Annotated in this window: 56 protein-coding genes and 2 riboswitches (1 of these 58 running past the window's edge); of the genes, 8 read left to right on the top strand and 48 right to left on the bottom strand. The window is 46.5% G+C overall.

What is annotated here, in order from left to right:
- Positions 1-527 precede the first annotated feature (527 nt).
- The 5 genes from ACQCVH_RS13390 to ACQCVH_RS13410 all read right to left on the bottom strand — a co-directional run bounded on the left by ACQCVH_RS13390 (position 528) and on the right by ACQCVH_RS13410 (position 4,074).
- A complete protein-coding gene (locus ACQCVH_RS13390) occupies positions 528-1,160 on the bottom strand; it encodes a response regulator transcription factor (protein WP_009792227.1) in 633 nt (210 codons plus the stop codon).
- Entirely contained in the window at positions 1,153-2,196 is a 1,044-nt protein-coding gene (locus ACQCVH_RS13395) for a sensor histidine kinase (protein WP_426836167.1), read from the bottom strand. The genes ACQCVH_RS13390 and ACQCVH_RS13395 overlap by 8 nt, the downstream gene beginning before the upstream one ends.
- On the bottom strand, positions 2,193-2,933 hold the full coding sequence (liaF, locus tag ACQCVH_RS13400; RefSeq protein WP_009792229.1) for a cell wall-active antibiotics response protein LiaF: 741 nt from the start codon (positions 2,931-2,933) through the stop codon (positions 2,193-2,195). Before liaF ends, ACQCVH_RS13395 begins: the two co-directional genes overlap by 4 nt.
- Before the next feature lie 124 nt (positions 2,934-3,057).
- The gene (locus ACQCVH_RS13405) at positions 3,058-3,705 is read right to left on the bottom strand and encodes a PspA/IM30 family protein (RefSeq protein WP_257989563.1); all 648 of its coding nucleotides are present in this window, start codon (positions 3,703-3,705) and stop codon (positions 3,058-3,060) included.
- 24 nt (positions 3,706-3,729) lie between these two features.
- Entirely contained in the window at positions 3,730-4,074 is a 345-nt protein-coding gene (locus tag ACQCVH_RS13410) for a lmo0954 family membrane protein (protein WP_426836168.1), read from the bottom strand.
- Between the two features lie 211 nt (positions 4,075-4,285).
- On the opposite strand from ACQCVH_RS13410, the gene ACQCVH_RS13415 reads away from it, so the two are divergent.
- A complete protein-coding gene (locus ACQCVH_RS13415) occupies positions 4,286-4,786 on the top strand; it encodes a hypothetical protein (protein WP_426836169.1) in 501 nt (166 codons plus the stop codon).
- A 15-nt stretch (positions 4,787-4,801) separates the two neighbouring features.
- Here the strand turns inward: ACQCVH_RS13415 and ACQCVH_RS13420 are convergent, their stop codons facing one another.
- Both ACQCVH_RS13420 and ACQCVH_RS13425 read right to left on the bottom strand, forming a co-directional pair.
- Complete coding sequence (locus ACQCVH_RS13420; RefSeq protein ID WP_426836170.1) at positions 4,802-6,214, bottom strand: prenyltransferase/squalene oxidase repeat-containing protein; 1,413 nt, start codon at positions 6,212-6,214, stop codon at positions 4,802-4,804.
- Positions 6,207-6,689 carry a hypothetical protein gene (locus tag ACQCVH_RS13425; RefSeq protein ID WP_426836171.1) on the bottom strand — a complete coding sequence of 161 codons (483 nt, stop codon included), beginning with the start codon at positions 6,687-6,689 and terminating at the stop codon, positions 6,207-6,209. Before ACQCVH_RS13425 ends, ACQCVH_RS13420 begins: the two co-directional genes overlap by 8 nt.
- Before the next feature lie 149 nt (positions 6,690-6,838).
- Here ACQCVH_RS13425 and ACQCVH_RS13430 point away from each other — a divergent pair, with 149 nt between their 5' ends.
- Complete coding sequence (locus tag ACQCVH_RS13430; RefSeq protein ID WP_426836172.1) at positions 6,839-6,991, top strand: hypothetical protein; 153 nt, start codon at positions 6,839-6,841, stop codon at positions 6,989-6,991.
- Positions 6,992-7,290: 299 nt separating this feature from the next.
- Here the strand turns inward: ACQCVH_RS13430 and ACQCVH_RS13435 are convergent, their stop codons facing one another.
- The 7 genes from ACQCVH_RS13435 to ACQCVH_RS13465 all read right to left on the bottom strand — a co-directional run bounded on the left by ACQCVH_RS13435 (position 7,291) and on the right by ACQCVH_RS13465 (position 14,008).
- Complete coding sequence (locus ACQCVH_RS13435) at positions 7,291-8,100, bottom strand: Fpg/Nei family DNA glycosylase (protein ID WP_426836173.1); 810 nt, start codon at positions 8,098-8,100, stop codon at positions 7,291-7,293.
- A 60-nt stretch (positions 8,101-8,160) separates the two neighbouring features.
- Positions 8,161-9,060, bottom strand: a complete 900-nt coding sequence (locus ACQCVH_RS13440) for a phosphotransferase (protein WP_426836174.1) — start codon at positions 9,058-9,060, stop codon at positions 8,161-8,163.
- A 96-nt stretch (positions 9,061-9,156) separates the two neighbouring features.
- Complete coding sequence (locus ACQCVH_RS13445; protein ID WP_426836175.1) at positions 9,157-9,771, bottom strand: YflT domain-containing protein; 615 nt, start codon at positions 9,769-9,771, stop codon at positions 9,157-9,159.
- A gap of 100 nt (positions 9,772-9,871) precedes the next feature.
- Positions 9,872-11,059 carry a Ger(x)C family spore germination protein gene (locus tag ACQCVH_RS13450; protein WP_426836176.1) on the bottom strand — a complete coding sequence of 396 codons (1,188 nt, stop codon included), beginning with the start codon at positions 11,057-11,059 and terminating at the stop codon, positions 9,872-9,874.
- Positions 11,056-12,693: a spore germination protein gene (locus ACQCVH_RS13455; protein ID WP_426836177.1), complete on the bottom strand. Its 1,638-nt coding sequence runs from the start codon at positions 12,691-12,693 to the stop codon at positions 11,056-11,058. Before ACQCVH_RS13455 ends, ACQCVH_RS13450 begins: the two co-directional genes overlap by 4 nt.
- Positions 12,642-13,760, bottom strand: a complete 1,119-nt coding sequence (locus tag ACQCVH_RS13460; RefSeq protein ID WP_426836178.1) for a GerAB/ArcD/ProY family transporter — start codon at positions 13,758-13,760, stop codon at positions 12,642-12,644. Before ACQCVH_RS13460 ends, ACQCVH_RS13455 begins: the two co-directional genes overlap by 52 nt.
- Positions 13,760-14,008, bottom strand: coding sequence for a hypothetical protein (locus ACQCVH_RS13465; protein WP_426836179.1), 249 nt, complete (start codon positions 14,006-14,008; stop codon positions 13,760-13,762). Before ACQCVH_RS13465 ends, ACQCVH_RS13460 begins: the two co-directional genes overlap by 1 nt.
- A 224-nt stretch (positions 14,009-14,232) precedes the next feature.
- On the opposite strand from ACQCVH_RS13465, the gene ACQCVH_RS13470 reads away from it, so the two are divergent.
- Positions 14,233-15,756 (top strand): FAD-dependent oxidoreductase, encoded by a 1,524-nt coding sequence (locus ACQCVH_RS13470; RefSeq protein ID WP_426836180.1) that lies wholly within the window; start codon positions 14,233-14,235, stop codon positions 15,754-15,756.
- 106 nt (positions 15,757-15,862) lie between these two features.
- Here the strand turns inward: ACQCVH_RS13470 and ACQCVH_RS13475 are convergent, their stop codons facing one another.
- The 9 genes from ACQCVH_RS13475 to ACQCVH_RS13515 all read right to left on the bottom strand — a co-directional run bounded on the left by ACQCVH_RS13475 (position 15,863) and on the right by ACQCVH_RS13515 (position 25,090).
- On the bottom strand, positions 15,863-16,816 hold the full coding sequence (locus tag ACQCVH_RS13475) for a DUF4097 domain-containing protein (RefSeq protein WP_426836181.1): 954 nt from the start codon (positions 16,814-16,816) through the stop codon (positions 15,863-15,865).
- On the bottom strand, positions 16,813-17,376 hold the full coding sequence (locus ACQCVH_RS13480; RefSeq protein ID WP_170939476.1) for a DUF1700 domain-containing protein: 564 nt from the start codon (positions 17,374-17,376) through the stop codon (positions 16,813-16,815). The genes ACQCVH_RS13475 and ACQCVH_RS13480 overlap by 4 nt, the downstream gene beginning before the upstream one ends.
- Positions 17,363-17,692, bottom strand: a complete 330-nt coding sequence (locus ACQCVH_RS13485) for a PadR family transcriptional regulator (RefSeq protein WP_022543345.1) — start codon at positions 17,690-17,692, stop codon at positions 17,363-17,365. Before ACQCVH_RS13485 ends, ACQCVH_RS13480 begins: the two co-directional genes overlap by 14 nt.
- 155 nt (positions 17,693-17,847) lie before the next feature.
- Positions 17,848-18,732, bottom strand: coding sequence for an amidase (locus tag ACQCVH_RS13490; protein WP_426836182.1), 885 nt, complete (start codon positions 18,730-18,732; stop codon positions 17,848-17,850).
- Positions 18,733-18,777: 45 nt separating this feature from the next.
- Positions 18,778-18,863: riboswitch (cyclic di-GMP riboswitch) on the bottom strand.
- 97 nt (positions 18,864-18,960) lie between these two features.
- Positions 18,961-19,095 (bottom strand): hypothetical protein, encoded by a 135-nt coding sequence (locus tag ACQCVH_RS13495; protein ID WP_257989550.1) that lies wholly within the window; start codon positions 19,093-19,095, stop codon positions 18,961-18,963.
- A gap of 76 nt (positions 19,096-19,171) precedes the next feature.
- Positions 19,172-20,644: an amidase gene (locus ACQCVH_RS13500; protein WP_426836460.1), complete on the bottom strand. Its 1,473-nt coding sequence runs from the start codon at positions 20,642-20,644 to the stop codon at positions 19,172-19,174.
- Between the two features lie 404 nt (positions 20,645-21,048).
- Entirely contained in the window at positions 21,049-22,194 is a 1,146-nt protein-coding gene (locus ACQCVH_RS13505) for a DEAD/DEAH box helicase (RefSeq protein ID WP_426836183.1), read from the bottom strand.
- A gap of 186 nt (positions 22,195-22,380) precedes the next feature.
- A complete protein-coding gene (locus ACQCVH_RS13510) occupies positions 22,381-23,847 on the bottom strand; it encodes an amidase (RefSeq protein WP_426836184.1) in 1,467 nt (488 codons plus the stop codon).
- Positions 23,848-23,956: 109 nt separating this feature from the next.
- Positions 23,957-25,090, bottom strand: coding sequence for a zinc-dependent alcohol dehydrogenase (locus ACQCVH_RS13515; protein WP_426836185.1), 1,134 nt, complete (start codon positions 25,088-25,090; stop codon positions 23,957-23,959).
- Between the two features lie 327 nt (positions 25,091-25,417).
- Between ACQCVH_RS13515 and ACQCVH_RS13520 the strand changes: the two genes are divergently transcribed.
- Entirely contained in the window at positions 25,418-26,869 is a 1,452-nt protein-coding gene (locus ACQCVH_RS13520; protein ID WP_426836186.1) for a hypothetical protein, read from the top strand.
- Positions 26,870-26,899: 30 nt separating this feature from the next.
- On the top strand, positions 26,900-28,945 hold the full coding sequence (locus ACQCVH_RS13525; protein WP_426836187.1) for a hypothetical protein: 2,046 nt from the start codon (positions 26,900-26,902) through the stop codon (positions 28,943-28,945).
- Between the two features lie 461 nt (positions 28,946-29,406).
- Here ACQCVH_RS13525 and ACQCVH_RS13530 read toward each other — a convergent pair whose 3' ends face one another.
- From ACQCVH_RS13530 to ACQCVH_RS13555, 6 genes are all read right to left on the bottom strand, one after another.
- On the bottom strand, positions 29,407-30,426 hold the full coding sequence (locus tag ACQCVH_RS13530; RefSeq protein ID WP_426836188.1) for a thiazole biosynthesis adenylyltransferase ThiF: 1,020 nt from the start codon (positions 30,424-30,426) through the stop codon (positions 29,407-29,409).
- The gene (locus ACQCVH_RS13535) at positions 30,423-31,190 is read right to left on the bottom strand and encodes a thiazole synthase (protein ID WP_426836189.1); all 768 of its coding nucleotides are present in this window, start codon (positions 31,188-31,190) and stop codon (positions 30,423-30,425) included. Before ACQCVH_RS13535 ends, ACQCVH_RS13530 begins: the two co-directional genes overlap by 4 nt.
- A gap of 1 nt (position 31,191) precedes the next feature.
- Positions 31,192-31,395, bottom strand: coding sequence for a sulfur carrier protein ThiS (gene thiS / locus ACQCVH_RS13540; RefSeq protein WP_426836190.1), 204 nt, complete (start codon positions 31,393-31,395; stop codon positions 31,192-31,194).
- Positions 31,396-31,400: 5 nt separating this feature from the next.
- Complete coding sequence (gene thiO / locus ACQCVH_RS13545; RefSeq protein ID WP_426836191.1) at positions 31,401-32,543, bottom strand: glycine oxidase ThiO; 1,143 nt, start codon at positions 32,541-32,543, stop codon at positions 31,401-31,403.
- Positions 32,527-33,192, bottom strand: a complete 666-nt coding sequence (locus tag ACQCVH_RS13550; protein ID WP_426836192.1) for a thiamine phosphate synthase — start codon at positions 33,190-33,192, stop codon at positions 32,527-32,529. The genes thiO and ACQCVH_RS13550 overlap by 17 nt, the downstream gene beginning before the upstream one ends.
- A 61-nt stretch (positions 33,193-33,253) precedes the next feature.
- A riboswitch (TPP riboswitch) is annotated at positions 33,254-33,355 on the bottom strand.
- Positions 33,356-33,427: 72 nt separating this feature from the next.
- Positions 33,428-33,916 carry an Lrp/AsnC family transcriptional regulator gene (locus ACQCVH_RS13555; protein WP_426836193.1) on the bottom strand — a complete coding sequence of 163 codons (489 nt, stop codon included), beginning with the start codon at positions 33,914-33,916 and terminating at the stop codon, positions 33,428-33,430.
- Between the two features lie 185 nt (positions 33,917-34,101).
- On the opposite strand from ACQCVH_RS13555, the gene ACQCVH_RS13560 reads away from it, so the two are divergent.
- The gene (locus tag ACQCVH_RS13560) at positions 34,102-35,028 is read left to right on the top strand and encodes a DMT family transporter (protein WP_426836194.1); all 927 of its coding nucleotides are present in this window, start codon (positions 34,102-34,104) and stop codon (positions 35,026-35,028) included.
- A 295-nt stretch (positions 35,029-35,323) separates the two neighbouring features.
- Here ACQCVH_RS13560 and ACQCVH_RS13565 read toward each other — a convergent pair whose 3' ends face one another.
- The 14 genes from ACQCVH_RS13565 to ACQCVH_RS13630 all read right to left on the bottom strand — a co-directional run bounded on the left by ACQCVH_RS13565 (position 35,324) and on the right by ACQCVH_RS13630 (position 50,720).
- Positions 35,324-36,427: a threonine synthase gene (locus ACQCVH_RS13565; RefSeq protein WP_426836461.1), complete on the bottom strand. Its 1,104-nt coding sequence runs from the start codon at positions 36,425-36,427 to the stop codon at positions 35,324-35,326.
- A 73-nt stretch (positions 36,428-36,500) separates the two neighbouring features.
- Positions 36,501-36,875 (bottom strand): RidA family protein, encoded by a 375-nt coding sequence (locus ACQCVH_RS13570; RefSeq protein ID WP_426836195.1) that lies wholly within the window; start codon positions 36,873-36,875, stop codon positions 36,501-36,503.
- 10 nt (positions 36,876-36,885) lie between these two features.
- Positions 36,886-37,536: a helix-turn-helix transcriptional regulator gene (locus ACQCVH_RS13575; protein ID WP_426836196.1), complete on the bottom strand. Its 651-nt coding sequence runs from the start codon at positions 37,534-37,536 to the stop codon at positions 36,886-36,888.
- 293 nt (positions 37,537-37,829) lie between these two features.
- Positions 37,830-38,234: a hypothetical protein gene (locus ACQCVH_RS13580; protein ID WP_426836197.1), complete on the bottom strand. Its 405-nt coding sequence runs from the start codon at positions 38,232-38,234 to the stop codon at positions 37,830-37,832.
- A gap of 757 nt (positions 38,235-38,991) precedes the next feature.
- Positions 38,992-40,449, bottom strand: a complete 1,458-nt coding sequence (locus ACQCVH_RS13585; protein ID WP_426836198.1) for an alanine/glycine:cation symporter family protein — start codon at positions 40,447-40,449, stop codon at positions 38,992-38,994.
- A 180-nt stretch (positions 40,450-40,629) separates the two neighbouring features.
- Entirely contained in the window at positions 40,630-42,477 is a 1,848-nt protein-coding gene (locus ACQCVH_RS13590; RefSeq protein ID WP_426836199.1) for an ABC transporter ATP-binding protein, read from the bottom strand.
- Positions 42,458-44,200, bottom strand: coding sequence for an ABC transporter ATP-binding protein (locus tag ACQCVH_RS13595; RefSeq protein WP_426836200.1), 1,743 nt, complete (start codon positions 44,198-44,200; stop codon positions 42,458-42,460). Before ACQCVH_RS13595 ends, ACQCVH_RS13590 begins: the two co-directional genes overlap by 20 nt.
- Before the next feature lie 217 nt (positions 44,201-44,417).
- Entirely contained in the window at positions 44,418-44,858 is a 441-nt protein-coding gene (locus ACQCVH_RS13600) for a threonine/serine exporter family protein (protein WP_426836201.1), read from the bottom strand.
- 11 nt (positions 44,859-44,869) lie between these two features.
- A complete protein-coding gene (locus tag ACQCVH_RS13605) occupies positions 44,870-45,652 on the bottom strand; it encodes a threonine/serine exporter family protein (protein ID WP_426836202.1) in 783 nt (260 codons plus the stop codon).
- A gap of 279 nt (positions 45,653-45,931) precedes the next feature.
- Positions 45,932-47,167, bottom strand: coding sequence for a cation:proton antiporter (locus tag ACQCVH_RS13610; RefSeq protein ID WP_426836203.1), 1,236 nt, complete (start codon positions 47,165-47,167; stop codon positions 45,932-45,934).
- 311 nt (positions 47,168-47,478) lie between these two features.
- On the bottom strand, positions 47,479-48,189 hold the full coding sequence (locus ACQCVH_RS13615) for a class I SAM-dependent methyltransferase (RefSeq protein WP_426836204.1): 711 nt from the start codon (positions 48,187-48,189) through the stop codon (positions 47,479-47,481).
- Between the two features lie 73 nt (positions 48,190-48,262).
- Complete coding sequence (locus tag ACQCVH_RS13620; protein WP_426836205.1) at positions 48,263-48,688, bottom strand: ASCH domain-containing protein; 426 nt, start codon at positions 48,686-48,688, stop codon at positions 48,263-48,265.
- A gap of 83 nt (positions 48,689-48,771) precedes the next feature.
- Positions 48,772-49,401, bottom strand: coding sequence for an NUDIX hydrolase (locus ACQCVH_RS13625; protein WP_426836207.1), 630 nt, complete (start codon positions 49,399-49,401; stop codon positions 48,772-48,774).
- A gap of 113 nt (positions 49,402-49,514) precedes the next feature.
- On the bottom strand, positions 49,515-50,720 hold the full coding sequence (locus tag ACQCVH_RS13630; protein WP_426836208.1) for a DUF418 domain-containing protein: 1,206 nt from the start codon (positions 50,718-50,720) through the stop codon (positions 49,515-49,517).
- A gap of 174 nt (positions 50,721-50,894) precedes the next feature.
- Here ACQCVH_RS13630 and ACQCVH_RS13635 point away from each other — a divergent pair, with 174 nt between their 5' ends.
- Both ACQCVH_RS13635 and ACQCVH_RS13640 read left to right on the top strand, forming a co-directional pair.
- Positions 50,895-51,605 (top strand): response regulator transcription factor, encoded by a 711-nt coding sequence (locus ACQCVH_RS13635; RefSeq protein WP_426836209.1) that lies wholly within the window; start codon positions 50,895-50,897, stop codon positions 51,603-51,605.
- Complete coding sequence (locus ACQCVH_RS13640) at positions 51,602-53,377, top strand: sensor histidine kinase (protein WP_426836210.1); 1,776 nt, start codon at positions 51,602-51,604, stop codon at positions 53,375-53,377. Before ACQCVH_RS13635 ends, ACQCVH_RS13640 begins: the two co-directional genes overlap by 4 nt.
- 291 nt (positions 53,378-53,668) lie before the next feature.
- Here ACQCVH_RS13640 and ACQCVH_RS13645 read toward each other — a convergent pair whose 3' ends face one another.
- From ACQCVH_RS13645 to ACQCVH_RS13665, 5 genes are all read right to left on the bottom strand, one after another.
- On the bottom strand, positions 53,669-54,973 hold the full coding sequence (locus tag ACQCVH_RS13645; RefSeq protein WP_426836211.1) for a DUF5667 domain-containing protein: 1,305 nt from the start codon (positions 54,971-54,973) through the stop codon (positions 53,669-53,671).
- Between the two features lie 686 nt (positions 54,974-55,659).
- Positions 55,660-56,082, bottom strand: coding sequence for an HIT family protein (locus ACQCVH_RS13650; protein ID WP_426836212.1), 423 nt, complete (start codon positions 56,080-56,082; stop codon positions 55,660-55,662).
- A 156-nt stretch (positions 56,083-56,238) separates the two neighbouring features.
- On the bottom strand, positions 56,239-56,622 hold the full coding sequence (locus ACQCVH_RS13655) for a hypothetical protein (RefSeq protein WP_426836213.1): 384 nt from the start codon (positions 56,620-56,622) through the stop codon (positions 56,239-56,241).
- 145 nt (positions 56,623-56,767) lie between these two features.
- Positions 56,768-57,370 carry a hypothetical protein gene (locus ACQCVH_RS13660; RefSeq protein WP_426836214.1) on the bottom strand — a complete coding sequence of 201 codons (603 nt, stop codon included), beginning with the start codon at positions 57,368-57,370 and terminating at the stop codon, positions 56,768-56,770.
- A 243-nt stretch (positions 57,371-57,613) separates the two neighbouring features.
- Positions 57,614-57,671 carry the final stretch of an aldo/keto reductase gene (locus tag ACQCVH_RS13665; protein WP_426836215.1) on the bottom strand. It continues 749 nt past the right edge of the window, so the window shows 58 of its 807 coding nt (coding positions 750-807); the start codon falls outside the window, past its right edge — the gene reads right to left on this strand; its stop codon occupies positions 57,614-57,616.

The following is a 57,671-nucleotide window of genomic DNA, read 5'->3' on the forward strand; positions in this document are numbered from 1 at the left end:
CCGCCCCGCGGAAAGCGAAGTGCCTGCAGCGGAAATCAACAGCCCCTTTTAGGAGACATTTCATTCATATGGATTGAAGGATTGCCACAAAATTTCGAAGCCCCTGTTGATTGCAGTGGAAGGCACGAAGACTCCTGCGGGAAGTAGCGGCAATGCTGAGACCCCGCAGACGCGCAGCGTTGAGGAGGCTCAGCGCCGCCCCGCGGAAAGCGAAGTGCCTGCAGCGGAAATCAACAGCCCCTTTTAGGAGACATTTCATTCATATGGATTGAAGGATTGCCACAAAATTTCGAAGCCCCTGTTGATTGCAGTGGAAGGCACGCAGACTCCTGCGGGAAGTAGCGGCAATGCTGAGACCCCGCAGACGCGCAGCGTTGAGGAGGCTCAGCGCCGCCCCGCGGAAAGCGAAGTGCCTGGAACGGAAATCAACAGCCCCCATTTATAAGCAAAAGAAGACTGTAAATAAACTCGATGATTTGTTCAAGTTTATCAACAGTCTTCAGCTTTTAAAAAAACAGAATCCCCGGTTAGTTCGCCAGCGAATGCTTAAACGCATAAATCACAGCCTGCGTCCGGTCCTGGACCTGGAGCTTGCTGAGGATATTGCTGACATGCGTCTTCACTGTCTTTAAGGCAATAAAAAGCTCATCCGCAATTTCCTGGTTCGTCTTCCCTTCTGTCATGAGCAGCAGGATTTCCATTTCCCTGCTTGTGAGCTCTTCATGAGGAAGCACAGTCTGCTTCTGCCGCATCTTTACCATCATTTTTCCTGTGACCTCAGGCTCGAGCACCGATTGGCCATGGAAAGTCGCACGCACCGCATCGGCAATCTCGCTTGCCTTGGAGGTTTTCAGCATATAGCTGGATGCGCCTGCTTCAAGGGCCGGATAGACCTTTTCATCGTCCAGAAAGCTTGTCACGATAATCACCTTTGCTTCCGGCCATGCTTCAATGATTCCCCGTGTCGCCTCAATCCCGTCCATTTCCTTCATCACCAGATCCATCAGGATGATATCCGGCCGGAGCTCAAGGGCCAGATCAATCGCAGTCCGGCCGTTGTCAGCTTCCCCGATCACCTCAATATCCGGCTGGGCGGACAGATAGGAAGATACACCGATCCTTACCATTTCATGATCATCTACAAATAATACTTTAATCATTCTCTTCACCCTCACTCTTCATCATTGGCACCTTCACTTCGAGGCGCGTTCCTTTATTCTTGAGGCTGATGATTTTCAGGGAGCCGCCAATCTCCACTGCCCGTTCATACATATTTTGCATGCCGTATGAGCCTGCCTTTGTTTCCTCGACGTCAAATCCGATCCCGTCATCGGCAATCCGCATGATGATCAGCCCGTCCCGCTGGATCAGCAGCACTTCAAGCTGGGTCGACTTGGCATGGCGCAGCGTATTGGAGACAGATTCCTGGAGGATCCGGAACAGATGATCCTCGACTCCTTTATCCATCAAAAACTCTTCAACCTTCCACTGGATTTTCATGGTGACTTTCTGGGAGAGCTCAAGCAGCAGCTCTTCTATGCCCTCCTGCAGCGTTTTTCCCTTCAGGGCAGCCGGGCGCAGATGGAGAAGCAGGGCCCGCATCTCAAGCTGGGACTGGTGGATCATTGCTTCAACCATTTTCAGCTGTTTGGTCTCCCTGTCTTCCTGGCTCCGTGTTTCATTGATGGCAGACATCAGCATGGAGGCCGCGAACAGCTGCTGGCTCACAGAGTCATGAAGCTCGCGCGCCAGCCGGTTGCGCTCCTGCGAAATGATTTCCTGAATCCGGCTTTCAAGGTCCTCTGCCTTTTCTGTTGCAAGCTTTTGCGAAATCTTTGCCTGCTCCGAAATCTGCCGCTGAATTTTGCCCACCCTCATCCATAGGGGCTGGAGCTCTGATGGGGTATTATCATCATGAAGGCTGATGGCCCTGCCTTCCTCCAGCTGGTAAAGCCAGTCATCCACCGTCTGGAGCTGCCGTTTCCGGTAAATGCCGGATACAAGCCCTGACAAAATGCCGATAGCAGCGCAGATGCTTGCTGCAAACAGGATAAAGGGAATATCCATGATCTCCCTTTCCCAAAGCCCGCTCCAATCGGCCAGCGGAAAGACAGTAAAATAGGAACCGCCAAGAAAGATGGCGACCAGAAGGGCAACAGACAGCCCCAACGCAATCTGCCGCTGGATCGTCTTCATACACGCTTCACCTCGATATCCCCGACAAGGAGCGAGGTAAAGATTTTTATCTTCTGCTCTGCTTCTTCATAGCCTGGTGTTTTGAACTGCAGTGTCTGATTGAACATCTGCGGCTCGCGTTTATCAAAAATACCGGCGGATCCGGCAATCACAGAATGATAGACATTCACTTCAAGGTCATACGGAACAAGTATCTGGATATTGCCGATAAAATTGCGGATGAATATGACCGTCTCCCCTTTTGGGAGCACCGTATAGCTCAAATCGATGATCGTATCGCCGATGCCGGCCTGGATATTGATGTCGCTCCACTCGTATACATGTTCAGGCGTCTTCTGCCGCCCGAACAGAATGTTTTCAAAAAGCGGGCGCCCTTTGATGATTTCTTCACTCGGCTTTGAATCAAAAGGATCTGCTTCCTTGATGACCGGCCTGATGCGGTCGGCGTCCCGCTTGGACTGCGCATATTGAATGACAAAATGGATCAGGATGGCCAGCAGGAAAAATTTGAAGGTCATCATATTGAAGACACTGATGACAAAAAAGGCAAGTCCTGCCCAGAAGAGGATTTTTCCGGAGCTGTGGGGAAGGCGTTTCCTGCCGAAATACACCATTCCAATCGAAACCAGAAGGGAGAAAATCAGCCCGTGATTAAAAAAAGATACCTCCAGAAAAAGGACAAGGGCACCAAGCAATAGAATCCAGCTGATATATTCGCTTTTGATTTTTTTAAGCATTGATCATTTCCTCCCTTCATGATGACTGGCGCATGATGTACGCGTTTCTCTATTGTAAGCTGTTTCAGCATAATGGCGAAAAAAGGCGCAGGAACTCTACGCCTCTTTAGAATACCAGTTTGTTTTATGAAATAGAATGAGTTTCTTTCTTTTTCATATCTTTTTCAAGCTGGGCGATTTTTGAATCGATCGTGCTCTGATAATAGGCATTGTTCACCTTTTGCTCAAGCCGGTCAAGATATGACTCGATATTTTCAAACCTGGATTCAGCTTTGCCTGATTCAGAGCTGCTGTCAATCACCTGGTCCATCTTGCGGTTGGCCCTGGTCACATTTTCCCTTCCCATCAGCTCAAGGCGGCGGATATGCATATCCTTCAGCTTATGCTTCATATCTTCATATTTTCTTTCAAGCTCAACCAGCTGCTGGGATGCCTGTTCTAGGGCCTGCTTCAGCCTGACAGCCCGCTCTTCATATTGAAGCTGTTCCTGGACAGCAAATTGGGATAGTTCAGCCTCTCCTGCATCTGAAGCAACTTCTGCCTGACGCTTGCGCTTTTCAGCCAATTCAGCTGCTCCTTTATATTCTTTTGCGAATTCCTCTTTCAGAGAATACTGGCGCTCAAGGAGCTTGCGGACCTTCTCTGTTTCCTGCTCGCATTGGCGAAGGTACTGGTTCAGCAGTGATACCGGATTTTTCTGTTCCTTCTGGTCCATTGCCTCGTGCAGATCTGCCATGATGGTATTTTTCAGTCTGGTAAATAAGTTTGCCATGATAATCTTCCTTTCGTTTTCAGATTAATATTGATTGATTTTTGACCATTCTTTTTCAAAGTTAGTGAATGGGTCCTGGTCTTCTTTGACAAATGTTTTCTGGTCATTCCACTTTTTATAAATCACATAAAGGATGTAAGCAGCGGCAATTCCGAGGATGGCCGGAATATTGGAGGCAGCTGCCGTGAGGGCGAACACCCCGACAATGCCCCAGCCGATTTTGGCGCCTGTTGAATCAGCCTTCAGGAACTGCTTGAATACGAAGTATAGAATCAGCAATGAGATGGCCAGGCCGATCATCGGCCCCAAATTGGATAAAAGCACCAGCCCCGCGATTCCCCCTGCTAAAAGTAAGCCAAATTTTTTCATGTACGTTTCCTCCTTTCATGTTTCCATCTTACCTTTCCTGCCAAAATCCTATAACGAGCCTGAGCTTTATTTTCATATAAGACCTGGGGCTTAGAAGCTGGTCAGACTTTACGGAAGGCGCAAAAATTGGCAGGGGAATACCTGTTATTCTGCTGGCGGGAAGGGTAGATAAAGGAGGAATTACAATTGAGATAACCAGGAGGACACCAATGTGTTTGGCTTCGATGATTTCATAAAGTTTATGCAGGCATTTTTTATTGTTCTTCCTATCGTGACGCTCATCCATGTGGCCGGACATGTTTTTTTCGCCGGAATCTTTGGCGGGAAGGGTCTTAAAGTCATTATTGGCTGCGGTAAAAGTTTATTTTCTTTTAAATACCTTGAGGTAAAGCGGTTCTACTTCTGGTATAGCGGCTGCGAATTCCAAAGCCTGAAGTACGAAAATAAAATCAGTCTCTCTTTTATATATCTTGGCGGCACCCTCTTCAACCTGATCAGTATCTTTCTTATCAATTACCTGATCGGCTCAGGTGTACTTGAAGTCTCTTTGCTTTGGTACCAGTTTATCTATTTCTCTTTTTATTTTGTGTTCTTCGCTCTATTCCCGATGGATTTCCCTGACGGCAATCCAAGTGACGGCAAAGCTTTTTACCGGATTATAAGAGACAAGAAGGTTGATTCTACTGATGATTGCCAATGGAAGGTTGAATAGATAAAGCCCCGGGTTTCAGTCCGGGGCTTCACTCTTTTCTATATAATGGCTCAAGGCCAGGAGCGGCCATATATAGCGGTAGCTGTGGTAATGAATATAAAAGAAATTGGCCATGCCCTGACCCATTGGATAATCGGCAGTCCAATCGTTGCGCTTGCCCTCCCTCACCAGGAAGGCAGCCCCTTTCCTTGCTGGCGCGCTATCCGCCATGCCGGCAGCGGCAAGGGCATCAACGGCCCATGCTGTCTGGGTGAGGGTGCTTTCCTTCAGCGGGATATACTTTTTCTCCATATCGCTCCGGCAGGATTCCCCCCAGCCGCCATCCTCATTCTGTATGGACAAAAGCCAGTCGATCCCCTTTTTCATGCTTTTATCCTCCAGAGTGACACCAACAGCCGCCATTCCGGTTACCGCCGCCCATGTTCCGTATATATAGCAGATTCCCCAGCGGCCATACCAGGATCCATCCTGTTCCTGATGCTTTTTGAGCCACCTGACCGCTTTTTTGACAGGCGGAAGGGAAGCATCGGAATAGCCGGCTTTGCCGAGGAATTCAAGGGTCCTCCCCGTCAGGTCGGCAGTTGAGGGATCGGTCAGGATAAACTCTGCTCCCTGGATGGGAAGGAGATGCAGCAGCTTCTTATCGACATTCCTCTCAAACGCAGGCCATCCCCCGTCCCTGTTCTGCATTGACAGTGTCCAAAGAAGACCTTTTTTCCATATATCCTCATAATGCGGCTTTTCCCGGGCAGGCTGCTGAAGGCTTCTCAGGGCGGCGGTTGTGTCATCCACATCCGGATTCATTGTATTAAAACGCGAAAATCCCCATCCTCCTGGCTCTGCCTTCGGATTATGGACAATCCAGTCCCCAAACCGGTGATGCTGCTGCCCTGCCAGATATTGATTGGCTTTTTGGATTACGGCCTCTTTAGGCGGAACGCCTGCTTCCTGAAGGGCATGGCTGATGAGTGCTGTATTCCAGACAGCAGCCGTTGTATATTGAACATGCGTGCGGCCATCGGCTTTTACAGTCATCCGCTTCAAGCCGGAGACAGCATTCCTGACCGCGGGTTCCTGCGGGGTGCCTCCCAATGCCAGAAGGGCAAAAATCATATAAAATGTGCTGCTGAAATAATTATAAAGCGTCCCGTCCGGCTCTGTATGCGACTGCATATATTCCCTCACTTTTTCTATCGACCATGCCCTGATCTGGCGCGGAATGCCCACAAGCGCCTTAACCCCGGCGGCAAGAAAAGAAGTTAAACTCCTCCATTCCGCACTCCTCAGCTCCGGCCACGGATCATCCTCTTCCCTGACGGACAAATCGCCAAGGTCCGGGCTCAATGCTGTTTTTCTGCTGAATTTCTTATTGCCCAGCAGAATAACTGGAATCAGATTGGAGCGGCCGAAAACCGAAATATCATACATATTGAGCGGAAAAGCTTGCCGGCAGGAGGATGACTTCCATCGGGACCGGAAAAAGGAGGGGCCATGGATACTGCCCTGTCAAAGCAAGCATGATTTTCGTATACATTCCCGCCTTCTTCAGGCCCCCGCCTTTTAAAATAAACCTTCTTGCCTTCACCAGAGCAGGATGATTTTTTTCATAATATCCTGAGTAGAGGAGCGCATAATAAGCCTCAATCGTTAAAGAAAGGCTCCCTTCATGGTGATCATGGAAAAGCCGCCATGCCCCGTCCTTTCCCTGCCGGCTCAGGATTCCCTCTGCCAGCTCCCTGATCAGCTCCTTTTCATCTTCCGCTTTCAAAGTCCTGAGAAGGACAATCATATAAATATCGGTCATGCACCCTGTATCAAAAGGCTGATTCCAGGAACCGTCCGGTGTCTGTTCACTCAAAAGCTGCTGCTTTAACCGTTCGATTTCGCTTTTCACCAGCTGCATGCAGCCCGCCCCCCTTATTTCTATTCTTCATAAAAATGTATTCAGGAGAAGCTTGACAGATTCTGGAACCGCCAATGTGCGATGCAATATCTTTTATTTCCCTGCATATAGTTCAATGAGGACTTCCTATGAAGAAAGGGTGAGGAGAAATGCTTCTCTTATGGATCATTACTGCCGGCTTTATTCTCTGCCTGGGGCTTGTTGGCGGCATGTTTGTGCACTATCTGCGCTCTGCCATGCATACCCATGATTCTGTAACGGTCGATCCGGCGCCGGAGGAAAATAGTGAGGAAGTCAATTAAGAGGGCAGCTTGCATATGGCCCAGCGCCTGCGCCGGGCTGGGTGATGCAAGTCTTCGGGGCGGCGAAATAGGCTGTAAGGCTGACTTGGTAGATTATCTTTTCAATTGATTATAAAAGACGGAAATTCGGTAGATTATTCCGCGGATTGATCGAAAAAATCTTTAAGTTGGTAAATTAACCGGCTAATCATTTAGAAAACGCCATCCTGCCTTAAAAATCGGGCCGCCAAGTTATGTAAAATAACAAAAAAGCCCAAGGAGCTCCTCCCTGGGCTATTTTTACGCATATAAAAAAGAATTCACGACTGGCAGCCTGGACAATAAAAGGTTTTCCTTGATGAAATCTCCTCTTTTACAATCTGTGAGCCGCAGCGGAGGCAGCTTTCTCCTTCTCTGTCATATACCATGCAGCGTTCATTATAGCCGCCGGTTATCAGATCGCCTTTAAAAAGCGGCTCATCCATATAGCCTCCGCTCTGAATCGCGTTTGCAAACACTGTTTTCATTGCCGGATACAGCCTGCTCTTCTCCATTTCGCTGAGCTCCTCGATTTTCCTCATTGGCAAAAGCCCGGCCTGATGGCAGATTTCATCTGAATAACAGTTGCCGATTCCTGCTATGAAATGCTGGTTCACCAGCGATGTCTTGAGCATTCCGCGTTTTTTCTCCAATAACCGGGCAAAAGAGGCTGCCGTAAATCCGGGATCCAGAGGCTCAGGTCCAAGTTCTTCAAAATCTTTCTCGAGCTCCTCGGCAGACAGCAAATGCAGGTAGCCAAGCCGCAGGCCGATGAAGTAAAGCTTCCTGCTGCCAAATGACAGGATCACCTGTTTTGTCCTGTCAGGATTATCTTCGTCACTGCCAAGATACATCCATCCTCCAAGCATCAGATGGAGCAGAAGACTTTTTCCGGAGCTGAGCCGGAAAATCAAATGCTTTGCACGTCTATCGATAGCAGTGATCGTGCTGTTCTTCACCTGACTGATAAATTCTGCCGGCGGGATATTTATAGATTTTTCTCTGTTGATTTCGGCCTCTGTGATGACAAGCCCAGCCAGCTGACGGCCCAGGAGCTGACGGTAGGTTTCCATTTCAGGAAGCTCGGGCATAGGAAGGCCCCCCTTTCATATGACTAGTATGAAATGAAAAGGGGATCTTCATGTATTGGTTCAGTCAGTCAATGCCATTGCAAGACTGTCACTGGCCGCCTCGACCAGACCGGTGTCACCGCGGTCATGAGCATATACAGCAAGCAGCAAGGCTGTATAGACGCCTTTGAATCTTGCGAGATCTCTTGCTTCGGGCCCAGGTTCTCCATATGCCCCAAAAAACTCTTCCCTGGCATCCGGCCGGAGATAGCTGTACGCAATAGAAAAGTCAATGCTGGGATTGCCAAGATGGACATCGCCCCAGTCAATGATCCCGCTGATCTCCCCATCAGGATCGGCCAGGATGTTTCGTATATGGAGGTCGCCGTGCACAAGGACAGGAGGACACTCCACCTTCAGCGGCTTTGTTTTTCTAATATAAGAAAAAAGCCTGCCATCTTCCTTTAGTATCTTTTCCGATCTTCCTTTTTCGGCGTACTCTTCCATTTTCACAAGCCTTGTTTCCATATCAAGCCTGTTGTATGTATCAAACGGGACGCCAAGTTCCTTAGCTCTTTCAATTGGAAAAGAGTGATGCCGCTTCAGGAATTCAGCCAGCCTGATGGCCGAATTTTTCCCGCCCGGCCCGGCTGGTGCTGTTCCGCTGATTTTTCTGTAGCCGGAAAAAAACCACGGATAGCCTTTTTCAGGCTTTCCGCTATATACCGGCACAGGATAATCTATTCCGGCAGCAATGCTTAGCTCAGGCAGAATCCGGCTTTCTGTCTTCAACAGCTCTTCTGCTGCAGCTTTCCGCGGAAATCGGAATACATATTCTCCATTGACTAAAAACACCCGATTATCAAAGCCTTCAGCAAAGTGCTCCACCTCAGCAGGCGCCAATTCGGGAAACTGGCTCAACAGGAGCTCCCTTCCCTTAAGGGGAGCAATGGACACTTCTCCATTCCATGGCTGATTCATGTATATCCCCCTTCCTTTTTTCTTAGTTTATACTATTGGTCCCTCTGTTTTTCAACATCAGAAAAAAGGCACCCTTTGCAGCGGGTGCCCCTTTCTTTAATACATTTTATTGTTGTCCACCTTCATCCTGTCTTTTACAACCTCCGGATCATCTGAAACAGGCGATCTTGTTCCTTGTGGGGGAACATAGACGTTATCGACGGGCATGACCGGCTCATTGTCAGGCATGCCGGCTTCACCAGGATTCATTTTCTGCTCGCGCAGCTTGTCCGATCTGTCGTCCACGAATACCAGGATTTTGCCTTCCTTGATTTGGCCGCTGTAATGCTCGGCATCATCTTCCGGAATCCCCATACCGACGAGGGCTCCTGTAAGCCCCCCCAGTCCGGCTCCGGCAGCAGCTCCGGTCAGCGCTCCTGCAAGCGGCCCGGCGGCGAGCACCGGTCCAATCCCTGGGATGGCAAGGGCTCCAGCACCTGCCAGCAGTCCTGCAAGTCCGCCGAGTGTCCCTCCGGCAGCTGCTCCGGCAGCAAGGCCTTCTTCCGTTTTCGTCCCTGTCTGCTCTGTTACTGCTTCCACGTCATCATCGTTTTTGCCTACTACTGAAATATCCTTTGTGTCATAGCCCTGGGCCCTTAATTCCTCTACAGCTTCAATGGCTTCACTTTGTGTATCATAAACGCCTACTATATGCTTCTGTTCTTCTGCCATTATCTTTTGCCTCCTTGTAAGGTAATAAGATAAATAGACAAGCTATCTGGTGCAAGCCTATATAGAGAATTTACCCAGAGCCCAGCTCTGTAAACCTGGGCTAGTTTGTCTCAGATAAGAAGGACTTGGTCCTGATTCCTGCCCTCCTCATCTTGATAAGTGCCCGCACCTCAACATCAGCCTCGGTGAAGTACTGATTCCAATTGTTATGGAGATTTTTGAAATTTTTATAATCCTTCCGTCTGACAACGTCCCCAAATCCGAAGATATCAATCTTATCATTTTCCTGCACCGTCTTAATCGTATTGGTGACAATCCTCTCAATATGCTTTTCCGTCTTTTCTTCATAGTCCTCATAAGTAGAAACCTTGTCTACAGGATCCGGGCACCCGGTTCCTTCCAGGAAGCTTTCCCCCCTGATTTCGATTGTCACTTTGGCTTTACCGTCAACCATCCTCGCATCGGTCTTCGTAGTCGTATTATAAATCCTGATGTCTATATAATGGTTTTTTGCGCAGCTGATGGTTAGGCTGGTTTGAGTAACTTTGTCCTGTGTCCATAAATAATTGCGGGCATCCTCAAGTGATAAATAGCCTTTAAGTTTCCCCCCTTCAAATATGGCAAGTGAATCCAGGACAGCGAGTGCATCTGGCGTCACCTTTTTCATATTGTCGACGCTTGAGCCTTTTTCGGGATCTCCTTGAATCGCGACGGCTGCCATCACCGGCTCACGTCCGGGAGAAGTCCAGGCACTGATGACATCATTCAGCTTTACATCGGGATCTCCTCCCCATGTTTCAACCATCGTATTGAGCTGTGTATGAAATTTAAGGGAAGTCGACTTTTGAAATTGATAGGTGACCTTAAGAACGTCTGCCGCTTTGACATCTTTTACGAGGACAATATTAAAATCGTCTCTCATTTCCCTGTTGCGCTCCATAAAGTCCAGGAACTCAAGCATCCCTTCTTCTGCGATTTCTTCTGAGATAAATAAAATGCGCATATGGGAGTATATGAGATTACGGGAAATGCCTTCGTTCATCTGCCTGGCCAGTTCAGAAAGAGAATTCCCTTCCTTTCCATATACGATGGAAGGTGCATTCCCTCCTGCTGTCCGGTTATTCAGCTCTGTGGCATTGATCCCTTCTACGGACAGCCGGTATTTATAGTCTTCTCCCTTATCAACGGCCATGCCGGTAACAACCGTTATTTCTGCAAGTTCCTTTTGATCCCAGCAGCCTGTCAGCAGCGATACCAGTAAAAGCATTGCAGCTGCTTTCTTTTTCACTGGCCCTCTCCCCCCCTCATAGGCGGTGGAGAAGGAGATCCGGTATTGGTCTGTTTCTCCTCCAGCTTAGGCTTCAAATAGCTTGGCCGCTTGTTCATGCTCCAGAAGGGGAACCTGAAAAATACATCCTTCTGGCTTTCAATGATAAAAGGAGCTACAGGTGCCAGGTATGGCACCCCAAAGGATCTGAGCGAGCTTAAATGCGCAACCATCAGAACCAGGACGATCAGCACCCCGTACAGGCCAAGGAAGGCAGCAGTTATAATCAGCAAAAACCTCAGCAGCCTTGAGGCATTGGCAAAACTGTAGGTTGGAGATACAAAATTGGCAATCGCAGTTATTGCGACAATAATAACCATGATATTGGAGATAATCCCCGCCTCGGCCGCAGCCTGTCCAATCACGAGTGCACCGACGATGGATACGGTCTGCCCGACAGCACGCGGCATCCTTACACCAGCCTCGCGCAAAATTTCAAAGGTGATTTCCATTAATAGGACTTCAATGACAGCTGGAAATGGCACCCCTTGCCTCTGGGCAATGACACTGAGCAGAAGGGTGGTCGGAAGCAGCTCATGATGGAACGTAAGTATCCCTACATACAGGGAAGGGGTCAACAGGGCAATCATAAAAGAAATATAGCGGATGAACCGGATGAAAGTCCCCATCATGAAATGCTGGTAATAATCCTCTGACACTGAAAAGAAATCCACCAGCACTGCAGGCACCACAAGTACAAACGGTGATCCATCGACAAGAATGGCCACCTTCCCTTCCAGCACATTGGCCGCAACTGTATCCGGGCGTTCTGTATTGAGCGCCAAAGGAAAGAGAGTTGCCGTTTTATCCGCAATCAGCTCCTCGATATTCCCTGATTCAAAGATGGCACTTGCATTGATTTTCTTTAATCGCTTGCGGACCTCCTCTACAATGCCATCATCTGCTATATCCCTCATATAGCAGACGATCACCGTCGTATTCGTGTCAATCCCGATGGTGAATTCCTCGAATTGAAGCTTGGAGTTTTTAAGCCTTCTTCTGACCAGGCTGACATTAACGGATATATTTTCTACAAATCCGTCCTTTGGCCCCCTGACAACCGTCTGCGTGCTCGGTTCATTGACGGATCTGCTGTCAGAGGTAGGGACCGGAATGGAAATGGCACGGGATACATCCTTAAACGCAAGCACAATGCTGCCGTCAAGCATTGTCTCAATCATTTCAGCCGGTGTTTCCACCAGCTTATACCCTGATCCTCCAAAGTAATCCTTGCCCATCTGCTTCACGTCATCAATTGTTTTTACTCTTATGTCTGTACTGGATTCGGCTGTGATGTTATGGATTGTCTCCTTTAATACATTGGCATCAACCATCGTCTGAATATAAAAGAGCAGGGCGTCTGTCCCTCCTGCCTTAAGCTCTTCTATTTTCAAATCGGAGGTTTTTCCAAATTGGCAGGACAATTCTTCTTTTAGCTCCTCAAGCTCATAATGGTCGAGGCAGTCTTCCCCTTCTTTAGGCGCTGTCATTTCTTCCTTCTCTTTATTGATACGTTTAATGCGGCCAAGCGACTTGAACCGGTTCAACACTTCACCCCATTTTTCCCGGAATGCTGTTTCTTGCGTCCCTTCCACCACAGTACTGCCAGAAGAATGGATGGAATGCCGAACTGCATCGGCAGATGGACGAAATAAGGGACAATGACAAGGCCCTCCTCAAGATGATCGGCAAAATTAACTGAAATCAGAATGGCAAAAAGGGATACCACAGTAGACATAGGCAAAGCATAGTAGCGGTATGGCAATTTAAAGATATACTCCATTCCCTTCAGAGCTGCATAAAGGAAGACAGAGCCTTTTATCAATATCCCAAGCATCATAATAAAAACCACTAGCGCGTCAATCCGCTCAATGAAATCACCGATGGAAACCTGCCTGGCTGCACTGAGCATTGGAAAATTAGACCTGACCATGGCATCCGTGCCAAGGGTTATAATCATCAGGATGACAGCATGTGTCAGAAGCAGGCCGGCAATCGCTGTTCCCATCAGGGTAACGCGCTTGACATATTTAAAATTGCCTACCATGCCAAGAATAACAGTAAAGGCAATCAGTTCCCCAAAAGGGAAGACAAGCAAGGAAGGGAAAACAGTCTTGGCCACCGGCAAAATCCCCTCACCCAGCACGGGTTCGATCCTGCCGAATTCTATACTTCCGCTTCCCAGCAGGAAAATCGTCAGCAGCAGAACAAACACAACCACATAAGGCGAGAAGATTTCTGATGTCCGGCCCAGCACTTCTATGCCGAGATACAGGATATAGCCCATTGTTAAGGCAACCGTCAATGAAATCATTTCAATCGGCGTATGGGGCAGAATGGCAGAAGCGATCAGCTCTCCAAAGTCCCTCACCACCCTGCTCGATATGTAAACAAAGTAAATGACATATAAAAAAGCCACCGGCAAAACAAAAATCCTCCTGAAGCAGTGCTCCATAATTTCATACAGATTCTTTCCAGGGAGGCGGCTGACAAGAAAATAGAAAAAATACGCAATCCCGAGGCCAAGGACTGTCGAAACCAGCATAGCAATCCAGCTATCCTGTTCTGCCTCCTTGCCAACGCCGATGACAATTGCGCTTCCCAGCAGAAAATTGATGACAAGGGTCAGCAGCTGGCTCAGCGATATATGTTCTTTTAACATCAGCCGCCACTCCCCTTCCGCATTGTTTTTTGGGATTTTTTATTTTTATAAAGCCTGTAATCTGCCGTCAGGCTGGAGCCAAGTCCGATGAGAAACCCGGCCAGGGCAATCATTCTCCCTGCGGCTATTTCTGCATAGACAATATTCAGGACCGCCTCACCCAGTGTGCTTTTAAAAATAACTAAATCAAAACAGATTGTCAGCACACCCATGCTAACGGTGATAAGTATAAATCCAAGAGTGACCATACGAGCTTCCCATCCTTTTTATTGTTGCTTTTCTAGCATTTGATTCCGCTGCTTATTTTATCCATTTTTTTCAGCAGGAAAAGCGTCTTTCAGTAGAACTCTTTATCCGGAGATTATGTTTATTCTGCAGAGGGTATAAATTTTAATAACTGTAAATCAGTATGTGAATATGCCGGTCTGAAAAAGGAAAGATTACCTAAAAGAAAAGCCTGAGGAGGAAAGATATGAACCATTCACAAATGCCGCAGTTTCCGGAGCCTTACTGGAGGGAAACGCCGCTCTCATCTTATGAAGCGCTTAACGAAAACACCGAGGCCGACGTCGCAATTGTCGGAGGAGGGATTACGGGAGTTACTGCTGCCTATCTGCTTTCTAAACAAGGCTTTAAGGTTGTAATTCTGGAGGCCGGGAACATACTGAACGGAACTACCGGCCATACAACCGCTAAGCTGACCGCCCAGCACGGTGTCATATATGACGAACTGATCAGCCATTTTGGGGAAGAAAAAACGAAGCTCTATTATCAGGCGAATGCAGAAGCGATCACTTTTGTAAAAGACCTTGTCGATGAAAAAAAGATCGACTGTGATTTCAGCATAGAAGACGCCTATATTTATGCGGTTTCCGACCAGGCTGCCGGCAAGGTGCAAAAAGAGTATGATGCATACCAGAAGCTCGGAATCGACAGCAGCTTTGCTGAGAGCATCCCATTTAATATAGACATCAAAGGTGCAGCTGTCATGAAAGGACAGGCACAATTCCACCCTTTGAAGTTCCTGAAGGCGCTTCTTGAAGACTTTACAGCCGCCGGGGGGAAAGTGTATGAAAACACGACAGCCGTTGATATTGAGGAAGGACAGCCCGCCGCAGTTAAAACAAGAAATGGCCATACCGTCACAGCCAAGCATGTGATTGTCGCTTCACACTTCCCATTCTATGATGCAAAGGGCTTTTATTTTGCAAGAATGGAGCCCGAAAGATCCTATATTGTCGCTGTGAAGACCCGTGAGGAATATCCAGGCGGGATGTATTACAGTGCCGATCAGCCGACGCGCTCCCTGCGCTACACACCCGTCAATGGCGAGAAGCTGGTCCTTATCAGTGGTGACAGCCACAAAACCGGGCACGAGTCGGATACTCTTAAGCATTATGAGGCTTTGGAGGAATTCGCAGAGGAGGTTATGGGCATTGAGGAGTACCCATACAGATGGTCTGCCCAGGATCTGATCACATTAGATAAGATTCCGTATGTGGGCCCGATCACTGAGAATGCCTCCAACATTTATGTCGCCACCGGCTACCGCAAATGGGGCATGACTAACGGAATTGCGGCTGCCCATTTGCTGAATGATTTTATTGCCAAAAAGGAAAGTCCTTATAAGGAAGTATTCACACCTTCCCGCTTTAAAGCCGATCCAAGCATCAAGAAATTCATAAAATACAATACCGATGTCGCCGGCCAGCTGATCAAAGGAAAGCTTGAATACATTCCTGCTGAGCTCGATGATCTTGAACCGGACCACGGTGCACCTGTCATCGTCAATGGAAAAAGGGCCGGTGCCTACCGCGATAAAGAAGGCGCTCTTCATATCGTCGACACCACCTGTACCCATATGGGCTGCGAATGTGAATGGAATAATGGCGAACGGACCTGGGACTGCCCGTGCCACGGCTCCCGCTTTTCATATACAGGAGAAGTTGTCGAGGGCCCGGCAGAAACTCCGCTTAAAAAAATTCAGGGTGAATGATTTGGAAGCTCCTGCGGCTGATGCTGCGGGGGCTTTCTACTTAAAGCAGACAGACCTGAAGCGCAAAACCAAAAGAGCTGCCCTGAATAAGGACAGCTCCCTCATATTAATTTAAGTTAAAATCTCCGGAAGAAGTATGGACCTTCACCACATGCTCTCCTGAGCCAATTTTACCAAGAATCCTGTCTTCTTCTTTTTCCTCAAAAAGGAATCCATCAAGCTGGACCTTGCCCTCTCCGGAGGTTGCCTTAAAATCTACCATCATGTCGCTTGGCTTCTCTTTGAAAGCAATGGCAACATCACCGCTTGCTGTTTCGGCAGTTATGCTGCCTGCCAGCTGATCATTAGTGATGTTCAGGTCGCCTGAAGTAATCTTTGCAAGAATATCCCCGGACAGTCCGCTGATTTCGATATCACCTGATGCTGTATATAAATCTGCAGTCTCAGCTGCTGCCCCATCGATTGTCATATCCCCGCTTGCTGCCTTAAACTTCAATTCCTTCGCAGTTGAATCTGCTACCCTAACATCGCCGCTCGCAACCTGGATTTCTATTTGGCTTACTGCCTCCATTCCCTTCAGCGCAACATCCCCGCTCTTTGTTTCAAAAATGGCGTCCTTGCTTTGAATAGCTTCAGCTTTGATATCGCCGGATAACACCTCGACTGCCAGCTCCTCATATTCCTTTTTCGGAAGAAGCACTTCTATTTTCACATCACGGATGATAACCACTCCCATGCGGAACATATTCTTCACCTCAAGGTCGACATTCAGGGTGCCATCCTCTTCGCTGACCTTCAGTTTATAATCATCCTGCAGCTTTTTGCTGACCTTCCCAGTCAGTGCCACCTTTATATCTTCTTCACTGCCAGCCTCCCTGATCACAACATCAGTCGAAGCGCTTTTTACTGAAATACTTTGAATGGAACCTGCTTCTATTGTTTCAGTTTGCTTGATATCAGCCGTGTTAAAATTCAGCCCTCCCGAAGCGCTGATCGTAATGACCGATCCGCCGACACCGATCAGGAATAACACGACCAGAACTGCCACCAGTTTCTTCATGCCGCCTTCTCTCCTTTTCCTTTGACTAGCCTGACATTGAATTTGATATAGCCGAGAAGTACCCGGTAGAAGAATTTGCCGACATAAATCATTCCGATGCTCAGCAGCAGGCCAAGGCTGAACAGTGCCAGCGAAGCAAAGAAATTCAGGGTCATATCCTCAAAGCCTGTAAAAAAAGATGACCCCAGCAAAGCAAATGGCGACAAAGTTAGAACGAGTGCTACTGCACATAGTGAAATATAGACCCCTGCGAGGCCGATCAGCGGCCCAAGTATAAAGACCAGATTGAAAAAGCTGAGGCTGACCGCCGCTGTGGCCGCCTGAAAAATATTAGTGACTGACTGTGTCTTCTCTGCCTTGACGATCCTGTAATCTGCAAGCAGATCGCGTGCAATCACATGCGGGTCGCCGAGCTCCTCCATGATTTCCCTTTCCGTCCTGCCGTTTGCAAGCCCGATTTCAAAATGCTCTTCATAGTCATACAGCATTTCCCGCCTGTCATATTCCGGCACCTTACCAAGCAGCTTTTCCAGCCTTGCTAAAAACTCATTCCCTGCCACTGGACTTTCCCTCCTCAACAAATTGATTAACCGCCAATGAAAACTGCTGCCATTCCTCAATCAGCATATTCATATAATCCCTGCCCTTTTCTGTCAGTGAATAGTATTTTCTGGGAGGCCCTTCCGTTGATTCTGCCAGATAGGTTGTTAAATACTCTTCTTTTGTCAGTCTTCTGAGCAAAGGATAGAGTGTCCCTTCAGCCACCTCGATTTTATCCGAGATGTTTTGTGCGAGCTCGTAGCCATATTGATCTTTTTTAGAAATCAGCAGCAGCACGCACAGCTCAAGGACCCCCTTCTTGAATTGAACATTCAATCCTTGCACCTCCACCGGTAGTGAACATTATTCAGTAGTCATGTAATTTCTTCCATTCATTCACAAACCCATCATACACCACACTACTGAACATTACAAGGTACTGAACGTAAAAAAATACCTATTTTTAGAAAATAGGTATTTTAACAACTGTTTTAAGGTTTCATATTCATCCAGCTTTGAAGATGATGGACAGCAAAGCTAACATGTGAATTGGCGGAATAAGCATCACGGACAAGTGAAAGCTGCTCTTCCATTCTTGCTGTGCCTTCTTCATAAAAAGTAATATAAGCAGCTTCAGAAGTGGCGCCAGTTTCAGCGGCAATCTGAATCTGTTTTCCATAGCGTGCCGCTAGTTCTACTTCGTTCCTGGACAGCTCGATCATCCCGTTAGGGCCTTCTGCCGCATCCCTGTAAGCCATGATGGTCACAGTATCTGTATTTTTTATGATCCAGCCTGCAAGAGAATCTTTGCCGAATTTATTGCTGAACATCATTTCATCAAACCAGAAAGGAATATCTGCCCCTAACGGGAGATGAAGCTCTGCGGACAAGGATGCTGCCTGCAGCATACGGGTCTGATAATTTACCACAGTATTTTTGTAATTGCTTTCCCAGCCTGGCAGAAGATAGGGCTCAATATCCAGGTGGATGCCGGAAAACTGCTGGGCAGGGGCTGCCTGCTTCTGATAGGAAGATACCCACGAGAAGAAGCTGAGCATGGCTGCTTCACCTTTTGCCGTGGCCCATTTAGGAGCTCCATCCAGTGCATGAACGCTGATTCCGCTGGCATTTGCTTTTTCTATAAAAGATTGGTAGACAGCTGCTGGCAGGCTTTGGTCAATCTGCAGATACAGCTGATCTGCCTGCTTGTCCGCCAGGAACTGGATAATTTCATCGGGCTTTTCCACTATGGCTGCTGTATCCCACAGCCAGGTTGAATAAGGCTGATTCAATTCAGCTGCCTCTCCTTTCACCGGGCAGGCTGCAAATACGAGAAGCAGTGCCAAAAGGGCTGTTTTGAAAAATTTGGTCGTCATTGTATACTCTCCTTTTTATGATGCCATGACATCCATAAAAAGGAGCCCGGCAGCCTGGCAGCCATTCGCATGATGCGGGAAGGCCCATAGCTTTGCGTCCCTGCCTTTCGACAGGTTTGCCTTTATCAGTTTATTGTTAATTTGATTATAAATACTTTTCAGGAAAATAAAAGATGTTTTTTTAAAAATTCCTAAGAAAAAGGCCCCAGGAAAGCCGGGGCCTTTTTCTCAGTCTTTTGGCTGGTTTTCCTTTTTGCTTTTCGTGCCGGTCGTGAATTCCACCAGCTCCTCGCTTGTCCAGCCTTCTCTTTTTTTATTATTGTTGCGCTGTGCGTTTGCATTTCCAAGCTTTGTCCTGCCCATGCTGCCTCGCTCCTTTATTGGCGTTTTCTCTGGTAGTATGGGCCTTTTCACAGTGTGTTATTCTGCTTGGTCTGCCTTACAGGAGAGGGGATTTCCTTACCTTTGTCCCCTGCTCGAAGGCATAGGCAATGCTGATCAGCCCGGCTTCTGAAAAAGCCTTTCCGGTAAACGTAATGCCTACTGGTTCATTCTCCAGGGAATAGCCTGCAGGGACCGTGATGGACGGATAGCCTGCCTTAGCCGGAATGCCCGCGCCAAAATTATTCGGTGTCACGATTGCATCAAGATTATGCTCTTTCAGAACATGATCAATTCCCTGCTCTGTTGAAAAGTAAACATCCTCTTCAATTGAGCTGATATAAGCCTCTTCAGTCAGGGTGCCGCTTGTTTTTTCAGCTTCCTCCAGGATGGTTTGCCCATATTTAAGGGCTGCTTCACTGTTTTCCCGGTTAAAGGCGATTACATCTGCAAGAGATTTCACTTTAACATGAGGAGCAAGGCCGCGCAGATAGGCGTTGAGATCTGCCTTGAATTCATATGTAAGCACATCATACTTCCATTTATTATTTGTAGAAGGGATTTCTACAGGGTCAACCACTTCAGCGCCAAAAGCCTTCAGCTGTTCAACCGCATGGTTCATCACTTCAAGCTTGTCCCCGCTCAAATAATCGAAATATACTTCGCGTGCGATGCCGATCCTTTTGCCTTTCAGCCCGTTTTCATCCAGAAAACCTGCAAAATCGGTATAGTCAGACTCTGGATTGGTCTGAACGGCAGGATCTTTTTCATCATTGCCGGCAAGCGCATCCAGAAGATAGACAGCATCCTTAACGGTTCTCGCCATCGGGCCTGCCGTATCCTGTGTATGAGCAATCGGGATGATGCCTCTTCTGCTGATCAGGCCGACCGTCGGTTTGATGCCGACAAGCGAGTTTTGGCTTGCAGGGCTGAGAATTGAGCCTGATGTCTCCGTTCCGACAGCCACTGCTGCAAAGTTTGAAGCGATAGCTGCACCAGAACCTGAGCTGGATCCGCCGACATCAAAGGTACCGGGACCATAAGGATTGAGCACCTGCCCGCCCCTTGAGCTGTAGCCGGCTGGCATCCCCTCTGTCATGAAGTTGGCCCATTCCGTCATATTCGTTTTCCCCAGTATCACAGCTCCAGCCCTCCTTAAGGCCTCGGCCACATAGGAATCCTCTTTTGCCACAGACTCCTTCAGTGCAAGAGAGCCGGCACTGGTGTGCATTTTATCGGCAGTATCAATATTATCCTTAATCAGGACAGGAATGCCGTGAAGCGGCCCGCGCGTGCCCTTCAGCTTCCGCTCTGCATCAAGCGCTGCCGCGATCTGCACAGCATCCGGATTGACTTCAAGGACCGAGTTGATTGCCGGTCCGTTCTTATCCTTTTGCGCAATCCTGTGCAGGTACATCAGCACCAGCTCTTTGGACGAAACCTCGCCCGTCTCCATTTTCTCCTGCATCTCATCTATTGTGGCTTCCGGGAGCCATTCTTCCTGAAGCATTTTCAGCCTTGGATTTTTCATATAGGAATCGTATCCTTTCACCTTGGATTTACCTTCATAGTTTATCATATTTTCTGAATCCTTTACTATATTAAAGATTGGTTAATGTTATTGCGGCGTTCTGCTGTTGTGATGAGTGATATGTTTACAAAAGGCTAATAAATTGGGGATGATGTTGATTATCTAGTTTAATTTTGCCGTTAAGGATGGGTTTTACAATGCTGTCTTAGGATTTCGGGAGTAATATTGCATACTTTTGAGGAGATTCTACATAAATTCTGAGTTATTCTACATAAATTCCAAGTTATTCTACATAAAATTTATATTATTCTACATAAATTCGGCTTGATTCTACATAAAATACATTTTTTTACAAAAACCAGCAAAAAAAGCTGACAACCCAAACCCGGATTGTCAGCTCCCTATTATCTTCTTCTATCAGCATCCACAATATCACCGGAATAGAACACTTTTTTCTCTGGCGTGATGCCAAGCTCCTGGCAAAACTTCTTCAGTTCTCGTTCTTCCCTTTCGGTTACGAGCGAGATGACGGTCCCGCTGGCGCCAAATCGGCCGGTGCGCCCTGAACGGTGGACATATTGCTTGATGTCCCTCGGAAAATCATAATGAATGACATGAGTGACACCCTGGATGTCAAGGCCCCTTGCAGCCACATCTGTTGCGAAAAGCAGGCTGCTTTTTCCTTCGCGGAAGTTTTTCAGATGCTTCTGCCTGTCCATTTTATCCAGATCGCTGTGCAGGATTCCGGCCTTCACGCCCTTAAAATCAAGCTTTTCGGAAAGGACAGAAAGATTGCCGATGTCTTTTACAAAGGCAAGCCCCTTGATATCTTTCACACGGGAGATCTTTTCAATGAGTTTGATTTTATCACGCTGCTCGCAGGCAAAATAAATATGGTCCACATCTGACGGAATGGCTTCTTCCTTCCCTACGCGGATCAGCTCGGCTTCACCAGAAAGCTCCTGTGCAAGCTTCGCAGTACTTTCAGGAAGTGTTGCTGAAAAGAAAGCAAGCTGCCTGTCAGCAAGCGTCGATTTTAAAATGGTTTTTACAGTCTCAAGATGCTCGGGAACAAGCAGCTGATCTCCTTCATCGAGCACGACCGTTTTGACTTCATGCATCTTCAGCTTTTTCTGTTTGATCAGCTCGAGCATCCGCCCTGGTGTGCCCAAAGCGATCTGCGGGTGTTTTTTCAGTTTTTCAAGCTGCCTTTTCGTATTGGCGCCGCCGATGAAGGTAGCGCCTTTTATGCCGCTTCCCTCTGCCCATTTCTGGACCTCCGAGAAGATTTGCATAACAAGCTCCTGTGAAGGTGCCACAATGACGGCCTGAACCGCTTTTTTGCCAGGATCGATTAGATCAAGAAGCGGCAGCAGGTAAGCAAGTGTCTTGCCTGTTCCTGTCGGCGATTCGGCGATCACGTCCCTGCCCTCCTGGATAAGCGGGATGCTCTTTGATTGAACGGCGGTCGGCTCATTGAAGCCGGACTTTTCCCAGACTTCCTGGATAAAAGGCTTCAGGCCGGTAACTACAGATTGATTTTCAGTCATAACTATCTCCTTCTTCTGCAAAAAAATCTCATCTATTTCAGAGCTGCTTTTTTAGAGCATGCCCAGTTTTACAAAAAGTTGTGTACCGTTCTGATACTAGCTTATGATGTTCCAGATGTCCAGCCTTCATGCCAGCTGAGCTGGGTCCCCCAGTAAAAAATCCCCTAACTGCATCTCAATATTTCCTTAGCCAATGAGGCGTCTGTTCCAGTTCAAATGCAAGCCGGAACAGAAGATCCTCCCGCCCTTTGGCTGCCATAAACTGAACAAGCATGGCAAGCCCTCTGCTGTACTGTGCAGGGGCACGCTCATCGCCGGCTGCCCTGTCAGGTTGGCCAGCTGGGTGAACAGCGTCCGCTTCAGGCTGTTTTCAGCGAGCTGGCCGGCAAGCCCGGCCTTTTGGGCAAGCTTTCCCAGCTTCAGCATACTGATCAGCCGGACAGCCGTTTTTTCTGCAGTGCGGAGGCTGAGCTCGCCGATCCTGGCAGGCGGAAAAGCAGTGGCAGGAGTCAAATAAAAGTCATAGGTCTCATGGAAAGAATCCATCACATAGGCGGCTTTGTCCCATTCCCTCATGCTCAGTACAAAATCCCCGGCAGAGATTGTTTTTCCAAGCATCCCGAGGAGCCATGTAGATGCTTCCACATCCGTCCTGGACACCTTCCGCCCTAGTGTTGCCTCCATTCCAGCCAGCGCCGCCGCCACCTCCCCAAAGTACATGGTGATATAGCTTTGGGCAAGCTTCTTCCCGTCTATATCCGGTTCAGCTTCTTCGGTCCGGTACCCCAGATCTTCGAGGATAGCCGCCGTGCGGAGCACAGCTTCCCTGCAGTCGGGATGGACATCGGTGACAAGCGGGGAAGCTGTGGTATAAGCAATTTTTATGGTTTTTGGGAGCGGCTTTTCCAGACAGCCCAGATACGATTCTGATGGGGGAATAGCGTGAAAGGCGCCGCCTTTTTCCGGTCCATGCAGCTCATCTAGCATGGCAGCGCTGTCCCTGACCGAACGGGTGAGCACATGGTCGGATGAAGCCCCCTGCCAATGCCGGCCAATCCCAGGGCCGGCCGGTGTCCTTCCCCTTCCCGGCTTCAAGCCGAACAGGCCGCAATAAGCAGCAGGGATGCGGATCGAGCCGCCGCCGTCATTGGCCCCTGCAATCGGCACCATCCCGCTCGCCACTGCTGCAGCGGAACCGCCGCTTGAGCCGCCCGGAGTGTAATCAGGATTCCATGGATTCCTTGCCGGGCCGTAAAATTCAGGCTCTGTTATCCCCATCAGCGCGAGCTCCGGGACATTCGTCTGCCCAAGGAAAATTACGCCTGTCCGCCGAAGCCTGGCAACAAATTCAGAATCGCTTTTTGCCCGGTAATTCTGCAGCGCCTTTGAGCCGGAAGTAATTCTTTCTCCGGCAATCTCCTGGGTGATATCTTTCAGCAGCATCGGCACTCCTGCAAAACTTCCCTCCAGATCAGCAGACAAAGCAGACTTTTTTGCCTGGTCATACATTTTATGGATGACCGCATTAAGCCCCGGATTCAATGCTTCAATATTTTCAATGGCGGCCTCTGCCAGCTCAATTGGCGCAGCTTCTTTCTTTTTGACCAGCTCCGCCAGGGCAAGGGCATCATTTTCTAAAAACAGCTTGTTCATTTTCCCACCTGCTTTAAAAGAAATAGTACCCTTACATTTCTCTGAAATCAGGGTGATATCCTGCAAGCGGCAAAAGGAAAGGCAGGCCCGGAAAGGACCTGCCTGCATTTTATGGCTTCAATACAACCTTCGTACAATCGTCTTCATGTTCATTGAACAAATGATAGCCGCGTGCTGCATCTGCGAGCGGCAGCTTGTGGCTGACGATGTGGGTTGGATCAATCTTTTTCTCTTCGATCATATTGTAGATTTCCGGCATCAGATGGATGACTGGTGCCTGTCCTGTTTTAATCGTTACGTTCCTGGAGAAGAAGGCTTCGAGCGGGAACATATTGTAGGTTGCCCCGTAAACGCCTGTCAGCTGTACTGTTCCGAATTTCTTAACAGCTTTCGTTGCCATCTGGATAGGTCCAAGAGTACCTCCCTGGAGCTTCAGCTTCTGCTCGATTTTTTCAATCGCTGATTTCTTCCCGTCCATGCCGACGCAGTCGATGACAACCTCTGCACCGCCGCTTGTGATCTCCTTCAGATAATCACCCATATCATCATGTTCACTGAAGTTGAAGGTTTCAACCTTATTGACGAGCTTGGCATGCTGCAGGCGGTAGTCAAGATGGTCGACTGCAATCACTCGGGAAGCCCCCTTCATCCAGGCGAATTTCTGGGCCATCAGGCCAATCGGACCGCAGCCCAGAACAACGACCGTGTCACCCTTTTTGACGCCGGAATGAAGGACGCTCCAATAGGCTGTCGGGAGAACATCGGAAAGGAACAGCAGCTCCTCGTCTTCCATTTCATTGGATTCCGGTACGACAAACGGCACAAAGTTTCCGTAAGGGACGCGCAAATACTCTGCCTGGCCGCCAGGATAGTTTCCGTATCTTTCTGTATAGCCAAAGTAAGCGCCTGTATCCTGATGAGGGTTGGAATTATCGCATTGGCTTTCCATATCATGCTGGCAGAAGAAGCATTGCCCGCAGGAAACGTTAAAAGGAATAACAACCCTGTCCCCTTTTTTCACCTTCGTAACCTCAGGCCCAACCTCTTCAACAATGCCCATCGGTTCATGTCCGATAATATAGCCTTCCCTCAGGGGCATATTTCCCTGGTAGATATGAAGATCTGATCCGCAAATCGCTGTGGAAGTTATTTTTACAATCACATCATCATTCTTTTCAATCCTTGGATCTTCAACTTCCTTGACTTGAATATCTTTGGAACCTTGCCACGTAACTGCTTTCATCTCTCACACTCCTATCCAGAATCTACTTGGATATACCCGATTACCGGCGGAAGGGAACATGTTTTTTCAGAAAAGTATTTCAAAAATTTCTTGGAAGGATTTTATAATTGGTCTTTACCCTTTCCAAACATATCCATCTTACCAGTACCTTACTCCTGCAAGGTTTTTTTAAAAACTTCATTTTTTTCATTAAAAAGTGATCCAGAACTACATCATTTTCATTAGATCCACAGAGCACCAAAGAGTTTATAAGACTTTCCGCCGGGTACACAAGGATGGAATAAGTTCCAATTCAGGCGGAATCTTGAAAGGAGGTGAGCATAGCGAGTGTCAGCCAGATTCGTACCAGCATTAGTTCTTGCCGCTTTCTGCTTTATCCCCTCTACCGCACTGGCGGACGGGCTGCTGGGATCTGTGACGGATAAAGTCACGAGCACCGTTAGAGAAACGGTTCCCCTGCAGCGAAGCGAGGAAAGCCAGGACCTAAGCGGCCAACAGAATAATGACAAAGCCGAACCAAAAGATGCCTCTCTTCTTGGCACAGTGAACGGTGCAGTAGAAGAAACAGTCAAAACGGTGACAAAGCCAATCATCAGCGTGGAAAAGGACGAAAATGCGGAAGAGGAATCCCTGGTGAATATTAACCTTTCCGAGGAACCTTCCATAAAAGTGGACGCAAAGATTGCCGAAGCAAGCATTTCTGATTCCATTTCCGTGAATACGCCAGTGGCCGATGCTGAAGTGGGCGACTCCATTAAAGTAGAAACACCGGTAGCTGATATAGATGTGTCTGATTCTATTTCTGTTAAAACCCCGGTTGTCGATGCTGAAGTGGGCGATTCCATTAAGGTGAAGACTCCGGTCGCAGATGTAGATGTGTCTGACTCTATTTCTGTTAAAACTCCGGTTGTCGATGCTGAAGTGGGTGATTCCATTAAGGTGAAGACTCCGGTTGTGGATGCAGATGTGTCTGATTCTATTTCTGCTAAAACCCCGGTTGTCGATGCTGAAGTGGGTGACTCCATTAAGGTGAAGACTCCGGTTGTGGATGCAGATGTGTCTGATTCTATTTCTATTAAAACTCCGGTTGTCGATGCTGAAGTGGGTGACTCCTTTAAGGTGAAGACTCCGGTCGCGGATGTTGTCACTGACTCTATTTCTATTAAAACGCCGGCGGCTGTTAATGGCGCAGGCGATCCCATCAAGGTGAGTATGCCGTCTGCCGAAAATGGCAGGATTGATTCTATCAGCATTAACACACCTGCTGATGCAGACAGCCCGGATGGTAAGACAACAGCAGATACGCCGGCAGAACAAACAAATTCAGGTGTAAATCTGGATGAGGCTTCTGCCATGTCTGATGGCGATATAAATGAATTTTCACAGCCAGCCAGAATCACACCTATGGCAGTAGATGCTTCCCAACAGCTCTTTGGTTCTTCAGCCAAGGCTGTAACAGCACCTTCTGCTGAAAGCGGAAACAAGTTCCAAGACAATGCTGCTGAAAAGGCACCAGCTGAAAAGCCGGTACAAGCGGCAATTGCCTACGTACCTGCCAACAGCGGAACAAACGGTTCCAGTACAACGGCAAGCGGTGGACAATCTGCCACAGGCGGAGCAGCACTCCCTTCCATGTATTTTGCCGGTGTTCCGATGACTGATGCAATGTCTGAAAAAGCGGCCAGATATGGTGCAATTGCTTTTTTCCATGATCAATGGTTAAATGCTCCTCCTTCACAGCCGCCGCAAACATCCTTCTTCTTACACGTTTTTATATAAAAAACTAAAAAGAAGAAGGAGAGAATTCAATTGAAAAACAAACACTTATTGAAAACATTAGCGATCACAGGTATTGCTGCAGCAGGTCTTTTTGCAGGAAGCTCCTACACCCTTGCAGACGAGGACACTAACCATAATTCACTTGGACTTTCAACCAATCTGCTAACAAGCTTGAATTCAAGCGAGGAGAATGACAGCTCCTCACTCACTTCAAACTTAAAAGCAAACCTGAATCTCAAGTCTGAATCAACTGATTCAAACAATGGAGAAAGTTCATCTGAAAACGGTGAAACAGCTGCCAAAACAGCTAATGGACAAGAAAGTGTGAACTCCGATGGACAGGAACAATCTGAAGACTCAAGCAGCCTGGATACCAATCTCGGCCTGGATCTGGGACTCGAAAGCTCTGAAGAAGGTTCTTCTTTAGATTCAAACACAAACGCAGATATACAAGCATCTTCAAGTGAAGATAACGGAGAAGAACAATCTTCTGCCAATCTTGGAACCAATCTTGATCTTGGTGCTTCCACTTCTGATGATGAGTCTTCTGCAGATTTTAACACTGGATTGGATCTTGGAGCTACTGCTTCTGACGAAGAGTCTTCTCTTACGGCAGGTGCTGATATTGATGCTTCTGCTATGAACAAAGATGAGGACGAAGAGTCTTCTGCTGATCTGAACACTGGGTTGGATCTTGGTGCGATGACTTCTAAGGATGAGTCTTCTCTTATGGCAGATGTGGATGTTGATGCTTCTGCTATGAACAAAGATGAGGACGAAGAGTCTTCTTCTGATCTGAACACTGGGTTGGATCTTGGAGCTGCTGCTTCTGACGAAGAGTCTTCTCTTATGGCAGGTGCTGATATTGATGCTTCTGCTATGAACAAAGACGAGGACGAAGAGTCTTCTGCTGATTTGAACACTGGATTGGATCTTAGAGCTACTGCTTCTGACGAAGAGTCTTCTCTTACGGCAGGTGCTGATATTGATGCTTCTGCTATGAACAAAGATGAGGACGAAGAGTCTTCTTCTGATCTGAACACTGGGTTGGATCTTGGTGCGATGACTTCTAAGGATGAGTCTTCTCTTATGGCGGATGCGGATCTTGATGCTTCTGCTATGAACAAAGACGAGGACGAAGAGTCTTCTGCTGATCTTGACGCAATGAACAAGCTTGGTTTTGTTTCTGAAGACGAAGATGAAATGACTTCTTTTTGGAATAACACTGGGTTGAATGCATTTGCGATGAACAAGGATGACGAAGATGAGTCTTCTGCTAATCTTGATGCAATGAACAAGCTAGGTTTTGTTTCTGAAGACGAAGATGAAATGACTTCTTTTTGGAATAACACTGGGTTGAACGCTTTTGCGATGAACAAGGATGATGAAGAAGCTTCTGCTAATCTTGATGCAATGAACAAACTAGGTTTTGTTTCTGAAGACGAAGACGAAATGACTTCTTTTTGGAATAACACTGGGTTGAACGCTTTTGCAATGAACAAGGATGACGAAGAATCTTCTGCTAATCTTGATGCAATGAACAAGCTAGGTTTTGTTTCTGAAGACGAAGATGAAATGACTTCTTTTTGGAATAACACTGGGTTGAACGCTTTTGCGATGAACAAGGATGATGAAGAATCTTCTGCCAGCTTAAATTTTTTAAATGATTTAGGTTTCGTTTCTGAAGATAACGAAGATAAATCTTCATTCTGGAACAAAACAGGCTTGAATGCTTCTGCTATGAACAATGACGAAAATGATGAGTCTTCTGCCCGTTTTGATCTGATGAACAATCTTGGTTTATTTTCACAAGACGATGAAGATTATTCAGGTCTTTGGAGCAAGCTTGGACTTTCAGCTTCTGCCATGAATAGTGATAACGAAGATTATTCTGCTTCACGCCTGGATGCGATGACTGATTTGGGACTTGCCTCTTTAAGCAATGAAGAAGAAGCTATTTTATGGGCAAAGCTTGGCCTTCACCTTGCAGGCATGTCCAGCGAATATGAAGAGGAAGATTTCTCTTCATTAGGTTTAGATCTTGACCTTGGTCTTGAACTCGAAAACCTAATGTAAGATTCCATTTTCCAGCACGGTATCTGCTGAAACTCGCGACTTCAGGAGAGACAGGCTGCAGGAATCCGGTTAACTTACGAAGTGAAAGGAGCTCTGCGACGGCAGGGCTCCTTTTGATTTGCTGTTTGAAGGGCGAGTTGCTAATAAAATGGGAAAGTTGCTAGTATATTGGGAAACTTGCTAATAAAATCCACAAGTTGCTAATAAAACGGAAAAGTTGCTAGTATAATCCAAAAGTTGCTAATAACAGGTTTGCCGCATAAACCCGCGATTTGGAAGAGTCGCAAATATATCCAGAAACTCGCAAATATAATTTAAAAGTCGCAAATAAACTCTGAAACTCGCAAATATATTCAAATTCTCGCAAATAAAATCCAGAACTCGCAAATATCCTCCCCTGAACTACCCCAGCTACCCCTATCCTCATAGAAAAAGCAGCCAAATCTGCGATTCAGCCCCATCTACCCCAAATACCGATGATACACCCGCTTCGCCTCCTGGATATCCTTCGTTCCGTGAACCAGCGCCCGTCCGTCCTTAAAAAGGACAAGCCGGTGACCGTCTTTTTCAAAGGAAAGCAGGAACGGGTTTCTTTCTACTATCCCGCCTGCAAGCCGAAGCTGCTCTGCTGCAGCATCCAGGCTAGGCACCATTCCAGCAGCCGGCCGGATCTGTACGGTATTCCTCCCGCACAAAACTGCTGTCTTCATCCTGTTTTCATAGCCAAGATACGGGTGAACAGCACCACTGCCGCAGGAAGGGCAGTCCTCATTTTTCAAAGCGCTTATAGAAACCGAAGAAAATTGGTTCTCCCACAAATCAAAGGTAACTAGCTTCCGCCTCACCGCCTGAAAGTCTCCAACCAATATTTTCAGCGCTTCGGCCGTCTGATAGGCAACGGTCATCCCGACAGCGGGCGCAATGATGCCGGCAGTATCACAGGTTGCCCCGCCAATCGGCACCTGCTCGAGCAGGCAGCTGAGGCACGGTGTTTCTCCGGGCAGGAAGGCTGTGCTGATGCCATAGCTTCCTACACAGGCTCCGTAGATCCAGGGGATTGAGTGCTTGGCCGCAATGTCATTGATGACCATCCTCGTGTCAAAATTATCGGTGCTGTCCATGATCAGATCGATGCTGCCAGCGAGAGCCTCAAGCTCATCAGGCCCGGCATCGCCTACTATGCTTTCTATCACAACCGATGAATTGACAGCTTGAAGACGCCGTCCTGCGGCAATCGCCTTTGGAAGACGTCCAGCCGCATCTTCTTCTGTATAAAGCTGCTGCCTCTGCAGATTGCTCCACTCTACATAATCGCGGTCTATGATCGTAATTTTACAAACTCCAGCCCTCGCCAGCACTTCGGCATTGCCACTTCCTAGCGCTCCGGCGCCGATGATGAGGACATGCTTCCTGCTTAATTTCTCTTGTCCCTCCACGCCGATTGGTGCAAAGAGCTCCTGCCTGGAGTATCTGCCGTTCAAACGGTGCTCAATCCTTCCATCGGGCTGCTTGCAGAAGCATATCTTTTCTTTGCCATCCGGCCGGCTTCATATCCGAGCCGTCCCGCCTCCACGGCAAGCTTCATCGCTTCTGCCATCTTGACCGGATCCTTGGCAGCCGAGACAGCCGTGTTCAGCAGGACGCCGTCCGCTCCGAGCTCCATCGCCAGGGCAGCGTCTGCGGGGGAGCCGATCCCGGCATCGACGATAATAGGGACTTCAGCCTGTTCGATGATAAAGCTGAGGTTGAGGGGATTGATGATTCCCTGGCCGGACCCAATCGGCGATGCCCCCGGCATGATGGCATGCACGCCCATTTCCTGCAGCCTTTTCGCCAGCATCACATCATCTGAAATATACGGAAGGACAATAAAGCCTTCCTTTAATAGCTCCTCGGACGCCTTCAGGGTTTCAATCGGATCCGGCAGCAATGTTTTCATATCGCCGATCACTTCTACTTTAATCATATCGCAAAGGCCTGAAGCCCTGGCGAGTTTTGCCGTACGGACTGCTTCCTCTGCAGTCTTCGCGCCCGCTGTATTAGGGAGCAGCCTGTAGTTTTCCACATCCAGCTCCTCCAGCAGATTCGGCTGTTCCGGGTCAAAAATATCCATGCGGCGGACTGAAAAGGTCAGCACTTCAGTATGTGATGCCTTGACTGCCTTTTTTTGCGTATCAAAATCCGGATATTTCCCAGTCCCGAGCAATAGTCTTGAGTTAAATTCGTATGTGCCGATTTTCAGCATTTCATCCGCCTCCTACAAAATGTACGATTTCAATACGATCACCATCAGCAAGCTCCGTTTCAGCGTGCTGGCTCTTTTCCAAAATAGCGGCGTTCAGTTCTACAATGGCCGCCTTTTGATTGAGTTTTAAATGATCCAGCAAATCGGCTACCGACTTTACGGTGCCAGGCACCAGGATATCACTGTTATTCACCTTCAGTTTCAATGGGCTCACCCCTCCTGCACTTTCTTTATAACTCTCTCAATCTGAAATTCTCTGTAAAGCTCCTTTTCCTCTGCGGCTGCGGTTCCTTCAATAGAGTCAGAAACCATTTTTCCTGTGATTGGGCTCAGCAGGATGCCGTTCCGGTAATGCCCGGCAGCGATGAACAGGCCCTTATAGGCCGGATGCCAGCCAATATAAGGAAGGCCGTCCCCAGTCTGCGGCCTGATTCCTGCCCATGCCTTTTCCCAGCGTGCCTCTGCCAGCTGGGGCAGCAGCTTATACGCACGTTCGGCCAGCATCCTGACACCGCCAAACGAAACGGAAGGATTGAACTCATTTTCATAGCTTGTGGCCCCTATAATCAGGCGGCCATCCTTTTTGGGCACAAGATACCCGCCTGAATCGGAAAAGATGGTCGACCGGATCAAAGGCTGTTGAGGTATAACCGAGAGGCATTCTCCTTTTACAGGAAAAATAGGAAGCTCAAGATCTGCTTTTTTCAGCAGCTCTCCTGTCCAGGCGCCTGCGGCAGCAATAACGGTATCTCCATAGTAGCTTCCTTTATCGGTCATCACGCCTTGAATGGTTTCTTTTTCAAAAATAAAGTCTTTGATCTCTGTCCCTTCCTGCGCTTCCGCACCTCTTGCCATTGCCCCCACTGCAAAAGCCCGCGCTAGATTCGGGGCAATCAGCTGGCCGTCATTCGGAATCAGCATTCCGCCTGAAAGCCCCCGGGAGAGATGAGGTTCCCTTCCGCTGATCTCTGCCTGTTCCATCCACCTTACCTGTCCGTCCCACTCTTTATGGAATCTGACCTGCCTCTTAAGGGTTTCTGCCTCTGCATCATCCCAGGCAATTTTTATCATCCCTTCATTAACAAGCCCGATGCTGATTCCTGTCAGATCCTCAAGCTCCCGGATCATGTCAGGGAACATGGCCCTGCTTTTCAGGGCAAGCTTCAGCATGGACAGGTTCTCATCTATTTCAGCCTGGGCGCCGAGCATTCCGGCTGCGGCAGAAGTGGCTTCTGACCCTATCTCCCTTTTTTCCAAAATGAGCACCTGCTTGCCAAGCTTTGCCTGCTGATAGGCGATAGAGCAGCCAATAATCCCGCCGCCGGCAATGATCACATCATATACTCTCTTCATATCTGCCTCCTCTTCTCTTTAATTCAGCTGCAAATGCGCTTGCCGCCTCCTCCGGGTTCGAGGCTTTAAAGATTCCCGAGAGGACAGCAGCACCTGAAGCCCCGGCACTTATCACCTGACCCATATTGTCTGCAGAAATTCCTCCGAGCGCTATCACCGGAACAGAAAGCTCTCCCGCAATTTTCTCCAGAGAGGAGAGGCTCCTTGGCTCAATGTCTGGCTTGGAGCCTGTTGGAAAACAGTGGCCGTACATGACATAATCGGCACCTTCCTCTTCAGCCTGAACGGCTTCTTCATATGAATGGACCGATTTTCCGATGATCAGGTCAGGAAAGGTTTTCCGCACTGCACGGACAGGCAGGCTGTGATAGCCAAGCTGAACCCCCTTCACTCCAAGTGCTGCAGCTGCATCGACTCTGTTATTCATGATGATCTGTTCCGGGGGTACTCCCCTTTCCAGCAGGCTTTTTCCCATCTCATAAATGACAGCGGCTGTCCGGTGATGCTCCCTGATATGGATATAGTCCACATACTGTGAGATGCTGGAAGCTATCCTGATAAATTCCTCCGCCGGCTGCCCTGCAGATATAGCATGCAGCTGCAGTCTATCTCCGCCGGGCCGCCCTTGAAAATGACGCAAAAAAACCACTCCCCTGTTGCGCAGGAAAGTGGCTGTTTATATTTATGGCTAAAAAAATAGATACTTTTCATAACCGTTCGGCACACTTCCCTACGCTAGTATGAACTAGATCAGGTTCAAAGGGTCTCAAATGCTTGATCTCAGCCTCTTGCAGGCTCCCCTAGTGATAATTCTGACTATTTAATTGTTCTCTCTCATTTTAGCACAGCGATTGGGCGGGGAGAACCCGCAATTTAATTAAGACTCATTTTTCCCCGGCAGGCAGAATCGGCAGTACCGTTGAATATTTTACTTCCCTCAGCGAGAGGCTAGTCTGTATCTTCGTGATCCCGAGCTGATTCAGCTTTCGAATAAACCGTTCCAGCCCTTTCCGGTCTTTGATGGCGACTTTTAATATATAATCATATTCTCCTGTCAGGCAGTGGCATTCCAGCACCTCAGCCATATCCACCAGCGTGCCCTCCAGCGCTTCCAGCTTTACCGCCTGATGGATGTTGGTGCTGATGAAAATAAAGCAGAGAAGATCAAAGCCCAGCTTCTCCTGATTCAGGATTGCCACCTGCTTCTCAATATAGCCTTCATTTTCGAGCCGCTTCACCCTCCCATGAATGGCTGGTGCTGACAGGCTGACCCTCCTGGCAAGCTCAGCATTGCTCATTTGGCTATCCTTCTGGAGCAGATCCAGGATTTTCAGGTCGACTTCATCCAGCACCTTGTTCACAATCGATTCCATCTTTACAGCCTCCTTACGATTATTCTGCAAACTCCGCTCTAGCTCACTCTGCTTTTACCATCTTTCATAAAATTCACCATAAGTATTAATAAAATTTCGTATTTACTCTATTGTACGAAATAATCATCAAATCACAAAGAGAAAATGTTAAAATTAATTAACCATTTCTTAAAGGAGCTGCTCCTATGCCAGCTTTATATGTATGCCTGATGCTTCTTACCAGCCTGCTGTGGGGCGGGAATTTCGTTGTAGGCAAGTCGCTTGTGGAATATGCATCCCCGGTGGCCTTGACTGCCTTTAGGTGGATCATTGCTGTCATCTGCCTGTTTCCAATTGTCCTCCGCAAGGAAAAAAAGCTCCTGCCTCCTGCAAAATCGCTTGTTCCGCTGCTTTTGATGGGCGTGACAGGTGTAGTGCTGTTCAATATCTTTCAATTTTGGGCGCTGGAAGAAACGACGGCCACAAATGTCGGACTCATTTCAACGCTTAACGCAATATCAATCGCTGTTTTTTCAGCACTCTTTCTAAAAGACAGGATTAACCTTCCGCAGATTCTGACCATGCTGTTTTCGCTTTTTGGTGTATTGCTGGTCCTTACCAAAGGCCATCTGGAGATGCTGCTGTCTTTGACATTTAACAAAGGGGATTTATGGATGATGGCAGCGGTGTGCATTTGGGGAATCTATTCGGTTCTCGGCAAGTGGGCCGGAAAATATACTTCTCCGATCATGTCGACCTTCTATTCGGGAGTTTTCGGACTGGCCATCCTGCTGCCATTCAGCTATTCCGATCTCCAAGTCAATAATCCTGATCTGTCTTTTGCAGGTTCCATGCTTTATACCGGGCTCATTTCAACCGTTGTGTGCATGGTGCTCTGGAATAAAGGGGTCCAGAAAGTCGGCGCCGTCACCGCAGGGGTCTTCCTGAATTTCAATCCTGTTTTCACTGCTATCCTGGCTTTTCTGCTGCTCGGAGAAAAGCTTGAATCAATCCAGTTTCTCGGAGGCATGATCGTCATCCTTGGCTGCTATCTTTTCACTCGCCTTCAGGCCCAGCGTCAAAGAAAAAGCCTGCCCGGCAAACCGGAAGCTTCGATTACAGCTATAGATTAGAAAAGGGCTGCCCATGAAAGTGAATAGTTCCGATACTGTTTAGAAAAGTTTAAATAGCAGGTCAATTAACACACTAAAACACCCTGTGTCTAGCACTATAAATGACGATGCAAAAGCATAGAAAAACGCTTGGATTTAAATATTCCAAGCGTTCTTTTTTACTTTCTAATGTCAACTAAACACACGTTAGCTTAAGTACATTCTTTCACATACTTCAAATGATTTAGTTCCCACAATCATTGTGACTGTAAATTTTTCTCCATTCATCTTTTTTCACCTAGCTGGCCTTCTGGGTTTATTTTGATTTAATACCTGCACCACAAAGAGGTATGATTATTTTTTCAACCGATTTCTTTCCATATTTTAAATAACCGGCATAGTTGGTCGCTGATGTCACTTCAACATAAAAACCTTTTTCACTAAGTTTCTCCCGTGCTTTTAGAATCTCATCTTCTTGAATCTCAATAAATGTACCATTTGTTTCCCGTACAGCTTCTAAAATTTGTTTGGAACGCGCTGGTGCAGCAATAGCTATCCCTTCCGCTAAAGTACCTCTATTCGTAACAGGTTGTGCTGATTCCTCTCCAGTTTGGTAAGCTTTCACAAGAGGAGCACAGTTCTCCGCTTGAATGGCAACGATTTTCGGTATTTTATCAATTAATCCATTTTCAAATAACTCTTTAAAGCCATAATACGCACCTAGGAGAAGCGTACCGTTTCCAACAGGAATAATTAAAGCATCAGGCGCACCATTTAATTGTTCATAAACTTCATAGGCATATGTTTTCGTTCCTTCATAAAAATAAGGATTATACACATGACTTGCGTAAAAAACTTTTTCTTCATCTACTGCTTTTTGTGCCGCAGCTGCAATGTCCTCTCGTGTACCACGAATCTCTTTAACCGTTGCTCCATGGGCTTTTATTTGAGCGATCTTTTTCGGTGAAGTTTCATCACTTAGATATATATCACAGGCAATATCACAACGTGCTGCATAAGCTGCAATGGCGGTTCCTGCATTACCGCTACTATCAGCAATTACTTTTGATACCCCTAATTCTTTTGCCTTTGTCATCAAAACGACGGCTCCTCGATCTTTAAAGGATAATGTAGGCATCATATAATCAACTTTTACATACGTATTTGGCTCCATAGGATCTAGAACGATTAAAGGTGATTGACCTTCACCCATTGTCACGGATTCCCATGTCTTAGAATCTTTGTCGAATGGCATGGTTTCAAAATAACGCCATAATGAGTTTGGATAGTTATTCCAAGCCGCAATATCAACTTTTGGGGTGTCTTTTACTATGTTTAATACTCCGCCACATTCACATCTCCATAGAGTTGGTATAATATCATGCTTTTTGCCACAACTGTTACAAATAAATTGTCTCATCATTTATCAACCCTTTCTAATAATTTTTTATATGAATTAGACTTTTTTATACAAAATAGGTAAAAAAATATAACTAAATATATGCAATCGCATCAATTTCAATTTTGAATCCAAAATGTAATTCATTAGTTGGCACAACGGTACGAGCTGGTTTATGTTCACCGAAAAATTCCTTATAAACAGCATCTACTTTATCCCATAAATTCACATCCGGAATATATAATGTCATACGCAAAATCTTCTCTTTTTTACTTCCAGCTGCTTCTACAATCATTTCCACATTCTTAAGTGCTTGTAATGTTTCTTCTTCGACGGTGCCAAATGTCTTTTCACAGGTTTCTGGATTAATGGCAAATTGCCCTGATACATAGACAGTGTTCTGATGAACTGTTGCTAATGCATAGTGTCCATTTGATTTTAAATTTCCTACTTCAAAGATGCTTTTCATTTATTTCTCCTTAACTTGATTTATTTTTGATTTCATCCAAATAACTATAAACTGTTACTTTGGAAATGCCTAACAAAGATGCGACCTTCTCAACCGATCCTTTCATTAAAAAAATGCCTTTTTCGTCCATAAATCTTATTAATTCAATCTTTTCATGGCGTTTCATGACTGGATGAACACTATTTTGAATGATTTGTTGAATCAATTGATCCACTATTCCTTCAACATTTTCAATATCATCATCTGATTTTGTTTCCTTCTCTTGAACTTCAACCTGTGTAGAAAGAAAAGTATTCATAAATTGTTGCATTTGATTCAGTGCTTCAACATCAAAATTTATACAGAAAGCACCAATCACTTTTTGCTTGGAATCACGTATTAATGAAGTCGAAGAACGAATAGTACGCTTATCTTCTGTTACAAATGTATAACCAGCTAGATAATCTTCTTTAAAATCTTCTGATTGTAATACAGTCTTCACTAGATGATCAAATGATTGACCGATTTCTCTTCCTGTAACATGGTTATTTACTGTAAACATTACAGATGCTTGAGGGTTCGTCAAATTATGAATAACGACTTCACAGTTTGGTCCAAACATTTTTGCAGTAGATTTTGCTATAGGGATAAAACTCTCTAATACTTTCTTAATTTCTTCCATGTCTAACTACCTCATTTTTTAAATTCCTTTCAATTATATATTTTTTTATATAAAAAAGATATATATAGATTTTTTTATATAATTTTAAAAAGTTTATTAGCTAATCACCCAAAATGAATGATTAGATAGGCTTTCTTTAACTAAACTGCCCCTTTTCTACATTAAGCAGGGAGTCACTTATTACAGGAATGCTGTTTCCCCCTTATGGGCTTAAAGAGCAGATGCCAAGATTGGGCAGCTGTTCTGGGACATAAGCACCCGTTAGCTTAATAACTTTAAACATAGTAACCAAATCACTTCACTTTATATCTAGTTGAAACTTTCTTACTCAAGGAATCTAACGTAGAATCAAATTTATAATGAATAATCAATTGATTCGGTTCTTCCCATTCTAATTTATATGCACTGTCCGAAAATGGCTTATAGCCATCATCTGTATTAATACTGGTTAAATAAGTCATAAATAATTTTGAATTTGATAATTGGTATAGGCGACCATAACCTCTTTCAATCACTATAAATTCTTCTTTATTGTCTGGAGAAGAAAACCTCGTGTATTCAGCCTCTATTAATAGATTTGGAAGGGACGGTACGAGTATGAAAAATACCCCTAGCGCAATTATTATTCCTTTTATACCTTTATCATTAAAAAAATAAATTAGAGATACTATTGCCACAATTATAAGCAAATTAGACAATGCCCGATGACTTATCCCGTTTGGTGGTGTCTTTATTTGTACGTATACTCCATTGATTTCTAATATGATTAATGCAAAAGCAATACAACACTTGAAACTAATGTGATAAGAGCAATCTTTATATATTCTTTTGTATTATCTTTTTCCACTCTTCATCATCACCTCTAAAATAGAATTTCCTTCTTCCATAAACCTGCCCCGTTAGTCATTTAAGAAAAGCTGCCTGGTTTGGCAGCTGATCTGGAACAACTTCATAAAAACACCTCAAAAAGAAATATAAATCTTCCAAAAGGGATTAGTATCAGGCTGAAAAATAAGCGGAGAATTTGCCCCTAATTTCAAAAACACTCTAAAAATAGCTCAAATAGACGGAGAAATTCCGCCTATCGGCTCAAAAAACAGGAAAATGGACAACTTCGCTCCTCTTAACCGGAAAATGTCCGCTTATTTAAACCCACATATACCATATTCAGCAACTTAACCGGAAAATCTCCGCTTATATTAAGGCTTGCTGGTCACTCATATAAGGATACGACTTCCTGTTGTTTTAAAATAGTAATTACATCATTGTCAATAATGTTTGTCACTATACCTAAGGTGTGATTTCGCATGTGAATTCAAGTGTATATATTCTAAAAACATTGATACACAAGAAAAAACAACAGACCAAATCCTATGCGATTTGGCCTGTTCATTAGTGTGCTTTTTTAAATGTTTCTCCACCAAGATGGGACCATCAAGGGCATCCCTCACTCATTTATGAAACTCTTTCATCCTGCTGCACATATTCCTCTTCCCAATACTCTGCATTCTTGATGCCGAGTTTCTTCGAGTTGAAGACCGGATCGAGCCCCTGCTTTTTCTGGGCTTCATAGTCCTTCAGGGCAATGAGGGCCGGTTTGGCAAGGATCAGGATGGCAATCAGATTGAGCCATACCATCAGGCCGAGCCCGACATCCCCAAGCGCCCAGGCAAGATCTGCTGCATTGACGGCCCCATAAAAAGTCGCCGCCAGCAATACGATTTTCAGAATAAAAGTCAAAAGTCTGCCGTCCTTATTGCGCATCAGATATGCCATATTGGTTTCAGCGATATAGTAGTAAGCCATAATAGTTGTGAAGGCAAAGAAGAATAGAGATACTGCGACAAAGCCAGCACCAAAGCCAGGAAGTGCAGAGTCAACTGCAGCCTGGGTGAATGCCGGGCCTGCTTCCACTCCCGGAAGACCGTTGAAAATCATTGTTTTTCCGTCTTCACCGACGGTGTTGAACATTCCGGTAAAGAGAATCATAAAGGCTGTTGCAGAGCATACGAAAAGTGTATCGATATAAACAGAGAATGCCTGGACAAGCCCCTGCTTTGCCGGATGTGATACCTCGGCAGCCGCAGCAGCGTGCGGCCCGGTTCCCTGGCCGGCTTCGTTTGAATAGATTCCACGTTTTACCCCCCAGGCTATCGCACTGCCGACAATTCCGCCAAACATGGAATCCGCAGCAAATGCACTGCTGAAAATAAGGGAGATTACACCTGGAAGCTCGCCGATATTCATGCCGATGATAATCAAAGCAACAAGCATATAGCCTACTGCCATGAATGGAACGGCATATTGGGCAACTGTCGCAATCCTTTTTACCCCTCCGAAGATAATCAGGGCAAGAAGGACGACAATGACACCGCCAGTGACATATACGCTAACACCAAATGCATTTTCCATGCCCAAAGCAATGGAATTGGACTGAATGCCCGGCATCAGGACGGACATTGCCAGCAGGGCAGCAACTGCAAACAAAGCAGCAAACCATTTGATGCCGATGCCCTTTTCAATATAATAAGCAGGGCCCCCGCGGTATAAGCCATCCTGTTTTACCTTGTAAATCTGAGCAAGCGTCGATTCCACGAAGGCGCTTCCTGCACCAATGAATGCGATGGCCCACATCCAGAAGACGGCACCTGGTCCGCCCATAGCAATTGCTGTGGCGGTACCAGCGATGTTACCAGTTCCCACGCGGCCGGAAAGAGCAATAGATAAGGCCTGGAAAGAAGAAACGCCCGCATCGGAACTTTTGCCTTTAAACATGAGAAGCACCATGTCTTTAATGTGCCTGATCTGCAGGAAACGGGTTAAGACGGAAAATAGCAGCCCTACTGCCAAACAAATATAAATGACAGGCGTGCTCCAAAGTATTCCGTTTAATTGGCTAACAAAACCTTCCAAACAAATTCCCCCTTATTATATTTAATTCTGAATCTTTTTCCTATTAAGAATTATATGTGAAATGATACCTAAGTACAATCTTTTTTTGCTCTGCCTTCTACAGACATTAATGAAGGAACAGAACTCTCCCGCCCCAAAGACAGAAAAGGCGCACAGCCCAAACGGCCGCGCACCTTTTTCCTATATGGCCTCTTCCTTCAGCTGGCTGTGGTAAAGCCCATGGTAGAATCCTCCCTGTTCAAGAAGTTCCTCATGGGAGCCTTTCTCAATGATCCTGCCCTCATCAAGGACAAGAATCTGGTCAGCCTGCTGGATGGTGTTCAGCCTATGGGCCACCACGAAGCTGGTTCTTCCTTCCATCAGGGTCTGGAGGGCTTCCTGGATTTTCATTTCTGTAATCGTATCAATGCTGCTTGTTGCTTCATCCAGAATCAATATGGAAGGATCGGCAAGAAAAGCTCTGGCAATAGATAAAAGCTGGCGCTGCCCCTGGCTGATTCCGCTGGCGTCCCCTTTCAGGATGGTATCATACTGCTGCGGCAGCTTCATGATGAACGAGTGTGCATTGGCCATTTTTGCAGCTTTTTCCACTTCGTCGTCTGCCGCATCCAGCTTTCCGTAGCGGATATTTTCCCTGACAGTTCCCTGAAAAAGCAGTGAATCCTGGAGGACGAATGCCATATGCTGCCTTAAGCTTTCCCGCTTGATTTTTTTCAGCTCGCGGCCATCAATGGTAATGCTGCCGCTGTCATAATTATAGAACCGGGAGATCAGGTTGATGATCGTAGACTTTCCTGCGCCGGTTGGGCCGACCAGTGCCACCGTCTGTCCGGTCCTCGCCCTGAAATTAATGCCTGTGACTGTATTTTCACCCTCCTCGTAGGAGAAAGAAACATCCCTGAACTCTACTTCCCCTTTGATAAAACTGATTTCTTCTGCATCTGCTTCATCCTCGAATTCCTCTTTCTGGTCCATGATTTCAAACACCCTTTCAGCTCCGGCGATAGCCGACAGGAGAGTATTGAACTGGTTGGCCAGGTCATTCAGGGGGCGGGTGAACTGGCGGGCATATTCGGCAAAAATGACGATGACGCCGATCGATATCATCCCTTTGAGGACAAAAATGCCGCCTACCCCTGCGATGATGGCGAAGCTCATATTATTCAGCATGTTCATCAGCTTGGGGATGAAGCCGGAATACGTCTGGGCCCAGAAACCGGCCGCCCGCAGCTTTTCTCCTTTGCCGATGAATTCTTCAATCACTCTGTCTTCCTGGGAAAAAGTCTTGACGATCCGCTGGCCTGAAATCGTCTCCTGGACAAAGCCATTCAGCTCTCCCAAGTTGCGCTGCTGCTCCTTGAAAAGCCTGCCCGTCCGATTGGTGATCCACTTCATCCCATAAAACATGACCGGAACAATGATCATGGTGATTAAGGTAAGAAGCGGGCTCAGCCACAGCATGACCCCCACGGTCCCGACAAGCGTTAGCACACTCGAAAAAACTTGAATGACCGAGCTGTTCAGCGTAGAGCTGACATTTTCGATATCATTTGTCACCCGGCTCATCAGCTCTCCATGCTGCCTTTTATCAAAGAACGGAATCGGCAGTTTGTGAAGGTGGCGGAAAAGCTGGGTCCTCATTTTAAAGACTGTGTTCTGGGCAATCCCGATCATCCAATAGTTCTGGAACCAAAGGGACGCAGAATAGACAATATATATAGCAGCAAGCCCGGCTAGCAGGACAGCAAAGCCGCTGCTGCTTCTTTCTACGATATACTGGTCAATCCCTCTCCCAAGGAGGAACGGACCTAGCAGCCCCAGTACACTGCTGAGGATGACCATCAGCAGGACGAGGAAGAGGAGCGCTTTTTCCTCGGCGAGATAGTTCCAGATCCTGCGGAGAGTCCCTGCCCAGTTCTTCGATTTTACTTTTGGTTTTTTTGCATCATCGGCTGTCTTTTTGAGATTCTCTTTCTCCAGGACAGCAATCTTCTTGTAGCGGAATGGTTCAGTCAGCTCCCTGAACATGCTCCAGCGCCTCCTCTCCGAACTGCGACCGGAAGATTTTTTGATACAGCTCCGATTCCTTCAGAAGTGTGTCATGGTCTCCCTCGGCAATCAGCCTTCCATCTTCAAGCAGCAGAATATGATCCGATTCTATCGCTGTACTGATTTTATGCGTAATGATCATCGTTGTCGCTGTATAAGTACGCAATGCCTGCAGCAGCTTTGCCTCTGTTTTCAAATCGAGTGCACTTGTGCTGTCATCCAGCAGAAGGATCTTCGGCTTGCGGACAAGGGCCCGGGCAATGGAAAGGCGCTGCTTCTGGCCCCCTGAAAGGTTGACGCCCTTTTGCCCGATCTTCGTGTCATATTTAGCGGAAAGCCTTTCAATGGAAGAGTGGATTTGGGCCTTCTTCGCCGCTTCCTCCACCTCTTCAAGGGTCGCATCTTCTTTCCCCCAGCGGATATTTTCCTGGACGCTTCCTGTAAAGAGCAGGGCCTCCTGCGGGACGAACCCGATCTGCTTGCGCAGGTCATCCAATTTGACCCGCCCGATATCCTGACCGTCAATCCGGACCGTTCCGCTGTTCACGTCATACAGCCGCGGAATCAGCTGAAAAAGAGATGACTTGCCGGCCCCTGTGGCGCCGAGAATAGCTGCCGTCTCGCCGGCCTTTATTTTGAAGGATACACCGTCAAGCACCACTGTGTCTGTGCCTGGATAACGGAAGCTCACAGAATCAAATTCGATTTCCCCTCCCTCTATTTTAAAGCCAGCCAGGGCATGCTCAGAATCCTTTAGATCCACCTCTGTATTCAGGACATCGGCAATCCTCCCAGCCGAGGCTTTCGCCCGGGAAAAGGCCATGATGATAAAAGAAAGCATTGAAAGCGCACCCGTGATTCTTGTGGCATAGTTGATGACAGCAACCACTTCCCCTACTTTGGCGCTCCCGTCATCCACCTGGATGCTTCCAAACCAGAGGACTCCGATAATGCTTACATTCATGATCAGAAGCAGCATCGGCATCGTCACTTCCATCAGCCGCAGAGCAAAAACTGTCTGGTCCTTCAGGTCTCCTGTTACCTCTGTGAACCTTTCGCTCTCATGATTCCTGCGCAAAAACGCTTTAATGAGCCTGATGCCGGCCAAGTTCTCCTGCATCACATTATTGACGTCATCCAGCTTCTCCTGAACCTTTTTAAACAAGGCTCCGCCTTTATTCATAATAACAATGAGGAAAATAAATAAAAATGGGACAACCGCACTCAGAATCAAAGCGAGCTTCACATTGACAACAAATGCCATGATCAGTCCTCCAATGACCAGGAGCGGGGCACGCATCATGATGCGCAGGCTCATGAAAACGATATTCTGGAGCAATGTGACATCATTAGTCATCCTCGTGATAAGAGAAGAACCCGGAAACATGGCAAAGTTAGCAAACGAGAATGATTGCACTTTTTTGAACACACTCTTCCTGATGTCAAAGCCGAAGCTCTGGCTGACGTGCGCAGCATAAAAGGAATTGATGATGCCGGCCGCAAAGGCAATCAGCGAGATGCCAACCATGACCCCTCCCCAAATCAGGACCTCATCCATATCCTTTTTCATGATTCCTTCATCGATGATCTTGGCCATCAGGAGCGGCTGAAGCAGCTCAACCGCAAGCTCTGTCAGCATCAATGAAAGGGCGACAATGACCGCAACCCTGTATATTTTTAAAAATCCAAACACCTTTCCCATAAATCGTCCTCCAAGTCTGATTCCTGCTGAATTGCTTTTCCTTTACCCGCCTTTCGAAGAAAAAGTTCAGAATCTTAATCTTTCGTTTAACTAAATATATACACTATCATACGACTTTTTACGGAATTTTGAAATTATTTATCTGCTAATTCTTTTTACTGTATGCAAAAAGGCATGCAGTTACATGCCTTCCCTTGTTTTATATAATGGAAATGCTTCAGCTCTGGACTCTTCTTGCATTCTTGATTATCTGATTGATGACCTCTGAGAACACAAGCCCGATCGCGATCGCCCCGGAAATCATGAAGGCCCGGGCTGCGAGGCTGATGGCTGTGTTATAGTCATTTTCAACAAAATTCCTCATCGCATCATACGCAAGCCCGCCCGGAACAAGCGGAATGATCCCGGCTACACTGAAAATGATGATCGGCGTCTTGTAGGCTCTTGCAAAAAACTGGCTTGTGAAAGCCACGAAAAAAGATGCACTAATTGTAGCCGCAACGGCGTCAACCCCGGACGATTCCATCCAGAAGTAAACGAGCCAGCCGATCATGCCGACCGTGCCGCACTTGATCAATGACTTTTTCGGGGCATTGAATAGAATCCCGAAAGCTGCCGATGCTATAAAGCTTGTTGCAAGCTGTTCAATCGTTTCCATGCAATGCCTCCTTAAAATGAGATGAAAGATAATACGACAGCAATGCCTGAACCGATGGCAAAGGCGGTAAGAAAGGCCTCAGCCCCCTTGGAAAGACCTGATACGAGGTGGCCTGCAATCAAATCCCTGACCGCATTTGTGATCAACAGGCCGGGCACAAGCGGCATTACCGATCCGATGATGATTTTATCCAGCTCATTGCCGGCCCCTGAAAAAACAAAAGCATAAGATGCGAGGCCAATGCCAAATGCGGCTACAAACTCAGCAAAGAACTTGATCGGCACCCATTTATGAAAATAGATAAAAGATATGAAACCGAGTCCACCGCACACAACCGCTGGCAGAAAATCCTGCCAGCCTCCTTTAAACATGATCAGAAAGCAGCCGCTGGCCAAGGCTGCGGCAAAGATCTGCAAAAGCAGCGAATATGCCATCGGTGCAGCCTCCACTTGCCGCAATGACTGCAGGGCCTCCTTCACTGTCAGCTCCCCGCTGCTGATATTGCGAGAGATGCTGTTGACGATGGTGACTTTATCAAGATCAGTTCCCCGTTCGGAAATCCTGATCAACTTCGTTTTGGTCGGATCATGTCCTTCTATGGAAAAAATGATGCCAGTCGGCGTAACATAGCTGTGCGACTGGTCAACTCCGAAGGAAGCAGCTATCCGCATCATCGTGTCCTCGACCCGGTATGTTTCAGCACCGCTCTGGAGCATGATTTTTCCGGCCAGAAGGCAGACCTCCATGATTTCATATGTATCGTTCTTGAATTCCTCCACTGGCTCTCCCTCCATGTGCAAACCACTTACTGAGGTTCTGGTCAAAACAGGAGCAATCCCGCCTTTGTTTTTGTCCGGGGTTTTGCCCTGCCGGGATGTATTTTTCCCCATGCACTTTTTACAGTTTAAATGATGAAAGACTCCAGAGGCAATTCTAATTTCGAATCCAAATAAAAATAAGATAAATCGCATAACTTCAAGCCATTTTTAAAGGTTATCGGTCTGTTTTCCTATTCCCCATTGCTGTCCTTCCCCATCCAAAAAATCCATCCAGCGAGCTGAATGGATTTCCGGTCAATGCTTATCCGCATCAGGGACAGGCTTTATACCGAGCCTCTGAATAATCGGCTTAATCGTGAGACCCTGGACGATCAGGGAGAACAGAACCACGCTGAAAGCAAGGAGCAGGACTGTATCCCTGCCTGCAAAAGAAGGCGGAAGGCTCAATGCCAGGGCGATCGACAGGCTTCCCTTCAAACCTCCCCAGTTAAGCAGGACTTTATATTTGCCGGAAAAGTCCTTGACAAAAGCAAGGCTGCTGTAAAGGGCAATTGTTCGGCCTGCCAGCACAATGACAATGGCCAGTACAATCGTCCACCAATTATTGATAAAGCTGATGTTTTTGATTTCAAGGCCGATCATCAGGAAAATCAGTGAATTGGCAATCAGGGTGATCACATCCCAGAAGGAGCTGATGTTGGTCTTCGTTGTCTCGGACATGCCGATCCTTGCGCCATAATTCCCGAAGATGACCCCTCCGACCACTACAGCGATGACGCCTGACACCTCCAGATGCTCAGCAATGAAATAGCTGCCGAAGAACAGCAGGATTGAAAACGCAATTTCGAGCGGGTAATCATCGTAAATGCGGATGATCTGTGAAAAAATATAGCCCAGCAACGCTCCAAGCAGGGCCCCGCCTATACTGAATTTAATGAACAGCCAAACGCCGCTCGCAATCCCGGCCCAGCCCATTTCTATGTACGTAAGCAAGTAGATGGAGGATATCTGGAACAGTACAACAGCCACACCGTCATTGAGGAGGGACTCTCCTTCTATAATCGTGACCAGCTTTTTTGGCACGCCCAATGTTTTAAATATCGAGATGACACTGATCGGGTCTGTTGCACTCATCAGGGAAGCAAACGTGAAGGAAAGGACCAGCGGAAGGCCCAGCAGATAATAGGAGCCCAAGCCTATAATGATGAATGACAGAAAGGTCCCCCCAAAGGCAAGCGCCAAAATCGGCCTCCTCACCTGCTTCACATGGGAAAAAGGCATTTTAATGGAAGCATCGCCCAAGAGAATGGGAAGAAATAGAGAAATAATGATAGCCTGAAAAATATGGGACTGAGTGATAAACTGCTCGGCCTCTTCAAGAAGCGGAATATTGGTAAGCCCCAGAATCAGCCCTACCAGTACAAGTGCAATGGAATAAGGCTGTTTCGCCAGTTTTGCAATCGCGATAACTGTTACTGAAATAGCAAGCAAGAATAAGATTTGTATAAATACCTCGTCAAAATGATGCACTGAAAAATTCTCCTTTCCGGCCTTGCACAGACATACGCCTGCAGTCCTGCCATTACCTTTACCTCAATATGGAAGCAGAAAACCACCTATTGAAAAAGGATGCCGCTATAGCCCAAGTATCCCTTCCGGTAGAGTTTTTCATGCATGGGGAAGGAGACCGGCTTATTCTGCTATCCCATTCTCTTTTTCATTGCTGCCATGATACAGACAAAGGCTCCGGCAAAGGCAGAAAAAATGGCGATAAATGCGTTAGAGTCCATTCCGCACACCCTTCCGTTTTGTTATCTTTACGTTTTAAAGGCATTAGGGTTTCACCAGGCTTTTCCGGCACGGATAATTAAAAAGTGCGGTTCTTTCATAAGCCGTTGATACTGTTCTGGTTTTTGCTCTCTGAAGGTATGCGTCGGACGGGGTTCAATCACCTTCTGCAATGAAAAGCGGGCTACCGTCATATTGATGATATTCTGGAGCGGCCTTCGGTAAAATGGGACATCAAAGGTTTTCCCTGCTTTTGCCCATCGATCCACAATCAATTCTGCCGCCAGGTAGTCCGGTTCCTCCAGCAGCTTCATATCCATGAGCGGGTGGTGGACGGAAAACAAAATCGTTCCGCCCGGCCTTAAAATCCGGTGGAATTCTGCAAAGGTTTGATTCCAGTCCTTCAGGTAATGAAGAGTAAGAGAGCTGAAAATCCAGTCAAAAGAATCGGTGTCAAATGGCAGCTCTCCTTCCAAATCACAGCAGACAAGCCGCGCTTTTTGGCCAATGCGCCTCTTCGCAGAGCTGATCATTTCAGGACTTAAATCCGCACCTGTTACATTAGCACCTCTCCTGGCCAATTCAGCCGTATACCACCCGGCCGCACATCCTGCATCCAGAATATCCTTTCCCTCCAGGCTGTCCGGGAGCTGTTCAAGCATTGCCGGCCTTTCAAACTCGCTGTTAAATAAACTCCCATCATCCACCTGATGCTCATAGATTTCCGCCAGACTGTCAAATGTTTGTTTGACCTTTGCCTTCATTTTTAAAGTCACCTCTTTTTTCAGGATTGGGGTATTTGTTTTATAAAATGCCCCCTTGACATTCTTTACCTGCTTAAAGCGGGTATTCCCATAAACCCAGCCGGCCCTTGGCAGGAATTGGCTCTTTCAGGATTTCCATGCCGCTGACCTGCCAGGCATAGCAGCCAGCCCGGTAGTCGCCCAGATAGAGCTCCTGCCCGGATATAATCAGCCCATTTTCAAGCACGGCCCCTGACTCGGAGTGGTCTATGACTCTAAAGCAATCTTCCAGGCGGCAGACTGCTATGATCTGCCCGGCAGGAAGATTTTCTTCTGAGTACCCATGCCTGCCCAGAAGCTCCGACACATTCTTTCGCCGGCATGCTTTCACATCGATTTTCTGGCTGGTATGGATGGCTAAAGCGCCTCTGTAGGCGGTTTTCCATGTTCTCGTTTCATACTCAGCCTCCCGCAGGGCGAACAGGCTGGCCCAAGGCTGCTTCATTGTTAATACCTTCAATCTTTATCCTCCCCTCTGCCATTTTGATATCTATAGTCTGCTAACCCGGGGAGAATTTATGTTTTGTGGAGCTGACGGGTCTGCTACATCAGATCAAGCCGCTGCGAGATGCCTTTAATGACTTCCTGGTAGTAAGAGCGGTCATGCGGTACGAAATCTCCGACGGCAGCTTCCTTCTTCAGATAGATTTTCTCTCCGGCACTGCCGATCTCAAAGCCTTCCATCTGCACCTTGCCGTCCCCGCTTTCCCAAAGCTTCTTGAAGCTGTCCCATTCAATCCGGTAAATCCCGGTTACTTCCTCCTGCTGCAGCTCATACTCGCTGAACGGCTGGGAGCATTCGTAAAGGAACACATTTGCCATTTCTTTGTCAATGAAGTTCTCCTTCTCTATGCAATATCTAATGATTCCGAGCGGTGACAGCTCTTCGATATCAACATCGATGCCGATTTCTTCTTTTATTTCCCTGACACCATCCTCAACGGTTTCTTCAGCCAGCAGATGCCCGGCCGCCGTAATATCCAGAAGGTCCGGATAATCCTTTTTCTCTTTGCTTCTCAGCTGTACATATATATAAACCTTGTCCTCTTCCCGCTGAATGAACCAGCAGTGAAAAGCTTCATGCCAAAATCCCTGCCGGTGCACATCCTTCCTTGTGGCCGTCCCGATCTGATTTCCTTCCTCATCGAATATTTTCAAAAGCTCCTGCTCCATATGATCTCTCCTCTGCTTGTTCTTAAAATGCAGTCCTTAGAGTTATTCTCCCATAAGCAGGAAAATCCTGCATGGCAAAAAGCCCTGGAAGATTTGCCTCCCAGGGCTTTTCACTATTGGGCATTAGCCAGCCTTTCTCTGTCTTCCTTAGCCTTCTTCATCTTAGGTCTTCCTGATAAAGAGAAATAGGTCCACATCCGCATGATTTTTTCAAACGGGCCCGTACGGAACAGCTTCAGATAGAAATAGCTTCCGGCAAGCTGGGCGCTGTAGATCGCCACGGTCAGCAGGATTCCCGCCAGTACGCCCAGTTTGCCGAACAGTCCCAGGCCATAGCCATAAAAAACAGCTGTACAGATAACAGACTGCCATAGATAATTGCTCAGCGACAGCCTTCCTACACTTTCAAAAGCCCTGAACAAAACGGCGCTTCCCTTAACTGCGTACAACCAGGCAAAAAGGAAGATATAGCCGAGTGATAAAATATTTCCTCCAAACATATACAGTACACCGGTCCAGCCAGTTTCCGTCACCATGAGCGGCGAAGCTTTCAGCAGGATTCCCGCTCCGGCGAGGATACCTCCCCAAAGCAGATATCTGCTCTTATTCCGGCCGATTTCATGGAAAGAGCGGCGCTTGGCGGCATACATGCCAAACAGAAACAGGGGCGCTGTTATGAACGGCATGGCAAGCATCATGAACAGGTAAAATGAGTCCGGCATTCCGAACGGATCGGCATTATTGCGATGAATTAAAATTTCGCTGTAGGTTCCTGTGCCATATATTTTAATAGTATCTGCGACATACTCATCCATCCTCTTGACCTCATCGGCCGGAACGGCAGATTCCATGCCATAGCCCATAAAGGAAGCAAGAAACAGCAGCACCATTCCCCATACAAGGAGGGTTTTCTTTTTCCGGTTCAGGAAGAGCAGCAGAAAAAAGCCCATGATTCCATAAGAAAAAAGAATATCGCCTTCCCACAGAAGACCGCCGTGCAAGCCGCCCAGCACGAGGAGCAGGAAAAACCTCCGAACCAGATGCCTCCTGTATTTCAAACCTTTATCTTCAAGCCCCTCCTTCAGCTTGATCAATGAATAGCCGAATAAAAAAGTGAAGATCGGCATGAAGCTGCTCTCAACAAACACCTTTAAAAACTCATGCAGGAAGCTATCCAGCCCAGAAGGTGAAAATGCCTCCATCGCATCTTTCCCAAACATGCCGTATTGAAAGATCAGCATATTAGCTGCCAGGATGCCCAGCAGGCTAAAGCCCCTCATTCCGTCGATTACGTGAATCCGCTTATTTTCCCCGTCCATTTTCATACTCCTTTATCTGCCTCCCTAATTAGGAAGCTTATATGCTATCACCCAGTATAGTCCCCCTCTATTTCCCCTGGAGAAACAGAAGTTTACTATCTGATAAACTTTTGGAAAAATTGTTAATATGCTCGTAAGGTTTCTGTGCTACGATAATGACCGAGGTGGGCAAATGTGGAAAATGCAGAGATTTTATTAGTGGATGATGAGAAATCAATCGTTAAATTAATGGAAACCGTACTGAGAAAAGAAGGATTCAGCTCTATACATACAGCTTATACGGCAGAAGAGGCACTGGAGTGCGTTTCCCGGTATACCATTGATATCGTGGTGCTTGATGTCATGCTTCCCGGACAGAGCGGCTTCGATATCTGCCCGAAGATCAGGGAAATCTCCGATGCTTATATTCTCTTTTTAACAGCACGCGTCTCTGACCTTGATGTGCTGACAGGATTTGCGATCGGCGGGGACGATTATATTACCAAGCCCTTCAACCCATTGGAAATCGCGGCGAGGATCAAGGCAAGGCTCCGGCGGAACCAGGCTGCTTCCCCTGCCATAAAAGACCCTGGCAGAAAGCATGATTTCGGGCGATTTATCCTGGACGAAGAGGCAGGGGACCTGATTGTCGAGGGCCAGGCTGTACAGACGCCTGCCCAGGTATTTCTCCTGCTGCAGTATCTGTGTCAGCACCCTAACACTGTCATTTCAAAAACGCAGATGCTTGAAGCCGTATGGGGCTTTGACAGCTTTGTGGATGATAATACCGTTACTGTACATATCCGAAGGATCCGGGAAAGAATTGAGAAAGACCCGAGCCACCCGGAACTGCTCGTAACCGTGCGCGGACTGGGCTACAAACTGGTCAAGGGGAAAAAGGGATGAAGTCGCTCAGGCGCAGGCTGGCTCTTCACTTCTCTCTTCAGTTCATTTCCATCATGGTGTTTGTCGGAATTTTCTCTTTGGTGCTTCTATTTGTGCTGCTGATGCACTTAAACAAAGAAGAGATGAAGCAGAATTTTCCCGCAGGTGCCCTGGAAGGCATTACGATCGATACGCTGATTGAGGATAACAAGGCCACCATCAGCGATGCCTGGAAAGACCAGCTCGAAGAACGGAATCTCTGGGTTCAGGTTGTTGATATGGATGGGAAGGTCATCGGTTCAGAAAATACACCTGAACTCCTGCCTGACTCATACACCGTCAGCGAGATCCTCCAGATCGAAAAAACGAATCAATATGAAGGCTTCTATGTTTATTCCGAGGTTGACACAACTTTTAAAGACCCGTATTTTTATATGCTCGGCTATGAAAACAATGAGCTGGAAAGCCTCCAGCGCTGGTTTTCACAGTATTCAAGCAGCGGCAGGCTCTCTGATGGAAACCGGAAGAAGCTGGAAAGGGAATTAAAGCCAATGAAAGGCTCCATCCATGTGGTAAACCAGGATGGGAAAGTGGTCCAATCCGCCGGTTCTGAAATAATGAAACAGGACTACAAGCCTCTCGATGTGCTTGTCAGGACAAAATCACCGGGAAAATTCGAAACCCATACAACAATCTTCAATGATCCGGAATCGGGTTTCACTTGGATTATGCATACCCCCAGGGAAGAGGCAGAGCCTGAAGGCTTTGCGTTTCTTACCGAGGTAATGAGGGTCATTGTTATCCTAGCAGCTGTCCTGCTAGCCCTTACCATAGGCATTTCCTTCTGGCATGGCTTCCGGTACGGCCAGCCCCTCCTTCTCTTCACCGGCTGGCTGGAAAGGATGGGCTATGGAAATTACGAAGAAGTGCTGACAGAAAAAGAACGCAAAAAAGTCTTCCGGAAAAATGGGAAGGTGCGCCTGAGATACAAGCTTTATAAAGAAGTGATCGGAGCCTTTTACGAAATGGCTGAAAAGCTTTCTGCATCGGACAAGGAAAGAGACCGGCTGGACAAAACACGTGAAGAGTGGATGACCGGCATTTCCCACGATCTCAGGACACCCCTTTCCACTATCCAGGGCTATGCCCATTTGCTTGAAAGCGGGCAGTACCGCTGGACCGAAGAAGAGCTTCTGGACATGGGCAGGATGATCAGGGAAAAAGGAGATTATATGACAGCCCTGATCGAGGACTTCTCCCTGGCCTTCCAGCTCAAAAACCAGTCGCTCCCCCATCAGCTGAAGCCTGCCGACCTGAATGAACTTGTGCGCGGCATCATGCTTAAATTTGTCAACGACCGTACCCTTGAGGATGTTCCCTTTAACTTTGAAGGTGCAAATACAGATCTTTTTATACAAGCAGATATACGCTGGTTTGAGCGGATGCTCGATAACCTTATCTATAACTGCGTCAAGCACAACCCAAAGGGCACAAGCATTACTGCCTCAGTCAGCAGACAAGGCCAATCCGCCATTGTCACCATCTCTGACAACGGGGCGGGAATGGACGAAGAAACAGTCCGGCACCTCTTTGACCGCTACTTCCGCGGCACAAGCACAGATGAACAGACAGAAGGCGCCGGCCTCGGCATGAGCATCGCCCGTGCCATCGCCGAGCTGCATGGCGGCAGCATTCATGTCTCTTCTGTCAAACATCGGGGGACTGTTTTCCGGCTTGAGTTTCCTTTGGAGAAAGAGGCGGAGCGTGCAGGAAGGTTTGAAGGTTTGGTATAGCCACAATGCCGGGAATTAGCTTACATAAGGGAAAGTGTAAGAAACGAAAGAAATAACTACCTAAGAACATAGATTATATTGAGCCAGAAAAAAACAGACAAAAAAACGCTTGGGCTTATGTCCGAGCGTTTTCATTGTCTTGTTTAATTAAAAGACCCGGCGGGTAAATTTCAGGTAAGTATTTTATATCATTCGCTGCCATTAAATGATAAATCAAGCTTAAGATCTGCAACCAAGACATGCAGGAAAAAAATAAACCCAGTACTCGAAGTACCAGGTTTATGAAATGTATTATTCTTTTCCTTTACCGCGGTCTTTATTATTCTCCGCGCCTTTATTTTGCCCATTTTGTTTCTTTTCGTTTGCTTGCTGCTGTTTATCAGCATTCTTTTCTTGGACTTGCTGCTGTTTATCAGCATTCTTTTCTTGAACTTGCTGTTGTTTATCTGCTTTCTTTTCTTGAACTTGCTGTTGTTTATCTGCTTTCTTCTCTTGAACTTGCTGTTGTTTATCAGTTTTCTTCTCTTGAGCTTCTTGCTTTTTAACAGCAGCAGTTGCCTGGCCTTCAGCACGCCTTTCAGCTGCTTTAGCCTTTGCTTCCTCTTTCTTAGCTAATCCGGGGGCAACAACAGCTGGTTTTTTAGTTTCTTCCGCAGCTTCAGTCTCAGCTTGTTCATCATCAATTACTGTCTCTTCTGTTACGACTTCCTCTACAGTCTTTTCCTTTGTTGCTTCTGGGACTGCCTCTGTTTCAGTATCTGCTGCAGCTTCTTCCTCAGCGGCTTTATCATCATCAGTTGTTTCGACCTTGAATTTTTCTGCTTTTGCTTCAAGCCTTGCAAGTTTTTTGTCTAATTTTGCAAAAGACTTTTGAATATTCTTCATTAAGGCCAATTGAGCTGCAGGGTTTTTAACATGTGACAATGCCGCAGCTAATGCATCGATGTTTTGAGCAAGCTTTACTTCTACTTCACCTTCTGTCCCTTCATCTTCTGCTGCAGGTTCTTCGCCTTCCGTTATTTCAGTTGTTGCTTCAGTGTCTTCAGCTGGCTGACCCTCAGCTGCTTCTGTATCATCACCGGCACTGTCTTCTGAATCTGTTAAACTCTCAGCAGCCTTCTGTTGAGTAGCGATTGCCTCCTCTAAAAGCGCTGTCGCCTCATCCGTTTTTCCCTCTGCAAACAATGAATTTGCTTCAGCAATACGCTCAGCTGCAAAGTCAGCTAAAAGACGCGCTTCCTTGTAATCATCCATTGTGACAGCAAGTCTTACTTTTTCCATCATAGTCTTTACAAAGTAGAAGAAATCTCCAGGAACTAGAGCCGGTGCCTCTTCTTGCTCTTGATCCTCGTCTGCTGTTGTTCCATTGTCATCTGCTTCTTCTTCAGTTACTTCTTCCTCAGCCGCAGCTTCAGTATCAGCTGAATTCTCTTCTGCAGCTGTCGTTTCATCGCTTACTTCAACTTCAACCGCTTCTTCCATATCTGCATTTTGTTCAACTGCACTCTCATTCGCATATACAGCGCTTGTCCCCAATGAAGAAAGAAGAAGTGCTGATGCTGCGACACCGCTTAATAATGATTTCTTATTTTTCATAGTCTGTTTCCTCCTGATCTGTTTTCGGTATACCTTTCGACAAAAGCAGACAGGTTTGTGACGGTCTATATAAAAAAAATAAAAACTTTTCTAAATTTAGTTTGCAGTGTTGAGCCGTCAGTAAATATTTTATTTTATATATGTTCATCTGTATGTGTTTAGAAATTAAGAGGAGTGAAGGATTCGTAGTTATAAAACGACTGTTTATTGCATAAGAAAAGCTTCCTTGAATAGAAAGCTGGTTTTGAACAAAAATCACCTGTATGTTCTATAAGCTAATTATGGGTCATTCAAGAAAAGCTGTTTAAGAGCTATTTTTTTCTTCCCGCCCAGCCATAAAAGAGGAGCAACTTCCCGGACCTGAAAGGGGAATCAGTGACATGTTTAAAAAATAAGCGGAGAAAGTCCCCCTATTTTCAAAAAAACTCTAAAAATAGCTCTAATAGACGGAGAATTTCCGGCTATCGACTCAAAAAACTGTAAAATGGGCAACTTCGCTTCGCTTAACCGGAAATTCTCCGCTTATTTACACCCACCCGTACCATATTCAGCCGCCTAAACGGAGAATCTCCGCTTATTTTAAGCTGGTCACTCAAATTAGGATAAATCTTAAAACCATTACTTCAATATCCTGAGCTAAATAAGAAAAGCTCCATAAGCATGTTAGCAAAATAAGCGATCATTTTTTATATACTGTTTATTGCATTGATTATTATTCTTCTGGTCTTAGATAAACCGACTTCGTCTACTGCAACTTCTTCAGTTTCTTCTGAATAAAAGTTTGCGAAATTTTGTCCTTCATATCTCGGAACAACGTGCATATGAAAATGAGTCAACTCATCAAAACTGCCCCCATTTTGACAAACGGTAATACCATCTGGATTAAACAATTCCTTAATCACCTTCGAAAGAAGCCCTGCAGCCTTCATTATTGAAGTGGCAGTATTTTCATCAAGTTCATCAAAATACCTTACATGTTTTTTAGGTAATATTAAGATATGTCCTTCGTTAAATGGGTCATGGTCCAGGAAGCAGCAAACATAGTCATCCTCCCAAACTACATTAACTGGTTCCTTTTTATTTGCTAAATTACAACCGAAACATTCCACTTTGAAAACAGCCTTTTGTTTATTATTCTTTTGTGTTATTCAACTAAACTCCACTATAGTACATTTTGTCCTTTGCTTCTTTCGCCCAAAAATAGGTAAGCGTTTGAAGTTATCTCCGGCTTTTCCCCTGCTCCGTACGGAACGTGCCAGTTTAGATTATTTAAAATCAGCTGGGATTTTAACGAGAACGTAATTCCCAGTCCACATTTGAGTGGCAGCAATTAATCTCCTTCCGTCTTTTTCAAAGAACAGACCAGCACCATCTTTTTCTATAAATTCCCATCCATTTGAACTAATCATTTGTTTTATATTTTCATCAGCAATCGATATACCTATGTTCTCACTACTAGTGATATACCAAACAGAATCGCCTTCTACTGCAATTTCTGCTACTTTACTTTCCGATTCTTTTAGTTTTACAATTGCTTCTTTTGCTGATAAATTCTTTATTGGAAGAGAGGGATAGTATAATTTATTTACGAAGATGAACACTGCTATAATAACTACTGCTATACCAAGTATAAATACAGCCTTTTTCATCTAATTACCCCCTTAGTTGGCTCAAATCAAGGTATTTTATAGATCTGTTCTTCAACCTGCTCCTTTTATCGAATAAAAAACAAATAAGGCTTATTCATCAAAAGATCCCGGGGAAAATTAATCTTAAATATCTCTATTAATCAACTTAATCTTCCACTTTGATTTGCTCAATCCTCCACTCTTTTTCGGGATCCTTTTTACCAGGTCCTTTTGCCACGATTACTTTGTATTGAACGGCGGGATCTGCAGATTTGTAGATGAAATAGATTCTGTCCTGATCATAGCGGAATGACTGAAGGTCGAGGAGGGCATTCTCCATCCACTCCACTTCTTTCCCTTGAAAAGAAAATTCACAGGGACAGCTCCCGTCCTGACCCATTGTATAAAAGCCGATTCCCGCTTGTAACACAATGTATTGCCTTGCCTCATCGAATGAGGTGCTCTTTTTGTAGTTTTCCACCATCTGCAGTGCTGTTTCGAATTCACGATAGTTGATAGGAGACTGGAGGATTTTCAATTCTTCTTCTAGAGGCAAAAGGGTTTCTCTAAGTTCTTGATTTTTCTGCTTTTTTACTTCCAGCTCTTTCTCTGCATGTGCAAGTTTCTCAGCAAGTACCTCTTTTTCCTTTTGGTAATCCGCTGCAAGATTTGAGCCGTTTACGCTGTCAAAGATAGCAAGCACAGTTATCAGCAGAAGAATCAAAAAAGAATATATTATGAATTTCTTTTTCAGATTAATCCCTCCCATAAATTTGTTAATCCATATTACGAAAGTAAATAGAATAAGTTTCTTTTCATAAAAATTGCCTCCCTTTACTTTCATTAAATATGGACTGCCAAGAGCTATGTGCTACTTGCGAACCGGCACGCTATCCCTCCAAAAAACTGCTGCTTTAGTTATATAAAAAACAGTGCTAATCCAACCTCATTGCTCTAAAAAAATCAAAATCCCAGCGATATTATTCATATCACCAGGATAGAGACTTACCGGTTATAGGCTTTCAATCTTTTCTATATCTTCTGCAGATAATGCAAAATCGAAAAGGTCT

It is taken from the genome of Bacillus infantis (genome assembly GCF_050107595.1).
GTDB classification, from domain to species: domain Bacteria; phylum Bacillota; class Bacilli; order Bacillales; family Cytobacillaceae; genus Bacillus_AB; species Bacillus_AB infantis_C.

Coding starts and splice junctions, on each gene's coding strand:
- ACQCVH_RS13475 (WP_426836181.1), bottom strand. CDS start 16,816: ATGAAGAAACTGGTGGCAGTTCTGGTCGTGTTATTCCTGATCGGTGTC.
- ACQCVH_RS13625 (WP_426836207.1), bottom strand. CDS start 49,401: ATGGAGCAGGAGCTTTTGAAAATATTCGATGAGGAAGGAAATCAGATC.
- ACQCVH_RS13435 (WP_426836173.1), bottom strand. CDS start 8,100: ATGCCCGAGCTTCCTGAAATGGAAACCTACCGTCAGCTCCTGGGCCGT.
- ACQCVH_RS13405 (WP_257989563.1), bottom strand. CDS start 3,705: ATGGCAAACTTATTTACCAGACTGAAAAATACCATCATGGCAGATCTG.
- ACQCVH_RS13605 (WP_426836202.1), bottom strand. CDS start 45,652: ATGGAGGGAGAGCCAGTGGAGGAATTCAAGAACGATACATATGAAATC.
- ACQCVH_RS13460 (WP_426836178.1), bottom strand. CDS start 13,760: ATGTTAAAAGAACATATATCGCTGAGCCAGCTGCTGACCCTTGTCATC.
- ACQCVH_RS13395 (WP_426836167.1), bottom strand. CDS start 2,196: ATGAAGACGATCCAGCGGCAGATTGCGTTGGGGCTGTCTGTTGCCCTT.
- ACQCVH_RS13470 (WP_426836180.1), top strand. CDS start 14,233: ATGAACCATTCACAAATGCCGCAGTTTCCGGAGCCTTACTGGAGGGAA.
- ACQCVH_RS13595 (WP_426836200.1), bottom strand. CDS start 44,200: ATGGGAAAGGTGTTTGGATTTTTAAAAATATACAGGGTTGCGGTCATT.
- ACQCVH_RS13430 (WP_426836172.1), top strand. CDS start 6,839: ATGCTTCTCTTATGGATCATTACTGCCGGCTTTATTCTCTGCCTGGGG.
- ACQCVH_RS13590 (WP_426836199.1), bottom strand. CDS start 42,477: ATGTTCAGGGAGCTGACTGAACCATTCCGCTACAAGAAGATTGCTGTC.
- ACQCVH_RS13500 (WP_426836460.1), bottom strand. CDS start 20,644: ATGAAAAATCCAAGGCTGAAAATGCTTCAGGAAGAATGGCTCCCGGAA.
- ACQCVH_RS13390 (WP_009792227.1), bottom strand. CDS start 1,160: ATGATTAAAGTATTATTTGTAGATGATCATGAAATGGTAAGGATCGGT.
- ACQCVH_RS13555 (WP_426836193.1), bottom strand. CDS start 33,916: ATGGAATCGATTGTGAACAAGGTGCTGGATGAAGTCGACCTGAAAATC.
- ACQCVH_RS13565 (WP_426836461.1), bottom strand. CDS start 36,427: ATGAGACAATTTATTTGTAACAGTTGTGGCAAAAAGCATGATATTATA.
- liaF (WP_009792229.1), bottom strand. CDS start 2,933: ATGCTTAAAAAAATCAAAAGCGAATATATCAGCTGGATTCTATTGCTT.
- ACQCVH_RS13425 (WP_426836171.1), bottom strand. CDS start 6,689: ATGCAGCTGGTGAAAAGCGAAATCGAACGGTTAAAGCAGCAGCTTTTG.
- ACQCVH_RS13410 (WP_426836168.1), bottom strand. CDS start 4,074: ATGAAAAAATTTGGCTTACTTTTAGCAGGGGGAATCGCGGGGCTGGTG.
- ACQCVH_RS13445 (WP_426836175.1), bottom strand. CDS start 9,771: ATGGCAGAAGAACAGAAGCATATAGTAGGCGTTTATGATACACAAAGT.
- ACQCVH_RS13660 (WP_426836214.1), bottom strand. CDS start 57,370: ATGGGAGGGATTAATCTGAAAAAGAAATTCATAATATATTCTTTTTTG.
- ACQCVH_RS13630 (WP_426836208.1), bottom strand. CDS start 50,720: ATGGACGGGGAAAATAAGCGGATTCACGTAATCGACGGAATGAGGGGC.
- ACQCVH_RS13570 (WP_426836195.1), bottom strand. CDS start 36,875: ATGAAAAGCATCTTTGAAGTAGGAAATTTAAAATCAAATGGACACTAT.
- thiO (WP_426836191.1), bottom strand. CDS start 32,543: ATGAAGAGAGTATATGATGTGATCATTGCCGGCGGCGGGATTATTGGC.
- ACQCVH_RS13465 (WP_426836179.1), bottom strand. CDS start 14,008: ATGGTCACTCTTGGATTTATACTTATCACCGTTAGCATGGGTGTGCTG.
- ACQCVH_RS13560 (WP_426836194.1), top strand. CDS start 34,102: ATGCCAGCTTTATATGTATGCCTGATGCTTCTTACCAGCCTGCTGTGG.
- ACQCVH_RS13440 (WP_426836174.1), bottom strand. CDS start 9,060: ATGAATCAGCCATGGAATGGAGAAGTGTCCATTGCTCCCCTTAAGGGA.
- ACQCVH_RS13600 (WP_426836201.1), bottom strand. CDS start 44,858: ATGGAAACGATTGAACAGCTTGCAACAAGCTTTATAGCATCGGCAGCT.
- ACQCVH_RS13640 (WP_426836210.1), top strand. CDS start 51,602: ATGAAGTCGCTCAGGCGCAGGCTGGCTCTTCACTTCTCTCTTCAGTTC.
- ACQCVH_RS13490 (WP_426836182.1), bottom strand. CDS start 18,732: ATGACGACCAAATTTTTCAAAACAGCCCTTTTGGCACTGCTTCTCGTA.
- ACQCVH_RS13420 (WP_426836170.1), bottom strand. CDS start 6,214: ATGTATGATATTTCGGTTTTCGGCCGCTCCAATCTGATTCCAGTTATT.
- ACQCVH_RS13510 (WP_426836184.1), bottom strand. CDS start 23,847: ATGAACAAGCTGTTTTTAGAAAATGATGCCCTTGCCCTGGCGGAGCTG.
- ACQCVH_RS13495 (WP_257989550.1), bottom strand. CDS start 19,095: ATGGGCAGGACAAAGCTTGGAAATGCAAACGCACAGCGCAACAATAAT.
- ACQCVH_RS13655 (WP_426836213.1), bottom strand. CDS start 56,622: ATGAAAAAGGCTGTATTTATACTTGGTATAGCAGTAGTTATTATAGCA.
- ACQCVH_RS13515 (WP_426836185.1), bottom strand. CDS start 25,090: ATGAAAGCAGTTACGTGGCAAGGTTCCAAAGATATTCAAGTCAAGGAA.
- ACQCVH_RS13645 (WP_426836211.1), bottom strand. CDS start 54,973: ATGAAAAATAAGAAATCATTATTAAGCGGTGTCGCAGCATCAGCACTT.
- ACQCVH_RS13575 (WP_426836196.1), bottom strand. CDS start 37,536: ATGGAAGAAATTAAGAAAGTATTAGAGAGTTTTATCCCTATAGCAAAA.
- ACQCVH_RS13535 (WP_426836189.1), bottom strand. CDS start 31,190: ATGCTGAAAATCGGCACATACGAATTTAACTCAAGACTATTGCTCGGG.
- ACQCVH_RS13505 (WP_426836183.1), bottom strand. CDS start 22,194: ATGACTGAAAATCAATCTGTAGTTACCGGCCTGAAGCCTTTTATCCAG.
- ACQCVH_RS13615 (WP_426836204.1), bottom strand. CDS start 48,189: ATGAAGGCAAAGGTCAAACAAACATTTGACAGTCTGGCGGAAATCTAT.